The organism is Streptomyces sp. NPDC096323 (assembly GCF_040302845.1).
Lineage (GTDB): Bacteria > Actinomycetota > Actinomycetes > Streptomycetales > Streptomycetaceae > Streptomyces.
Genome location: NZ_JBEOSI010000001.1, coordinates 570,691 through 628,361, shown reverse-complemented (window position 1 = coordinate 628,361; position 57,671 = coordinate 570,691). Strand labels below are relative to the sequence as shown.

The window sequence follows — 57,671 nt, the reverse complement described above, 5'->3', positions numbered from 1 at the left end:
ACGACACTCCGGATGCCCGCCGACGAGGCCGAGGCGCGCGCCCTCCAGGACACCCTGCGCACCCGGGTGGTACTCGACGAGACCGGGCCGCCGCCGGGTACCGGCCGGGTGACGGGCGTCGACGTCGCCTACGACGACGAACGAGACGTCGTCGTGGCGGCGGCCGTCGTGCTGGACGCGGCCACGCTGGAGGTGGTGGCCGAGTCCACCGCCGTCGGGCAGGTCACCTTCCCGTACGTGCCCGGACTCCTCGCCTTCCGCGAGATCCCCACCGTGCTGGCCGCTTTGGAGTCCCTGCCCGTCGACCCGGGTCTCGTCGTCTGCGACGGCTACGGACGGGCGCACCCGCGCCGGTTCGGCCTCGCCAGCCATCTGGGCGTGCTCACCGGGCTCCCCGTCATCGGCGTCGCGAAGAACCCGTTCACCTTCTCGCACGAACAGCCGGGCCCTCGCCGCGGCGACCGGTCCCCGCTGATGGACGGGGACGAGGTCGTGGGGCAGGCGTTGCGCACCCAGGACGGGACCAAACCGGTGTACGTCTCCGTCGGGCACCGCACCGGCCTGGACAACGCCTGCGCCCACACACTGCGGCTGGCCCGCGACTTCCGTCAGCCGGAGACCACCCGCAGGGCCGATGCGCTGTGCAGGCGGGCGCTCCGGGAGGCGACGGCCTGAACCAAGTGCTCTCGCGGGGTGGAGTGTGTCAGGCCGGCGAGAAGACGTGGTCGCTGATCAGCCGGGTGGCGCCGACGACACCGGCGACCTGTCCCAGTTCGCCCGGCACGATCGGCAGATTGCCGGTCGCCAACGGCAGCGACCGGTGATAGATCTGGGCGCGGATGCTCGCCAGGAGGCTGTGGCCGAGACCGGTGAGCCCGCCGCCGATGACCACCAGGCCGGGGTTGAAGAAGCTGACGAGGCCGGCGAGGACGTGACCCGTGCGCGTTCCGCCCTCCCGGATCAGGTCCTGGGCGGCTGTGTCCCCGGCGCTCGCGGCTGCCGACACGTCCTTCGCGGTCAGCCGCCCGGCCGACGCGAGTCGTTCGGCCAGTGCGGCCGAGCCGCCGGACCGGGCGAGTGCCGTCGCGTCGCGCGCCAACGCGTTCCCGCCGAAGCAGGCCTCCAGGCAGCCGGTGTTGCCGCAGGGGCACCGGGGCCCGTCCGGCTCCACCTGGATATGACCGATGTCGCCCGCGCTTCCGGTCACACCCCGGCGGACCTCGCCGTCGACGACGATGCCACAGCCGATCCCCGTACCCAGCTTCACATACAGGAAGTCGCGCACGGACCGCGCGGCGCCTGCCTGTTGTTCGCCCAGCGTCATCAGGTTCACGTCGTTGTCGACAAGGACGGGGCAGCCGAGTTCACGGCTCATCGCCTCACGGACCGGGAAACCGTTCCACCCGGGCATGATCGGAGGCGCCACGGGGACACCCTCCGGGAATCGGACGGGGCCCGGCACACCGATCCCGGCACCGTCGAAGTGCTCCACCGAGGTCGTCCGGCGCAGCCGGCCGACCAGCGCCAGCACCTGCTCGAGGACCGCGCCCGGGCCGTCGCGCACATTCAGTGGTGCGGCCAGGTGGCCGATGATCTCCAACTCCGCGTTGCTGACCGCGACATCCACGGAGGTGGCGCCGATGTCCACACCGAGGAAACGGAACGAGGGGGCGACCCGGACATTGTGCGAACGACGGCCGCCGCGGGAGGCGGCGAGGCCGTCCGGGACGATCAGCCCTGACTCCACCAGCCGCTCGATCTCGAACGCGAGCTTGGAACGCGAGAGCTCCACCAGACCGCCCAGAGCGACCCGGGACTGCGGCCCGCGGTCCCGCAGCAGGCGGAGCAGGTGGGCCTGATGCAGATTGGCGGGCCGGACCGTCGAGCTCCTCACGCCGCCCCCGTGGTGGTAAATGCCGTGCCACCGGCCGAAGTTGGGCTCGGGTCGCGTCGGACGGTAGCACCGTGCTGCCCGTGGGGAAAAGATACTTATGCGCCGAGTCGCAGAACCTTCCATCGGCCACGGGCAAAGCCGGTGTGCGGCAGACCGGTTCGGCGCCGGCTCTTGTGCGGGCAGGCGGCCGGACCCGGCGGGAGGAGTGTTCGGACTCCACCCACCGGGCCCGGTGCGCTGCTCGCGTCGTCCTGCCGGATCGGCTCAGCGGCCGTCAGGACCGCGATCCCGCATACCGACGTCGGACTGGGCGGCGGCCTTCTTGATCGCCGCGGCCTCGCGCTGGTCGACGACTCCTTGCTTCCGCAGTGCGTTGACGATGTCCCCGACGTGGGAGACGAACGTGCCGTGGCTCTTCCAGGCCCGGTGGTCCGCGATCAGCTCGTTGATCGTGCAGCCGTTGGTCGTGACACGGTTCGGGACACCGGTGTTGACGAGGCCGGTGAACACCGTGGGCCGGTCGTCCGTCTCGGCGCAGCCGGCCGGCGGCCTGCCGTCGACGACCGTGAGGGACAGTGACTGCGGCGTGGACGTGTTGCCGGCCTTGTCACTGGCCCGGTAGAGCACGGTGTGGCTCCCGGACTTGGTGATCGCCACCGGGCCGGAGTACCCGAGGTAGGGCCCGCCGTCGAGCGAGTACTCGATACCGGCCACGCCCGACTCCGTGTCGGACGCGGTCACCGTCACCGTCGCGCTGCCGACGTACGCACCGGCGTCGTCCTTCGTCCCGGACACCGATGCCGACACCTCCGGCGCGGTCCGGTCCTCGGGCGGGGCGGCCACGACGGTGAACTTCACCGACTGCGCGGCCGATGTGTTGCCCGCCCGGTCGGTCGCCCGGAAGGCGAGGGTGTGCTGTCCTGCGGTGTTCACGGTGACGGGGGCGGTGTACGGCTTGTACGCGGTGCCGTCGAGTGCGTATTCGATGGTGTCGATGCCCGATTCGGTGTCCGAGGCGGTGACGGTCACGGTGGCACTGGAGACGTACTCTCCGGCGCTGTTCTTGGTGCCGGTGACGGTGGCGGAGGTGTCGGGTGCGGTGGTGTCCTTGGGCGGGGCGGCCACGACGGTGAAGGTGACGGACTTGGCGGTGGAGGTGTTTCCGGCCTTGTCGGTGGCTCGGTAGGTCAGGGTGTGCTGTCCTGCGGTGTTCACGGTGACGGGCGTGGTGTACGGCTTGTACGCGGTGCCGTCGAGTGCGTATTCGATGGTGGCGACGCCGGATTCGGTGTCCGTGGCGGACAGGGTGACCGTCGCGGTGTCGACGTACTCTCCGGCGTCGTTCTTCGCTCCGGCGACGGAGGCCGAGACCGCGGGTGCGGTTTCGTCCTTGGGCGGGGCGGCCACGACGGTGAAGGTGACGGACTTGGCGGTGGAGGTGTTTCCGGCCTTGTCGGTGGCCCGGTAGGACAGGGTGTGCTGTCCTGCGGTGTTCACGGTGACGGGGGCGGTGTAGGGCTTGTACGCGGTGCCGTCGAGTGCGTATTCGATGGTGTCGATGCCCGATTCGGTGTCCGAGGCGGTGACGGTCACGGTGGCACTGGAGACGTACTCTCCGGCGCTGTTCTTGGTGCCGGTGACGGTGGCGGAGGTGTCGGGTGCGGTGGTGTCCTTGGGGGGTTCGGGTGCGGCGACGGTGAACGTGACCGACTTGGCGGTGGAGGTGTTTCCGGCCTTGTCGGTGGCCCGGTAGGACAGGGTGTGCTGTCCTGCGCTGTTCACGGCGACGGGCGTGGTGTACGGCTTGTACGCGGCGCCGTCGAGTGCGTATTCGATGGTGGCCAGGCCCGATTCGGTGTCCGTGGCGGTGACGGTCACGGTGGCACTGGAGACGTACTCTCCGGCGCTGTTCTTGGTGCCGGCGAGGGACGCGGACGCCTCGGGCGCGGTGGTGTCCTCACCGGGGGCGGCCGTGACGACCAGCTCGCCCGCCATCATCTGGTGGCCCGGCATGGCACAGAAGTACCGGTAGACGCCGGGCGTGAGCGTGACCTCCGCCGTGTGCCTGCCGCCGTCCGCGTCGAAGGGGCTCGCCAGGATGTTCAGGCTGACATCGTTGTTGTAGTCGCCGTTCGCCGAGTCGAACGTCAGCGTGTGCGTCAGCCCCGTCGTGTTGCCCGTCGCCGCGCTGCTCTCGAACACGATGGTCGTCTTGCCCGCCACCGCGGTGGCGGGAGCCGACGTGTACTTGGTGTAGTCGTCGCCGGCCGTCCAGGTGAGCACCTGGTTCGCGGCCGCCGGCTCCGCCGGGCCGTTCACCGCCGCGTACGCGGCAGGAACGGCCAGGGCGAACGCGGTGAAGATCACGGCCATCAGTGCCATCAGCGCCGGATGCTCACCGAACCGGTCACGTAGCGCGGACAGCGCAGATCTTGAGGGGGGCGGATCCGTCTGGTCATGGAGCAGTCTTCTGGACACTGCTGCACCTTTCGGGAAATCGCTGGTGCGGCACCGCATAGGACTCACGGCCCCGCCTGCTGGACGTTTCGTCGCCGGGATGAGCGCGTTCCGAGGTACGAGTGGCTGCACACCGGACCGGCAGGCCGGTCCGAGCGGGAGGGTGCGCGCAGCCTCTTTACAACGTGGCAACGTCGGGAAGCTAGCGGTTCTTTTGACGGTTCGCCAAGACCTATGACGAGAATCCAACCAACTTTGACCTGAGTCTGGAAAAACTGGATGCCTGGCCGTTACGGTGTCCAGCGTTCCGAGGTGAATCCCTCCACCCAGTCGGTCCGGTCCCGGCCGCGGCCGGCCCATCGAGCCGAGTCAGAGCTCACGTCAGGTCCTGGCCCAGTCCGACCGCCGCCGTCCGAAGCCCGGTCCGGCGACCGTCCCGCCCTCGGCGGGACCACATGCCAGGCGCACCACGCGTACCGCCGTGACACGGCAGCTGCCGTCACCGGCGGCTCAGACCACGACCACGAAACGACCGCGTGCACCTTCGCGTTTCGAGGATTGGAGAGCGATGTTCGACTCAGACGCAGGCTTGAGACGCCACTTCTCCCGGCGGGCGTTCGCCACCGGGGCGGCAGCCGCGGCGGTCGTGCCCACCGTGCTGGGCGCCACCGCGGCCGTATCGAAGGACAAGCCCGCCCAGGGCAACGGGCAGGGGAACAACAAGGGCACCGTCCGTGAGCTGACCCTGTACATGGAGAAGCTGCCGAACGGGGAGATGGGCTACGGCCTCGAGCCCGGCAAGGCGTCGGTTCCCGGCCCCCTCATCGAGCTGACCGAGGGCGACACGATGAACATCGAGGTCGTCAACAACCTGGACGTCGCCGCGAGTCTGCATGTGCACGGTGTGGACTACGACGTGGCGAGCGACGGAACCAAGATGAATGACAGCGTTGTCGAACCGGGTGGCCGCCGGACGTACGTCTGGCGCACCCACGCCCCGGGGCCGAACCACGACGGCACGTGGGAGACGGGCAGCGCCGGCTACTGGCACTACCACGATCACCAGGTGGGCACCGAGCACGGCACGGGAGGCCTCAAGAGGGGCCTGTACGGGGCCGTCGTCGTACGCCGCAAGGGCGACGTGCTGCCCGACAAGCAGTTCACCGTGGTGTTCAACGACATGACGATCAACAACAGGGCCCACCACGACGTCCCGACGCTCAAGGCCGTCGTCGGCGAGCGGGTGGAGTTCGTCGTCATCACGCACGGGGAGTTCTTCCACACGTTCCATGTGCACGGACACCGCTGGGTCGACAACCGCACCGGCATCATGCAGGGCCCCAAGGACGAGACCCGTGTCATCGACACCAAGACCGTCGGCCCGGGGGACTCCTTCGGCTTCCAGGTCGTGGCGGGCGCCCGGGTCGGCGCGGGCAACTGGATGTACCACTGCCACGTCCAGAGCCACGCGGACATGGGCATGGTCGGGATCTTCCAGGTGGCCGACGCCGACGGCAACGTCCCCGGCGGCGGGATGGACGGGATGGCCGGGATGGAAGGCATGGCCCACCACTAGCGCACCCCCCGCATCACTTCCCGAGAACAGGACATGGCCCCATCCCCTGATCGCTCTTCCGGATCGAGTCAAGGAGTAAGCATGGGCAAGAGAGACCCGTTCACATGGTCGAGGAGACGCGGAGCCCCGCCCGCGCCGGGCGGGCGACCGGGGCGGCGGGTACGCCCGTGGCGCCGTGCGGTCGTCATGCTGTCCAGCGCCGCACTGAGCGTCGGGCTGTCCACCCTGCCCGCCGTACAGGCGCAGGCGAAGCCGGCCGACAGCGCAGGCGAGCAGGCCGTCGCGGCCGACTCCACGGTGAACGTGCTGGTCTTCCACGGACCTGCCGCCGAACAGGACGACCCGGTGAAGAAGGCCGCGGCCGCGATCGAGAAGCTCGGCTCCCAGAACGGATTCAAGGTCGTCGAGTCCGAGGACGCGAGCGTGTTCAACGCCGCGGACCTCGCCGACTACCGCGGCGTGGTGTTCCTGTCGGCCGACGGTGTGACGCTCAGTGCCGAGCAGGAGGCCGCGTTCAAGGCGTACATCAGTGACGGCGGCGGGTTCGTCGGCGTGCACGACGCCGCACGGGCCCAGTCCGACTCGTCCTGGTTCACCGGGCTGATCGGCACCCGCCCGGCGCTGGGCCTGCCCGACGCCGAGAAGGTCGTCGAGAGCGCGGCCAGCGCGGACAACCCGCCCAACGAGTCGAAGGACAAGCTGTTCGACGGCAAGAACGACACCAAGTGGCTGACCTTCGACCCGACCGGCTGGGTCACCGCGAAGCTGGACAAGCCCGTCGCCGTCGTCAACTACGCGCTGACCTCGGGCAATGACTTCACCGGGCGCGACCCCAAGGACTGGAAGCTTCAGGGCTCGGACGACGGCAAGACGTGGAAGACCCTGGACACCCGGAGCGGCGAGACCTTCACCTCGCGCGGCCAGACCAGGCAGTTCCAGTTCACCAACAAGGACGCCTACCAGAACTACCGGCTGGAGATCACCGCGAACAGCGGTGAGCCGCTGATCCAGCTGGCCGAACTGCGGCTCTTCAGCGCCAACCCGACGCCGCCGCAGGACTCCAAGGTCCAGCAGGCCGTCGTTGACGTGACGGACCGTCAACACCCGGCCAACAAGGGGCTTCCCCTCAACTGGACCCGCTCCGACCAGTGGATCAACTGGGACCCCAGCCCCATCGGCAGGGTCCACACCATCGCCCAGGTGGAGGAGAACACCTACAAGCCGGGCCTCAGCGCCAACGGCCCCTTCCACCCGGTCTCTTGGTGCCGTGACTACGAGGGTGGCCGGTCCTTCTACACCGGCATGGGGCGCACCGAGGAGAGCTACACGAGCGACCCGAAGTTCCAGGGCCACCTCCTCGGCGCCATCGAGTGGACCACCGGCATGGTGCGCGGTGACTGTCAGGCCACCATCGCGTCCAACTACACCACCGAGCGGCTGACCGCCCAGAACCAGGCGGGCAAGCTCGACCAGATCGGTGAGCCGCACGGTCTGACCATGGCCCCCGACGGCAAGGCCTTCTACATCGGCAAGGCGGCCTGCCCGTCCGGAGCGATCGTCGACTGGAAGGACCCCAAGGTCGGCCTGGGCTGCGGCACCATCCACCAGTGGGACCCCAAGACGAAGAAGGTCAAACTGCTCACCACGCTCGACGTGATGGGCAACCGGGGCAGCGGCGACGAACTGGTCAAGAACGAGGAAGGCCTCATCGGCATCACCCTCGACCCGAAGTTCGAGAAGAACGGGTGGATGTACATCTTCTGGATGCCGCACGACTCGATCGACCGGGACAAGCGGATCGGTCAGCGGACGGTCTCCCGGCTCACGTACGACTTCAAGTCCGACTCCATCGACCAGGGCACCCGCAAGGACCTGCTGCACTGGGACACCCAGATCCACAGCTGCTGTCACGCCGGTGGCGGGATGGACTTCGACAAGGACGGCAATCTCTACATCGGCTCCGGTGACAACAACTCCTCGGGCGGCTCCGGAGGTTACTCCGGGAACAACTGGACCGAGGACTACAAGGGCGTCTCCTTCCAGGACGCCCGCCGCACGGCCGGCAACACGAACAACCTGAACGGGAAGATCCTGCGGATCCACCCCGAGCCGGACGGCACGTACACCATTCCCCCGGGCAACCTCTTCCCGCCGGGAACGGACAAGACCCGTCCCGAGATCTATGTGATGGGTGTCCGCAACATCGCCCGGCTGTCCATCGACCCGGAGCACAACTGGCTCAACGCCGGCTGGGTCGGCCCCGACGCGGGCGCGCCCGACCCGGAGCTGGGTCCGGCCAAGTACGAGACGGCCACGGTCATCACCTCCGCGGGCAACCAGGGCTGGCCGTACTGCATGGGCAACAAGCAGCCCTACCGCGACCGCAGCAGCACCGACGCCAAGGAGCTCACCGGCTGGTACGACTGCGACCACCTCAAGAACGAGTCGCCGCGCAACACCGGTCTGACGGACATCCCGGCGGCCCGCGACAACATGATCTGGTTCTCGCCCCAGGGCGGCGGCCCGGTCTACCCCGAGCGCTCCGACGGCAGCGGCCTGCCCTCGTACGTCGAGAGCGAGGCCACGTACACGGAGCCGTACTTCAAGGGCGGCGGCCAGGCCGTCATGTCCGGTCCGACCTACCACCGCTCCCAGGTCGACACGGAGAGCGGCGGCGCCTGGCCGGCGTACTGGGAGGACAAGTGGTTCATCGGCGACGAGTCCAACGCCAACAACCGTGTCGCGGTGACGGTCGACCCGGACCGCGTCAAGGACGCGGGCGCGCCGGCCTTCGGTGAGGACCTCCGCAGCATCATCGCGCCCGGCGGCGGCGCCACCCAGCTGCAGAGCTGGATGGACGCCAAGTTCGGTCCCGACGGTGCCCTGTACATGCTCGACTACGCGGGCGGCTTCTTCAGCCTGCACCCCAACCAGAAGCTCGTCCGCATCAGCTACCACGGTGGCCCGGCCACCCCGAACCCGCAGGCCGCGGGGGCGCGCGTGGTGACGCAGAGCAAGCCGAAGACGGTGGCGTTCTCCGACACCCGGGTCGGCGGTGTGGCTTGGGAGTGGGACTTCGGCGACGGCAGCGCGCCCTCGCACGAGGTGGCTCCGACGCACACCTACGCCGACTACGGCACGTACCACGCGAAGCTGACGGTCACCTACGCCGACGGTGAGAAGGCCACCGCGACGATCGACGCGAAGACCGGCTGCTCCGCCCCGGACGCGCGCAAGACCGTGAGGCTGCTCGACACCGACACGGGTGTGGCCAACCACACGGCCGGTGGCGGCTGCACCGTCAACGACCTGATCGACGACGAGGCGTCCTGGCCGAACCACGGCCAGTTCGTCAGCCACGTCAGCGGTGTGGTCAACGACCTCCGCAAGGAGGACGTCCTGGACAACAAGGAGGCGTCGGCGATCGGCAAGGCCGCCGCGCAGAGCCCGATCGGCAAGGTCGCCGGATACCACCCGCTCTTCGACGGGACGGCGGCAAGCCTGGCCGACTGGCGGCAGGCGGGGCCGGGGAAGTTCTCGCTCCAGCCCGACGGCACCCTGCGCAATTCCGGCGGCATGGGGATGCTCTGGTACGCCAAGAAGGAGCTCGGGGACTTCTCGGTGAGACTCCAGTTCCGGGACGTGGCACCGGGCACCGCCAATGCCAACACGGGCGTCTTCATCAGGTTCCCGGACCCACGGACGCCCCTGGCCGACCGCCCGGCCGGCAGCTGCGGGACGGTCGGTTCGGCCCGCACCGCCCAGGAGTGGCTCGCCGTCTTCTGCGGACAGGAGATCCAGATCTACGACGGAGTCGGGGGCGAGGCCCAGAAGACCGGCTCGGTGTACAACTTCAAGCCGGTGGGTCTCGACAAGGCGGGGGTGACCCCGAAGGGCCAGTGGAACGACTACGAGATCCGTGCGGTCGGACAGCACTACACGATCATCCGCAACGGTGTGGTGATCAACGAGTTCGACAACACACCCGGCAAGGCGTCGTCCCGGGCGGGTGACCCGCCCACGGACCTGCGCCAGTTCCTCAGCGGGTACATCGGCCTGCAGAACCACAGCAACACCGACCTGGCCGAGTTCCGCAACATCCGGGCGCGGAGCCTCTGACAGGACGCAGTGGGCAAGCACGTGGGGGTCGCGGCCGCGAGGCCGCGGCCCTCCGCGTTCAGCAGTCAGGTGACCGGCGTGATCGGACGCCGACCTGAGTATCCGTACGGATGGCGCCCGCTGATCATGGTCGGCAGTCTGGACACATGAACGCATCTCGCTCGAACGCCCGAACCGCTCCCCTGCACCCCGCTCAGCGCCACGTGGCGGTGGGCATGCTGATCGGGGGCGCGGTCGGCCTCGTCTGGGCCGGGGCGATGCTCTACACCCTGGCCTCCTGGATCTTCTAGCCCGCCCCGGGCTGCGGGAGCGTCAGCGGTCTTTTGGCCCGCCCCGGGCTGCGAGGGCGTCAGCGCACGTCCGCCACCCGGAAGCGCAGACCGGCGCCGCGCAGCCGCTCCAGCAGCGCGTCTCCCATGGCGACCGCCGTCGTGACCTGCCCGGCGGTCGGCGGCAGTTCGTCCAGTGCCAGGCACAGCGCCGACTCCGCCAGCATCTTCGCCGTCTCGCCGTAGCCCGGATCGCCGCCCGAGACCTCGGTGAAGACCCGGCGGCCACCGCCCTCGCCGACGAACCGGACCGTGAACCAGCTTCGGTCGCGGCGCGTCTCGTCCGGGCCGGACCCGGGCTCGTAGCGATCCATCAGCCGGCTCCGTACCGCCGGAACCTGGGCCGCGCCGAACAGCGCCCCCAGCGCCGCGGTGCCTGCCAGGGCCACCGGGAGATGCTTCACCGAGGCGTAGTGCCGGTAGCGGAAGTCGGGGCCGTAGCGGGGGAGTGCGCGGGCCGAGCGCCTCACGATCTGCGCGTCGAGCGTCGGCAGGGGCAGCGCCCAGGTGCCGGTCTCCGTGCTGAAGCGCGGTACGCCGAGCGGGGCGGCGGCGCGGCGGGCGACCAGCCGGGGCTCGTGCAGCCGGCGTTCCCTGGCGGCGCTCACCATCTGCGGGCCGCGGCTCATGGCGGTGAGCGCGGAGGCGAACGTACCGCCCGAGAAGGCGGCGTTGGAGCGGACGAATCCGTCGATGCGCAGCGGCACGTCCTCGGGCAGTTGCCGGACCGTGAAGTACACACCCAGATCGTGCGGTACCGAGTCGAAGCCGCAGGCGTGCACGATCCGGGCCCCGGTCTCGCGCGCCCGGGCGTCGTGCTCCAGATACATCCGGTCGGCGAACTCCGGCTCACCCGACAGATCCGTGTAGTCCGTCCCCGCCTCGGCGCAGGCGGCGACCAGCTTCTTCCCGTACCAGATGTAAGGCCCGACGGTCGTGGCCACCACATGGGTGGACTCGGCCAGTTCGCGCAGCGCCTCCGCGTCGTCCGCGTCGGCGCGCAGCAGCGGGAGGTCCGCGCAGTGCGGATGCAGCGCGGTGAGCCGGTCGCGCAGCTGTTCCAGTCTGGCGCGGCTGCGACCCGCCAGGGCCCAGCGGCAGCCGTCCGGGGCGTGGGCCGCCATATATGCGGCGGTGAGTTCACCCACGAAGCCGGTGGCGCCGAAGAGGACTACGTCATAGGGGCGTGGTGCCCCGCTCTGCCTGTTCACGAGTGCCTCCGCGAGGGCCGCGCCGATGTGGCAGGCAGAGGGTAGCGGAGCGGTACGTGGCGCTGCGCCGCCGGGGAGGCCGCGTGCGAGAGGATCAGCCACGAAAGCCACCAAAAAACTAAGCGCTTGCTCGCCCCCAGGGGTTGTGCGGAGCGCGGTGCGTTCTTAGCATCATCGATGTTACATCGGTTGTGTCACACCGCTGGGGGCTCGATGGCAACGACAGGGAACGGCTCGGACGGTCCGCGCGGTCCGCTGGCCGGGGTGCGCGTGGTCGAGCTGGCGGGCATCGGGCCCGGCCCGTTCGCCGCGATGCTCCTGGCCGATCTGGGCGCCGACGTGGTGCGGGTCGACCGGCCCGGCGGGGCCGGCCTGGGCATCGATCCGGCCGGCGACCTCACCAACCGCAACAAACGCTCCGTCCTCGTCGACCTCAAGGCCGCGACCGGTCCGGACACCGTCCTGGACCTGGCCGAGCGCGCCGACGTCCTGATCGAGGGCTACCGCCCCGGGGTAGCCGAACGCCTGGGGGTCGGCCCGGACGCCTGCCTCGCCCGCAATCCGCAGCTCGTCTACGGACGGATGACCGGCTGGGGCCAGGAGGGGCCCCTCGCGGAGCGGGCCGGGCACGACATCGCCTACATCGCCGTCACCGGCGCCCTCTCCATGATCGGCACGGCGGGAGAGCCGCCCGTCGTCCCGGCCAACCTGCTCGGCGACTACGCCGGCGGCTCGCTCTACCTCGTCGTCGGCATCCTGGCCGCCCTTCAGCACGCCCGGACCCCCGGCGGCAGCGGACAGGTCGTCGACGCGGCGATCGTCGACGGCACCGCGCACCTCACCACGATGATCCACGGCATGCTGCAGGCCGGTGGCTGGCAGGACCGGCGCGGCTCCAACCTCCTGGACGGGGGCTGCCCGTTCTACGGCTCGTACGAGACCGCCGACGGCGCCTACATGGCGGTCGGGCCGCTCGAGAAGCGGTTCTACACGGAGTTCACCGAACTCCTCGGCCTCGCGGACACGGCCCCCGACCGGGGCGACCTCGGGCGCTGGGACGAACTACGCGCGCTCGTCGCCGCCCGGTTCCGTACCCGCACCCGGGCCGAGTGGACCGAGGTCTTCGACGGCTCGGACGCCTGCGTGGCCCCCGTCCTCTCGCTCCGGGAGGCACCCCGCCACCCGCACCTCGCCGCCCGCTCCACCTTCGTCGAACACGGCGGACTCACCCAGCCCGCGCCCGCGCCCCGGTTCTCGGCCACGCCCGCCTCGGTGCACAGCGGACCGGCCCTGCCGGGCGCGGACACCGAAGCCGTCGCCGCCGACTGGGGCGTACCGGCCCTGCGGACCACCCGGAAGGACACGACCGACTGATGCAGCGGCAGATCTTCACCGAGGAGCACGACGCGTTCCGCGAGACGGTCCGCACCTTCCTGTCCAAGGAGGTCCTCCCGCACTACGAACAGTGGGAGAAGGACGGCATCGTCTCGCGCGGGGCCTGGCGCGCCGCCGGCCGGCAGGGGCTGCTCGGCCTCGCCGTACCCGAGGAGTACGGGGGCGGGGGGAACACCGACTTCCGCTACAGCGCCGTCCTCGCCGAGGAGTTCACCCGGGCCGGTACCCCTGGCCTCGCGCTCGGCCTGCACAACGACATCATCGGCCCCTACCTCACCGGCCTCGCGACCGAGGAGCAGAAGCGGCGCTGGCTGCCCGGCTTCTGCAGCGGCGAGATCATCACCGCCATCGCGATGACCGAACCCGGCGCGGGATCCGACCTCCAGGGCATCCGCACCACTGCCGAGGACAAGGGCGACCACTGGCTGCTCAACGGCTCGAAGACGTTCATCTCCAACGGCATCCTCGCCGACCTCGTGATCGTCGTCGCGAAGACCACTCCGGACGGCGGCGCCAAGGGCCTCTCGCTGATCGTCGTCGAGCGCGGCGCGGAGGGCTTCGAGCGCGGCCGTAACCTCGACAAGATCGGCCAGAAGTCCCAGGACACCGCGGAGTTGTTCTTCCACGACGTGCGCGTCCCCAAGGAGAACCTCCTCGGCGAGCTCGACGGCGCCTTCATCCATCTGATGACCAACCTGGCCCAGGAGCGGATGGGCATAGCGGTCGCCGGGATCGCCGGTGCCGAGCACCTCCTGGAGATCACCACCGCGTACGTCAAGGAGCGCGAGGCCTTCGGGCGGCCGCTGTCCAAGCTCCAGCACATCCGCTTCGAGATCGCGGAGATGGCCACCGAGTGCGCCGTCACCCGGGCCTTCCTCGACCGGTGCATCGTCGACCACTCGGACGGGAAGCTCGACGCCGTACACGCCTCCATGGCGAAGTGGTGGGCGACCGAACTGCAAAAGCGCGTGGCCGACCGCTGCCTGCAACTGCACGGCGGCTACGGCTACATGACGGAATTCCCGGTGGCCAGAGCCTTCACCGACGGCCGCATCCAGACCATCTACGGCGGAACGACCGAAATCATGAAGGAGATCATCGGCCGCTCACTGCTCGCCTGACCCCGTTCGCCACCACACCGCGCCACCACCCTCGAAAGGCAGCTGTCTTGAGTACCGAAGCATTCGTCTACGACGCGATCCGTACCCCGCGCGGCCGCGGCAAGGCCAACGGGGCCCTGCACGGCACCAAGCCGATCGACCTCGTCGTCGGCCTGATCCACGAGCTCCGCGGCCGCTTCCCGGGCCTGGATCCGGCGGCCATCGACGACATCGTCCTGGGCGTGGTCAGCCCGCTCGGCGACCAGGGGTCCGACATCGCGCGCATCGCCGCCATCGCCGCCGGCCTCCCCGACACCGTCGCCGGAGTCCAGGAGAACCGCTTCTGCGCCTCGGGCCTGGAGGCCGTCAACCTGGCCGCGGCCAAGGTCCGTTCGGGCTGGGAGGACCTCATCCTCGCGGGCGGCGTCGAGTCGATGTCCCGCGTCCCGATGGGCTCCGACGGCGGCGCCTGGGCCATGGACCCGATGACGAACTACGAGACCGGCTTCGCGCCGCAGGGCATCGGCGCCGACCTCATCGCGACCATCGAGGGCTTCTCGCGCCGCGACGTCGACGAGTTCGCCGCCCTGTCGCAGGAGCGGGCGGCCGAGGCGTGGAAGGACAACCGCTTCGCGCGTTCCGTCGTCCCCGTCACGGACCGCAACGGCCTCGTCGTCCTCGACCACGACGAGCACATGCGCCCCGGCACCACCGCCGACTCCCTCGCCGCGCTCAAGCCGTCGTTCGCGGCGATCGGCGAGATGGGCGGCTTCGACGCGGTGGCGCTCCAGAAGTACCACTGGGTGGAGAAGATCGACCACGTCCACCACGCGGGCAACTCCTCCGGCATCGTGGACGGAGCCGCCCTCGTCGCGATCGGCTCGAAGGAGATCGGCGAGCGCTACGGACTCACCCCGCGCGCCCGGATCGTCTCCGCCGCCGTCTCCGGATCCGAGCCCACCATCATGCTCACCGGCCCCGCGCCCGCCACCCGCAAGGCGCTCGCCAAGGCGGGGCTCACCATCGACGACATCGACCTCGTCGAGATCAACGAGGCCTTCGCCGGCGTCGTGCTGCGCTTCGTCCGCGACATGGGGCTCTCCCTCGACAAGGTCAACGTCAACGGCGGCGCCATCGCGCTCGGCCACCCGCTCGGCGCCACCGGCGCGATGATCCTCGGCACGCTCATCGACGAACTGGAGCGGCGTGACAAGCGCTACGGCCTCGCCACCCTCTGCGTCGGCGGCGGCATGGGCGTCGCCACCGTCATCGAGCGTCTCTGACAGTTCCCCCTTCCTACGGAGAAGACAAGCAAATGACCGAGAGCACGACCATTCGCTGGGAACAGGACGAGACCGGCGTCGTCACCCTCGTACTCGACGACCCCAACCAGTCCGCCAACACGATGAACCAGGCCTTCCGGGACTCCATCGAGGCCGTCGCCGACCGCGCCGAGGCCGAGAAGGACTCCATCCGCGGCATCATCTACGCCTCCGCCAAGAAGACCTTCTTCGCGGGCGGCGACCTCAAGGACATGATCAGGATCGGTCCCGAGAACGCGCAGGCCGCGTTCGACGCCGGCACCGCGATCAAGAGGTCGCTGCGCCGCATCGAGACCCTCGGCAAGCCCGTCGTCGCCGCCATCAACGGCGCGGCCCTCGGCGGTGGTTACGAGATCGCCCTCGCCTCCCACCACCGCGTCGCCCTGGACGCCCCCGGCTCCCGCATCGGCCTGCCCGAGGTCACCCTCGGCCTGCTGCCCGCGGGCGGCGGCGTCACCCGCACCGTACGCCTCATGGGCATCGCCGACGCGCTCCTCAAGGTGCTGCTCCAGGGCACCCAGTACACGCCGGCGCGCGCCCTGGAGAACGGCCTGGTCCACGAGCTCGCCGCGACCCGCGAGGAGATGCTCGCCAAGGCCCGCGCCTTCATCGACGCGCACCCCGAGTCCCAGCAGCCCTGGGACGTCAAGGGCTACCGGATCCCCGGCGGCACCCCGTCGAACCCCAAGTTCGCCGCCAACCTGCCCGCCTTCCCGGCCAACCTGAAGAAGCAGCTCGCCGGCGCGCCCATGCCCGCGCCGCGCAACATCCTGGCCGCGGCCGTCGAGGGCGCACAGGTCGACTTCGAGACCGCTCTCACCATCGAGGCCCGCTACTTCACCGAGCTGGTCACCGGCCAGGTCTCGAAGAACATGATCCAGGCGTTCTTCTTCGACCTCCAGGCCGTCAACTCCGGCGCCAGCCGCCCCCAGGGCATCGAGGAGCGCCAGGTCCGCAAGGTCGCCGTCCTCGGCGCCGGCATGATGGGCGCGGGCATCGCCTACTCCTGCGCCCGGGCCGGCATTGACGTCGTCCTCAAGGACGTCTCCACCGAGGCCGCCGCCAAGGGCAAGGCGTACAGCGAGAAACTGCTCGACAAGGCGCTCTCCCGGGGCCGTACGACCGAGGCGAAGCGCGACGAGCTGCTCGCCCGTATCACCCCCACCGGCGACCCGGCCGACCTCGCGGGCTGCGACGCCGTCATCGAGGCCGTGTTCGAGGACACCGCGCTCAAGCACAAGGTGTTCCAGGAGATCCAGGACATCATCGAGCCGGACGCCCTGCTCTGCTCCAACACCTCCACGCTGCCCATCACGGTGCTGGCCGAAGGAGTCTCCCGCCCCGTCGACTTCATCGGGCTGCACTTCTTCTCGCCCGTCGACAAGATGCCGCTCGTCGAGATCATCAAGGGCGAGAAGACCGGCGACGAGGCCCTGGCCCGCGCCTTCGACCTGGTCCGCCGGATCAAGAAGACGCCGATCGTCGTCAACGACTCGCGCGGCTTCTTCACCTCGCGGGTCATCGGCCAGTTCATCAACGAGGGCGTCGCCATGGTCGGCGAGGGCGTCGATCCGGCCTCCGTCGAACAGGCCGCCGCCCAGGCGGGCTACCCGGCCAAGGTGCTCTCCCTGATGGACGAGCTGACGCTCACCCTCCCCCGCAAGATCCGCAACGAGACCCGCAAGGCCGTCGAGGACGCCGGCGGCAGTTGGGCGGCCCATCCCTCCGACGCGGTCATCGACCGGATGGTCGACGAGTTCGGCCGCCCCGGCCGCAGCGGCGGCGCGGGCTTCTACGAGTACGACGACGACGGGAAGCGCACCCGCCTGTGGCCCGGCCTGCGCGAGCACTTCGGGGGCTTTGGGGGCCGCTCCCCGGATGGACCCAGCACGAAACCGGACACGGACATCTCCTTCGCCGACATGCAGGAGCGAATGCTCTTCTCGGAGGCACTGGACAGCGTCCGCTGCCTGGAGGAGAACGTCCTGATCACGGTCGCCGACGCCAACATCGGCTCCATCATGGGCATCGGTTTCCCGCCATGGACGGGCGGCGTGCTCCAGTACATCAACGGCTACGAGGGTGGCCTGCCCGGCTTCGTGGCGCGCGCCCGGGAACTCGCCGCGCGGTACGGGGACCGGTTCCTGCCGCCCGCCCTGCTGGTGGCGAAGGCGGAGAAGGGCGAGACCTTCCACGACTGAGGACGCTGCCCCGGGCCGCACCACGTACGCGTGGGTGCGGCCCGTCAGCGTACGTACTACTCCGCCGCGAAGGCGGCCCGCAGCTCCTCCTTGAGCGAGCGCTGGAAGGCGGTCACCAGCGCCTGCAGGACGAGCGGCTGCATGTGGGCGGACAGCGACTTCATCGCCTTGAGGTGCTCAGGATCCGATTCCCGCTCCCGGTACGGGCTCCACACCTCGTCCTGGAACAGCCGGCTCAGCTCGTGCGCGGCGGAGCGGGTGTGCTCCAGCAGCACCGTACGGGCGGCGAGGATCGTCTCGTGCGCGATCGGCACGTCGAGCAGTTCCACACCGAGCCGCAGCAGCCCCGGATCCACCCGGTACACACCGTCGTCCGGCCCGGACCGCTCCAGCACGCCCATCGCGGCCAGCCGGTCGACGTCCTGCTCCGACAACGGCCGCCCCACGCGGCGTTCCAGCTCCGCGCGGGTGGCCTCCTCCGCCGCGTCGGGCGCCCACGACGCCACCAGGGCCCGGTGGATGGCCAGATCGTGGGGGCTCAGGTCTGGCGGCAACTGCTCGAGATAGCGTTCGATCGCGGCCAGCGTCATGCCCTGGTGCTGGAGCTCCTCGATGAGCGCGAGCCGGGAGAGGTGCTCGTGCCCGTAGTGCCCGACCCGGCGGGGCCCGATGACCGGGGGCGGCAGCAGCCCCCGGGTGCTGTAGAAACGGACCGTGCGCACGGTCACCCCGGCGCGCGCCGCCAGCTCGTCGACGGTGAGCGTCGGCTCCTCGCCCTCGGTCGCCATGTCCGCTCCCTCGTGTCCGCCCGCTCCGGTGCAACAGTATTGCTGTCTCACCAGTGATGTGAAAGATCCCGGTTGTCAGTGGGCGCGCTTAGCCTGACCCCATGTCCGAGATCACGTACGTACGCGGCGACGCGACCTCGCCCCGGGGCAAGGGCGTCAAGCTGATCGTCCATGTCTGCAACGACCTCGGTGGCTGGGGCAAGGGCTTCGTCCTGGCCCTCTCGCGCCGCTGGCCCGAGCCCGAAGCGGCCTACCGCCGGTGGCACCGGGAGCGCTCGGGCAACGACTTCGGCCTCGGCGCCGTGCAGTTCGTGCAGGTGACCCCGTACATATGGGTGGCCAACGCCGTGGGCCAGCGGGGGATGCGCACAGGAAGCAAGGGGGTCCCGGTGCGCTACGAGGCCATCGACACGGCTCTGGACGCCGTGGCCGGCCGGGCTCTTGAGCTGGGCGCCTCCGTCCACATGCCACGGATCGGCTGCGGGCTGGCCGGCGGCACGTGGTCCCGGATCGAGCCCCTGATCGAGAAGCGGCTGACCGGACGGGACATACCGGTGACGGTGTACGACTTCGACTGAGGCAGGGCCTTCTGGGGGGCCGGTGAGCATGGCTTCCTGCGCGCTCGCATACTGGAGGGCGCAGGAGCGGTGCGCCGAGCCGCGCGCCCGTCGACCTTCCGGGGGCACCGCATGAGCAGCGAGATACCCAGGGGCGCCGATCCGGTGCCGCCTCCGCCCGGCGGAGTGCTGTGGAGCATGTCCGGTGACGTCCGGGCCCTGCTGATGCTGCCGGCCGCCCTCACTCTTCAGGTGGCCCACCCGGCGGTCGGCGCGGGCGTCGACGAGCACTCCGTCTTCCGTACGGACCCCTGGGGCCGCGGGGAACGTTCCCTCAGCTCGCTCCAGCTCTGGGTGTACGGGGGCGAGCAGGCCGCCGAGGAGGGGCGCAGGCTCCGCAGGCTGCACCGGACGATCCAGGGCACCGATACCCGGGGCCGCCCCTACCACGCGCTCTCACCGGCGAACTACGCATGGGTGCACGCGACCGGATTCCCCGTGTACCGGCACGCCGCCCGCTATCTGATCCGGCCGCTCAGCCGGGAGCAGGAGCGGGCGCTGTACCGCGAGTGGCTCCAGGTGGGCCGGGTGCTCGGGATTCACGACCGGGACATGCCGCAGACGATCGAGGCGTTCTGGCCCTACTACCGCGGCATGCTCGCCGACGAGATCGAGCGGACGGTCGTCGTCGAGGAGCTCGTCGCCACCCGGACTCCCGTGCCGCCCCCGGACCGGGGCCCCCTGGCCCTGCGGCTGCTGCTGAGGGCCCTGTGGCCGGTGCTGCTGCCACCGCTTGCCCGGTTCCGCGGCTTCCTCACCGTCGGGCTCATGCCGCCGGACGCACGCGAGGCGATCGGCCTGGAGTGGACGGATGCCCAGGAGCGCAGGCTGCGGCGGTTCTGCGCCGTGGTGCGGGTCGTCGTGCCGGTGCTGCCCGAACGGCTGCGGTATCTGCCGCGAGCGCGACGGGCGCGGGCGGCCCACCGGCAAGCACGGCGGCGCGGACCCTGCTGAACGCGCTCGCCGGCCACCAGCCAGTCGCGCCGCGACCTCATGCCGAGGCGCGGCGGACCAGTTCGGTCGGCGTGATCACGGCGTCGGTTCCGGCATGACCGCCGCCGGGCCCGCCGTTGAGCCGCTCCATCAGCAGCCGGACCATCAACCGTCCCATTCCCTCCACGTCCTGACGAACCGTCGTCAGCGGAGGATCGGTGGCCTCGGCGACCGACTCCAGGTCGTCGAACCCCACCACGGCCACATCGTGCGGCACCCTGCGACCCTGCTCGCGCAGCACCCGTAGGGCGCCGGAGGCCATCAGGTCGTTGGCGGCGAAGACCGCGTCCAGATCCGGCCGCCGCTCCAGCAGCCGCGCCATCGCCCGGGCGCCGCCCTCGATCGTGAAGTCACCGTCCGCGACCAGGGCGGGATCGCCGTCGGGCAGCACGTCCAGGTAGCCGTCGATCCGGTCGAGCGCCGACGTCTGGTCGCGCGGGCCCGCGATGTGCGCCACGGTCCGGCGGCCGAGCGAGACCAGGTGGCGCACGGCCTCGCGGGCGCCGCCGCGGTTGTCGCAGTCCACATAGGGGACCGCGAGCGCGGAGGCGGCCCCCGGCCGTCCGGGGCGGCCACCGTAGACGGTGGGCACGCGGAACCGGCGGATGACCGAGGGCAGTTCGTCGTCGGTGTGCAGAGAGAAGGCGAGCGCCCCGTCGACATGGCCGCCGGCCAGATAGCGGGTGACCCGCTCGAAGTCCCCGCTGTCCTCCACCAGGAGCAGGACCAGTTGGGCGTCGTGCGCGCTCAGTTCGCGGCTGATGCCACGGATCTGCTGGGAGAAGAAGGGGTCGGAGAAGATCCGGGTCTCGGGCTCGTCGATGATCACGGCGACCGCTCCGTTGCGCCGGGTCACCAGGGTGCGGGCCGCCTGGTTCGGAATGTAACCGAGCTCCTCGACCGCCTCGCGCACCCGGTCCGCGAGCGGCTTCCGCACTCCCGTACTGCCGTTCACCACCCGGGAGGCAGTCGCCCGGGAGACCCCGGCGCGGGCCGCCACGGCTTCCAGGGTGGGCCGCGCGTCGTGAGGGGCATCGGGGATCGGACCGGGCAAGAGACGCTCCTCGAGGGCGCGGAATGAGGCAGAGACCGGCCGGGCCCGGCCGGTGCGGACCTCATCAGCCTAAGGGCTGCCACCGCGGACGGACCGCCGGGCGCGGGCAGACTCCGCCACCGGGTGCGCGGGGTCCTCCCCGTTGTGGACTCGTGGGCGACATATCGCCTCACAAACGGTCAAGCCGATACCGCTTGTTGATCCCCGCAGATGCACACCGCGTGTGGTACTGCCTACGGAGAGCGAATTTACAGCTTCCGTGAAAGGTGCCATTCGTGTCGCAGGACGATCAGAAAGCGGGCGGCAGGGGGGATCTGTCGGTGACGGCGGACCTGCCCGGCGATCCGCACCATGGCCGGCGCCCCACGACCGACCGGGTGGTGTTCGGCGTCACCGCGGTGCTCACCCTGGCGTTCGTGGTCTGGGGGGCCACGGCCACCGACTCGCTGGAGAACGTCTCCAGCACCCTGCTCAAGGGCCTCATCCACAACGGTGGCTGGGCCTTCATGCTGGCCGCCACCGGCTTCGTGGTCTTCGCCCTCTGGCTCGCCATCAGCCGCTACGGAAAGATCTCGCTCGGCCAGGAGGGTGAGGAGCCGGAATTCAGGACGGTCTCCTGGGTCGCGATGATGTTCAGCGCCGGCATGGGCATCGGCCTGATGTTCTACGGGGTCAGTGAGCCGCTGGCGCACTTCATCCACCCGCCCCCCGGCACCCGCCCCGCCGACGCCGCCGAAGCGATGCAGACGGCGATGGCCACCACCCTCTTCCACTGGACGCTCCACCCCTGGGCGATCTACGCGGTGGTCGGGCTGGCCATCGCGTACAGCACCTACCGGCGCCGCAGGCGTCAGACCATCAGCGCGGTCTTCGAACCGCTCATCGGTGCCCGCCACGCCCACGGCGGGTTCGGCCGGCTGATCGACATCCTCGCCATCTTCGCCACCCTCTTCGGCTCGGCCGCCTCGCTGGGCCTCGGCGCCCTCCAGATCGGCAGCGGATTCCACGAACTGAACTGGAAGGAGAAGACGGGCACCGGGCTGCTGGTCCTGATCATCGCCGTGCTGACCGTCGCCTTCGTGTTCTCGGCGATCTCCGGCGTGGAGAAGGGCATCCAGTGGCTGTCCAACATCAACATGGTCCTCGCCCTGATCCTCGCCGTCTTCGTGTTCATCGCGGGCCCCACGATCATCGTCCTCGACCTCCTGCCCACCTCGATCGGCGCCTACATCGGTGACCTGCCGCAGCTGATCGGACGCACCGAGGCGACCGGCCAGGGCGAAGTGGCCACGTGGCTGGGCAGCTGGACGGTCTTCTACTGGGCCTGGTGGATCTCCTGGACGCCCTTCGTGGGCATGTTCATCGCCCGGATCAGCCGGGGCCGGACGATCCGCCAGTTCATCGGCGGGGTCATGCTCGTGCCCAGCACCGTCAGCCTGGTCTGGTTCGCGATCTTCGGCGGTTCCGCGATCAGGCTCCAGGAGGCCGGCGAGCTGAACGGGGCGACCACACCGGAGGCCCAGCTCTTCGGCGTACTGCAGCAGTTCCCGATCCCCACCGTGATGAGCATCCTCGTGATGATCCTGGTCGGCATCTTCTTCGTCTCGGGCGCGGACGCGGCCTCCATCGTGATGGGCACCCTCTCCCAGAAGGGCATCCTCGAACCGGCCAAGTGGGTCGTCATCTTCTGGGGCGTCGTCACCGGCGCCGTGGCCGCGATCATGCTGCTCATCGGGAACGGCAAGGGCGATGCGCTGGCCGGCCTGCAGAACCTGACCATTCTGGTGGCCGCTCCCTTCACCTTCGTGATGATCGGCATGTGCGTGTCCCTGATGCGGGACCTCCGGGAGGACCCGCTGATCGTGCGCCGGGAGTTCGGCGTGGAAGCCGTCGAGTCCGCGGTCATCGAGGGGCATGCCAAGTACGCCGGCGACTTCGAGATCAGGATCGGCCCCGGCGGCAGCCAGGTCACCACCGAGCACCACGACAAGCCCGGGGGTTCGACCGCCGCGGACGACTGAACCGCGTCGTACCCGGTACGCGGCGGCCCGGCTCACCAGCCGGCCGCCGCCTCCGTGCGCCCCGGCGGCAGATTATGATCGCACCCTGATGACTGCCACTCTCGTCGCCAAGGACCTCGCCGCCGGACACGGCGACCGCACTCTCTTCGCCGAGCTCGACCTCGTGGTCGCGCCCGGTGACGTGATCGGTCTCGTCGGAGTCAACGGCGCCGGCAAATCGTCGCTGCTCCGGCTGCTCGCCGGGCTCGACCAGCCGGAGGAGGGCGAGCTGCGGCTCTCCCCGCCCACCGCCACCGTCGGCCACCTGCCGCAGGAGCCGGAGCGCCGGCCCGACGAGACCGTGCGCGCGTTCCTGGCCCGCCGCACGGGCGTCGCCGACGCCCAGGCCGCGATGGACACCGCCACGCAGGCCCTCGTGGACGGTGCCCCCGGCGCGGACGACGCCTACTCCGAGTCGCTGGAGCGCTGGCTCGCACTCGGCGGTGCCGACCTGGACGAGCGGGCCGAGGAGATCGCGGCCGACCTCGGCCTCACCGTAGGACTCGACCTGCCGATGACCGCCCTCTCCGGCGGCCAGGCCGCCCGCGCCGGACTCGCCTCGCTCCTGCTGTCGCGCTACGACGTCTTCCTGCTCGACGAGCCCACCAACGACCTCGACCTGGACGGTCTGGAACGGCTGGAGCGGTACGTCTCCGGGCTGCGCGCGGGCACGGTCGTCATCAGCCACGACCGCGAGTTCCTGATGCGCACGGTCACCAAGGTCCTGGAACTCGACCTCGCCCAGCAGCAGATCAACCTGTACGGCGGTGGCTACGCGGCCTACCTGGAGGAGCGCGACCGGGCCCGCAGGCACGCCCGCGAAGAATTCGAGGAGTACGCGGACAAGCGCTCGGCCCTCGAGGGCCGGGCGCTCATGCAGCGTTCCTGGATGGACAAGGGCGTCAGGAACGCCCGCCGCAAGGCAGGCGACTCCGACAAGATGGCCCGCAAGTTCCGCAGCGAGTCGAGCGAGAAGCAGGCGGCGAAGGCCCGGCAGACCCAGCGCATGATCGAACGCCTCGACGTCGTGGACGAGCCGCGCAAGGAGTGGGAGCTGCGGATGGAGATCGCCTCCGCGCCCCGCTCCGGCTCCGTCGTGGCCACCCTGCGCGAGGCCCGGGTCGGCCGCGGCGACTTCGCGTTCGGGCCGGCCTCGCTCCAGATCGACTGGGCGGACCGGGTCGCCATCACCGGCGCCAACGGGGCCGGCAAGTCGACGCTGCTCGCCGCCCTGCTCGGCCGTCTCCCGCTGGACTCGGGGCACGCGAGCCTGGGCTCGGGCGTGGTGGTCGGCGAGGTCGACCAGGCGCGGCAGCTGTTCCACGGCTCGGAGAGCCTCCTGGAGGCGTTCTGCGCGGCCGTGCCGGACACGGAACCCGCGGAGGTCCGTACGCTGCTCGCCAAGTTCGGTCTGCGCGCCGAGCATGTGATGCGCCCGGCGACCACCCTCTCCCCGGGCGAACGCACCCGGGCGGCGCTCGCCCTCCTCCAGGGCCGGGGGGTCAACCTCCTGGTGCTGGACGAGCCCACGAACCACCTGGACCTGCCCGCGATCGAACAGCTGGAGTCGGCGCTGGACTCCTACACGGGGACGCTGCTCCTGGTCACGCACGACCGCCGCATGCTGGAGGCGGTCCGCACGACCCGCCGCGTCGAGGTGGCGGCGGGCCGGGTGACGGAGATCTGACGACCGGGGCCGGCCAGCACCCGGTATCCCGGCCCGGCCGGGGCTACCGGCTGCCCAGCACCCGCGTACCCTTCCCAGTCCGGGTTTTGCGGGCCTGCCCCGCGTACCCCCCAGCCCCTGGGGGTCCCCCGGACGAAGTCCGGGGGAGATTGAGGAGCGGGGTCCGGGGCGGAGCCCCGGTTACGGGAAGGGGCGGGGCGGGGAGTAGGCCCGCCGCAGGCGCCCCACCCCGAACCCGACCCCACCCCGCCGGGGCCTACCGCTTCTTGCCGCCCTGCCCGGGCTCCAACAGCCCGGCCCGCCGCAGCGCATCGGCCATCGCCCCGTTGGCCGGAGCCGCGGCCGGCGCCTGACGAGCGCCGCCGGCGTTGCCGCCCGCGCCACCGCGCCGGTCACGCCCCTGACCGCCCTGGCCGCCTTGACGGCCACCCTGGCCGCCCCGCACGCCCGAACCGCCCTGCGCCTGCCCCTGCCCCTGCCGCTGCCGCGGCGGACGCCCGCCGCGCTCACCGGCGGAGGCACCGGCGGCGCCGGAGCCCGCACCGGCCCCCGCCTCGTCGTCCAGCCGCAGTGTCAACGAGATCCGCTTCCGCGGAATGTCGACCTCCATCACCTTGACCCGGACGATGTCACCCGGCTTCACGACATCACGCGGGTCCTTCACGAAGGTCCGCGACATCGCCGACACGTGCACCAGACCGTCCTGGTGCACCCCGACGTCCACGAACGCGCCGAACGCCGCGACGTTCGTCACGACCCCCTCCAGCACCATCCCGGAGACCAGGTCGCCGATCTTCTCGACGCCTTCCTTGAAGGTCGCCGTCTTGAAGGCCGGACGGGGGTCCCGCCCCGGCTTCTCCAGCTCCCTCAGAATGTCGGTGACGGTCGGCAGCCCGAACTTCTCGTCCACGAAGTCGTCGGCCCGCAGCGTCCGCAGCACGCCCGTGTTGCCGACCAGCGAGGCGACGTCACCGCCCGTCCGCTTCACCATCGCGCGGACCACCGGGTACGCCTCCGGGTGCACACTGGACGCGTCCAGCGGGTCGTCGCCGCGGATCCGCAGGAAGCCCGCGCACTGCTCGTACGCCTTCGGGCCCAGCCTTGCCACATCCTTGAGGCCCTTGCGCGAGCGGAAGGGGCCGTTGGCGTCGCGGTGCGCCACGATGTTCTCCGCGAGCCCCGAACCGATGCCGGAGACCCGTGAGAGCAGCGGCGCGGACGCGGTGTTGACGTCGACCCCGACCCCGTTCACACAGTCCTCGACGACCGCGTCCAGCGAACGCGACAGCTTCACCTCGGACAGGTCGTGCTGGTACTGCCCGACGCCGATGGACTTCGGGTCGATCTTCACCAGTTCGGCCAGGGGGTCCTGGAGGCGGCGCGCGATCGAGACCGCCCCGCGCAACGACACGTCCATGTCCGGGAGTTCCTGCGAGGCGAAGGCCGAGGCGGAGTACACGGAGGCGCCCGCCTCCGACACCATCACCTTGGTGAGCTTCAACTCCGGGTGCTTGTCGCACAGTTCACCGGCGAGCTTGTCCGTCTCGCGCGACGCGGTGCCGTTGCCGATCGCGATCAGATCGACATCGTGCGCCTTCGCCAGCTGCTCCAGCTTGGCGAGCGACTGGTCCCACTTGTTGGCCGGGACGTGCGGATAGATGACATCGGTCGCGACGACCTTGCCGGTCGCGTCGACGACGGCGACCTTCACCCCGGTACGGAAGCCGGGGTCGAGCCCCAGCGTGGCCCGCGTCCCGGCCGGCGCGGCGAGCAGCAGATCGCGCAGGTTGGACGCGAAGACGCGTACCGCCTCGTCCTCCGCCGCCGTACGCAGCCGCAGCCGCAGATCGATCCCGAGGTGGACGAGGATCCGGGTCCGCCACGCCCAGCGCACCGTGTCGCCCAGCCACTTGTCGCCGGGGCGCCCGCGGTCGTTCACGCCGAAGCGGCGGGCGACCATGTTCTCGTAACTCGACGGGCCGGGCGTATCGGACGGCTCCTCCGGCTCCAGGACCAGGTCGAGGACGTCCTCCTTCTCGCCCCGGAGCATCGCCAGGACCCGGTGCGAGGGCAGCGCGGTGAACGCCTCGGCGAAGTCGAAGTAGTCCGCGAACTTGGCGCCCGCCTCCTCCTTGCCGTCCCGCACCTTCGCCGTCAGCCGCCCGCGCGACCACATGCGCTCGCGCAGCTCGCCGATCAGGTCGGCGTCCTCCGAGAAACGCTCGGTGAGGATGGCGCGGGCCCCCTCCAGGGCCGCCGCGGCGTCCGCGACCCCCTTGTCCGCGTCGACGAAGGCGGCAGCCGCGGCGAGCGGATCCGCCGACGGGTCGTCGAGCAGCCCGGAGGCGAGCGGTTCGAGACCGGCCTCACGGGCGATCTGCGCCTTGGTCCGCCGCTTCGGTTTGAACGGGAGGTAGATGTCCTCCAGGCGCGCCTTCGTGTCGGCACCCCGGATCCGCGCCTCCAGCGCCTCGTCGAGCTTGCCCTGCTCCCGTACGGACTCGAGGATCGCCGCACGACGCTCCTCCAGCTCCCGCAGATACCGCAACCGCTCCTCGAGCGTGCGCAGCTGCGCGTCGTCGAGCATCTCGGTGGCTTCCTTGCGGTAGCGCGCGATGAACGGCACGGTCGATCCGCCGTCGAGCAGCTCGACGGCCGCCTTCACCTGTCGCTCGCGTACGCCGAGCTCCTCGGCGATCCTGCCTTCGATGGACGTCGTCACGGTTCTACCGACTCGCCTTCTCCTGCTGGCTGTGCTGGTCGGGCCCGGGGCCGGCCGTTCGGACCGGCGCCGGAGCCACTCGCCTGCATTGTGCCGGGTGGCCGGGCGCCGTGTCGCCCGACCGCCCGAGTTACCGGTCGCCTGTTTCCGGCAGGTCAGCCGGTCGCGTCCGCGGGAAACGCGCCGGCCGCCAGCGCGATGCCGAGGAATCCGCGCCCGAGTTCCGTGAGCCGGGCCACGCCCGCGCCGCCGAGATGCTCGTACGGCGCCAGGTCCATCCGGTCCGTGGCCTCCTCCAGGCCGGCCCGCAGCGCGGTGCCCTCCTCCGTCAGCCCGCCCTCGGCGGTGAGCAGTCCACGCTCGCGCAGCCGCGCGGAGGCGTCCTCCCAGTCGGTGCGCCGCCAGCCGCGGCTGGCCAGGATCCAGCGCGGGGCCATGCCCTTGCCGGTCGCGGTGTGGCTGACCAGGGCCTCCAGAGGGTCGAGCGAGGCGGCGAGGAGAGCGGCGAGATGGGCGTCGCCGCGGTGTTCGCGCAGCAGCGTCGCGGCGTGCCAGTACGCGAGGTGCGGCTGCTCAGGCACCGGGAGATCGGCGTGCGCCGCGTACAGCGGCCGCGCGTGGCGCGTGCAGCCCTCGGCGGCGCGCAGGGCCAGTCGCGCCGCCTCGGCCATCTCGGGGGAGGCGACGGTCTCCTCGCCGAGCAGCCGGCGCAGCGTCGAGTCGGCGGCACGCAGCCGGGCCGCCAGGACCGCCTCCGGCGTGGCGATGTCCCAGACGGCGGGCACGTGCCTGGTCACGAGCGCGCGGTTGAAGTTGTAGAAGGTGGCGGTGACCGTACCGGGCCCGACCGCGCCCATGGCGGCCGCACGTGCGGCGAAGTAGGCGGCGGAGGGATCGTCGATCCCGAGTCCGGCGAGCTCCTTGCCGAGGTCGGGGGAGAAGTAGAGCGCGGAGTGCAGCGGGTTGAGAGCGTTGTGGCAGCGGCGTCCGGCGCGAGGCGGAAGAGTACTCATGCCCGCACGTTACCGACTGGTCGGTACGTGCTGGAACCCCGGGACCCGGGTGACGTGCGCCGCAGCCCGGCATGGCAGAAAAGGTGGAGATCTCGTCATTGCGGCCATCCGCCGCGGCCGCCCAGGATGGTGGACATGAAGCAGCGATCCGTGCTCGTCGTCCTCTTCGACGGCATCCAGAGCCTCGATGTGACCGGGCCCATGGAGGTCTTCGCCGGCGCCTCCCGGTTCCCCAGGGTCTCGTACGACCTGCGCACCGCCTCGCTGGACGGTGCGCCGGTGCGCTCGTCCTGCGGCCTCGCACTGGTCCCCGACGGCAGCCTCGCCGAGGCCGCGACGCCCCACACGCTTCTCGTCCCGGGCGGCCAGGGCACCCGCGATCCCGCGCCCGCCCTCGTGGACTGGCTGCGCGTGCACGGCCCGCGCCCCGAACGGCTCGTCTCCGTCTGCAGCGGCGCCCTGCTGCTCGCCGCGGCGGGACAACTCGACGGCCACCGGGTGACCACCCACTGGAACGTCTGCGACCACCTCGCCCGCACCTACCCAGCCGTAGAGGTCGATCCCGAACCGATCTTCGTACGCGACGGCCGGCTCGCCACCTCCGCCGGGGTCACGGCCGGCATCGACCTGGCGCTCGCCCTCGTCGAGGAGGACCACGGCCGGGAGGTGGCGCTCACGGTGGCCCGGCATCTGGTGGTCTTTCTGCGCAGGCCCGGCAATCAGTCCCAGTTCAGCGCCCAGCTCACCGCCCAGACGGCCCGTCGCGAACCGCTGCGCGAGGTCCAGCACTGGATCACCGAGCACCCCGCCGAGGACCTCTCCGTCGAATCCCTCGCAGCCCGCGCCCGGCTCTCGCCGCGCCACTTCGCCCGCGCGTTCCAGACGGAGACCGGCATGACACCCGGCCGGTACGTCGACCGCGTCCGCCTCGAGCAGGCACGCCGGCTCCTGGAGGACACCACCGACGGCGTCACCGGAATCGCGCGCACCTGCGGCTACGGCACCCCGGAGGCGATGCGCCGGGCGTTCCTCAAGGCGGTGGGGACGGGACCCGCCGAATACCGCCGGCGGTTCAGCTCCCGCCCGGCCCACCAGAAGTAACCCGCTCACCGACCGAAAGGCAGGCACGCACCCATGCAGATCGCCATCCTCCTCTTCGACCGCTTCACGGCGCTGGACGCCGTCGGGCCGTACGAGATCCTCTCCCGCGCGCCCGGTGCCGAGACCGTCTTCGTCGCGGAGTCGGCCGGCGAGGTGCGCAACGACAGCGGCAGCCTCGCGCTGGTCGCCGGCCGGTCACTGGACGACGTCCCGGCCCCCGACCTGGTGATCGTCCCAGGCGGCCCCGGGCAGAGCGCCCAGATGGAGAACGAGACCCTCCTCGGCTGGCTGCGCCGGGCCGATGCCACCAGCACCTGGACGACCTCCGTCTGCACCGGATCGCTGCTGCTCGCGTCCGCCGGACTCCTGGAGGGGCGGCGCGCCACCTCGCACTGGCTCGCGCTGGAGACGCTGAAGGAGTACGGCGCCGAGCCGACCGGAGAACGCGTGGTCACCGACGGCAAGTACGTCACCGCGGCAGGCGTCTCCTCCGGCATCGACATGGGCCTCACCCTGCTCGGCAGGATCGCCGGCGACGAGCACGCCCAGGCCGTGCAGCTGCTCACGGAGTACGACCCCCAGCCGCCGTACGACGCGGGATCACCGCAGAAGGCCCCGGCCGCGATCGTCGAGAAGTGGCGCGCCCGGAGCCGTTTCGTCGTTCAGTAGGGTCTTTACGCCCCAGCCGGCCACGTGAAGCGCGGGGCGCGGCGCTCCAGGAACGCGGCGACACCCTCCGCGGTGTCGCCGCTGCGGCGTGCCTGCTCCGCCCAGTGCGCGTCCCGGTCCTCGCGCCCGGCCGCGAACTCCTTGGCCGCCGCCTGGGTCAGCTGCGAGCGGGACACCAGGGTGCGTACGTACGCGTCGACCCGCTTGTCCAGCTCGCCGGCGGGCAGCACCTCGTCCACCAGCCCCGTCCGCAGCGCCCGGTCCGTGCCGATCAGCTCGCCTGAGAACAGGAGGTGCTTGGCCGTCGCCGGGCCGGTCAGCGCGACCAGCCGGCGGGTGGAGGACGCGGCGTAGACGATGCCGAGCCTGGCCGGGGTGACACCGAACGACGCCCCCTCCTCCGCGAACCGCAGGTCGCACGCGGCCGCCAGCTGGCTGCCCCCGCCGACGCAGTAGCCGCGCACCGCGGCGAGCGTCGGCCGCGGGAAGGCGGCCAGCGCCTCCTCGGCGGCCACGGCGAGACCCTGCGGCGCGCCCGCGGGGTCGCGCAGCGAGGCGATGTCCGCACCCGCGCAGAAGGTGTCCCCGGCGCCGGTCAGCACCAGCGCGCGCACCGACGGATCGGCGGCCAGCCCGTCGAGCAGCACGGGCAGCGTCTGCCACATGGCGGCCGTCATCGCGTTGCGCTTGGCCGGGTTGCTGATGACGACGGTGGCCACGCCGTCAGCGACGGTGTGCTCCAGCCGGGGTTCCGTGCGGTCCATACGCCGGATGCTATCCATGCCGTTCGAACCTATGATCAAGAAGGGGTCGCGAAGCCGGTACGGACCCTGAGGAGACCGCGGTGACAGATACCGTGAAAGAGGGCAGGAAGCTCAACCGCAGTTTCAGCGGTCTGGCCCTGCTCGGCATCCTGCTCGTCGTCGCCGGTCTGGTGGGCCTCGTCTACACGGGCGTGGCGACGCTCACCTCGATGATCCTGTTCGGCTGGCTGCTGCTCATCGGCGGTCTCGTCGGGCTGCTCCACGCGGTCCAGTCGCGCGGCACCAGCTACTTCTGGCTGGGCGTGGTGGTCGCGGCGCTGAACATCGCCGCCGGAGTCGTCGTCATCCGCCACCCCCACGGCACCGCCGAGGCGCTGACCATGTTCGCCGCGCTGCTCTTCCTGACGGGCGGGGTCTTCCGTCTCGTCGGCAGCGTCGTCGTGCGCGGGCCGCAGTTCGGCTGGACGCTGCTGCAGGGGGCGTTCGGCCTGCTGCTCGGCCTGCTGGTCCTCTTCGACTGGCCGCACAGCAGCCTCTACGTGCTCGGCTGCTTCTTCTCGCTCGCCCTGCTCTTCGACGGGCTCGGGCTCATCGCGATCGGTGTCGGGGGCCGCCGGATCGTGTCGATGGTCTCGGACCGGATGGCGCCCGGCACGGGCGCGGACGAAGCACCGGAGGCGGACAACAAGCGGTCCGAAAGCTGAAACACCCGTGCAAATTCGGTCAATTACCGTCGATTGAAGTCGACTTCTGTTCAGTGGTAAGGGTCGAACCGACTACGCCCCGCACCCTGTACTCGACGTGCAGTCACCATCGAGTGGAGAGCGGGTACCGGACAATGGAGAGCCGCGGGAGTGTCCCCGCCCGGCCCGTGTCGTACGAGGGGGTCTGGCGGTTCACCGCCCCGGCCACGGACGTCTCCGTACCCCAGGCCCGGCACGCCGTACGTGATCTGCTGGAACGCCAGGGCGTCCCCGTGGACGACGACATCGCCCAGGGTCTGCTGCTCATCGTCTCCGAGCTGGCGACCAACGCCGTGAAGCACGCCGCGCTGCTCTCGCCCGAGCTCGCGGTCGAGGTCGCCGTGGGCGCGGAATGGATCAGGGTGTCCGTCGAGGACAACCACCCCTACCGGCCGACGGCGCTGGAGACGGACTACGCCCAGACCGGCGGGCGCGGGCTGCTGCTCGTCCGTGAGATCACCCGCGAAGCGGGCGGGACCTGCGACGTGGAGCACACCGCGGGCGGCGGAAAGGTCATCTGGGCGGCGCTGCCGCTCCGCACACGTCTGTGACCCCCCGCGCCGGCGGATCGCGTCCTACCAGCCGGCGGCCGGTCCGGTCAGCTCCCGGATCGCGGGACGGGCGGCGTCCAGCACGGTCATGAACCAGGCGGAGAACGGGGCCTCGGCGTGCCGCTCGGCCAGCTCCCCGGCCGTCACGAAAGCCGTCTCACCCACCTCATCGGGATCCGGGCTCACCTTTTCCTGGGCCATGCCCACGAAGAGGTGGTTGAACTCCTGCTCGACCAGACCCGACGCCGGATCCGGGTGGTTGTAGCGCACCGTGCCCGCCTCGGCCAGCAGCGAGGGCGAGACACCCAGCTCCTCGTACGTCCGCCGGGCGGCGGCGGCGAAGGGCGCCTCGCCCGGATACGGGTGCCCGCAACAGGTGTTGGACCAGACTCCGGGGGAGTGGTACTTGCCGAGTGCGCGGCGCTGGAGCAGCAGCCGGCCCTGCTCGTCGAAGAGGAACACGGAGAACGCGCGGTGCAGTTGACCGGGGGACTGGTGAGCGGCGAGCTTCTCCGCCGTGCCGATGGTGGTGCCGTTCTCGTCGACCAGTTCGAGCATGATCGCTTCTGCTGCGCCGTTCGACGAGGTGTTCGCCGCGGTGGCTGGTGTGGTCGGCATACCCATCCTTCGCTGTGGTCCCGGCCCCGAGCGCCGGTCCCGTCGAGTCTGCTCAAGTCTGCCGTACAAAAGCGGCTTGTCCGCACTTCGGCTCCTGGCATGTCCGGCCCCACCGCACCTCCAGGGCGCGCCGGGCCCGGGAGGTGCGTCAGACGCCGAAAGCCGCCGGATACTCGATCATGCCCCGGGGAACGGGCACGGAATCATCGAGGACCAGAGCCATCATCGCCTCGTCCGGTACGTCGAAACCCGGCCGGATTCCGTACCGCGACGCGGGCACGAATCCGAACTTCGGGTAGTACTCGGGATGGCCGAGCACCAGGACCAGCGGCTCCCCGCGCCGGCGTGCGGCATCGAGCAGGGCCCGTACGACGGCCTGCCCGGCGCCGCGGCGCTGATGAGCGGGGGCGGTGGCCACCGGGGCCAGCGCGAGTGCCGGGACGCCACCGACCAGGCAGCGGGTCAGCAGGGCGCAGGCGGCGACGGAGCCGTCGGGCGCCTCGGCGACGTACGAGAGCCCGGGCAGCCAGGCCGACGGATCCTGGCGCAGGGCGTCGACCAGATCGGCCTCGGCCGGCGTCGGGAACGCGGCGGCGTTGACCGCGTGCACGGAGGCGGTGTCGGCAGGCGTCTCGGGGCGGGCGGCGTACACATGCTCGCGATCGCCGGCGTGCGGGGGAGAGGCGGGCGAGCCGTTCAGGGAGTGATCGTCGTCGGTCAACGTGGGCAACCCTTGAGTGTTTTGTGCATCGCTTCGAAAACCCTACACCGCGGGGTTCGCACCGCCCCGCGTCAGTGGCAGAGCCTCGCCTCGTGCTCGGCGTGGCCGCTCGGCTCCAGCTGGAACGTGCAGTGCTCGACGTCGAAGTGGTCGCCGAGGCAGCCCTGCAGCTCATGAAGGAGCTTCTCGTGTCCGATCGAGTCGAGGAGCTCCTGCTGCACCACCACGTGCGCGGAGAGCACCGGCATCCCCGAGGTGATCGTCCAGGCGTGCAGATCGTGGACGTCCAGCACCCCGGGCAGCGCCGTGATGTGGTCGCGCACCTCGCCCATGTCGACCCCCGGGGGCGCCGACTCCAGCAGCACGTTCAACGTCTCGCGCAGCAGCTTCACCGTACGCGGGACGATCATCAGCCCGATGACAAGCGAGGCGATCGGGTCCGCGGCCTGCCAGCCGGTCGCCAGAATGATGCCCGCCGAGACCAGCACGGTCACCGAGCCCAGGGCGTCCGCGAGCACCTCCAGATAGGCGCCGCGCACATTGAGGCTGTCCTTCTGCCCGCGCACCAGCAGTGACAACGAGACCATGTTCGCGACCAGGCCGACCAGCGCGAAGGCGATCGTCAGGCCGCCCCGGGTCTCGGCCGGGGTGAGGAAGCGCTCGACCGCCTCGAAGAGCAGATAGCCGCCCACCCCCAGCAGCAGGAGGCAGTTGGCCAGGGCGGCGAGGATCTCGGCACGGGCGAAGCCGAAGGTCCGGTTGGGGCCGGCCTGTCTGTTGGCGAAGTGGATCGCCAGCAGGGCCATGCCCAGACCGAGGGCGTCGGTCGCCATATGGGCCGCGTCGGCGATCAGCGCCAGCGAGCCCGACAGCACGCCTCCGACGACCTCCATGACCGCCACGGCGAGCGTGATGCCCAGCGCGATCCTCAGCCGCCCCTTGTACGCGGCGGCTGCCGTGCCCGTGGGTGCGGGCCCGTGGTGCGCATGTCCGTGATCGTGCCCTGCCCCCATGGGGACGCCTCCCGGTCGTCTGCGTCGCCCGGACGCGAATGGTCCGGGCACTGTCAGTGAACTACGGGTGGGGGGTATCGGGCAACACGGCACTGAACACCGTTGTCAACTGCTCTGACCTGCGGAAATGCTCGCAGGTCAGAGCGGCGGACGCCGACCGTTTGCCCCTTACTGCGCGGCCGTGGCCGGATGGTGCAGCAGCCAGCCCTGCCAGGCCGACTCGACCATCTCCCGCACGCCGCGGCGGGCCGTCCAGCCGAGTTCGCCGGACATCCGGTCGCACGAGGCGACCGCCTTCGCGGCGTCCCCCGGGCGGCGCGCTTGGGTCTCAGGCTTCACCTCATGGCCGGTGACGTCCGCCACCAGCCCGGCGAGCTCGCGCACGGAGACGCCCTCGCCGCGGCCGATGTTCACGGTCAGGTCCCCGGGGCCGTCCTGCGCGGCCAGATGCCGGGCCACGGCCAGGTGCGCGTCCGCCAGATCGGCCACGTGGATGTAGTCGCGGATGCAGGTACCGTCCGGTGTGGGGTAGTCGTCACCGAAGATGCGCGGCGCCTCGCCGCGGGTCAGCCGGTCGAAGAACATCGGAATCACGTTGAAGACACCGGTGTCCGACAGGTGCGGCTCGGCGGCGCCCGCCACATTGAAGTAACGCAGACAGCCGGTGGACAGACCGTGCGCCCGCCCGGCCGCCCGCACCAGCCACTCGCCGGCGAGCTTGGTCTCGCCGTACGGATTGATCGGGGCGCAGGGCTCGTCCTCGGTGATCAGCTCCGCCTCCGGTACGCCGTAGACCGCGGCCGACGACGAGAACAGGAAGCGCCGCACCCCGGCGGCCACGACGGCCTCCAGGAGGACGTTCAGTCCGGCGACGTTCTCCCGGTAGTACAGGAAAGGCTTCTCGACGGATTCGCCGACCTGCTTCTTCGCTGCGAGATGCACCACACCGGTCACCTCGTGCTCCGCGAGCACCCGGTCCAGCAGCGAGCGGTCGGCCGCCGAGCCCCGGACCAGCGGAACGTCGTCCGGCAGCCGGGCGGAATTGCCCGTCGAGAGGTCGTCGAGGACGACCACCCGTTCCCCGGCTCCCCTCATCGCCCGCACCACGTGTGCCCCGATGTATCCGGCTCCGCCGGTGATCAGCCATGTCATGCCGGTCAGGTTAGAGGGTCCGGCTGTGGACGCACGTCCTCGCGCCCATGACGCCGGACACCTGTTTTGTCAGGCGAGGCGGCCATCGACGATGATGATCGCGGACGGAGCCGGATGATGCCGGTCCGGCCGGAACGGAGCACAAACGGGCAGTGAACTCCCGCTTCCGTTCATCCGATAGCCTCTGCCGACATGCCGCCGGCCGTATTCAGGCCCGCGCTGTCGCGCGCCGACCCGTGTCAGCACCAAGGAGTGAGTTCGTCTGTCGACCGCCATTCTCACAGGTGCTCCGGTACCCGGATCCTCGCTGCAGGACGATCTGAGGTCACTGGGCTTCGACGTACAGACCGCCGCCGACGTCACCGAGGCGGCCCGGTTGCTGTCCGCGGTGCCGGCCGAGCGCCGCGTCGCCCTCGTCGACCCCCGCTTCGTCGGTCATGTCCACGCCCTACGGCTCGGACTCACCGATCCGCGCTTCCCCGCCGCCGCCGTCCCCGGAGCGCTCACCGCGCAGCCCGAGGCGCGCCCCGCCCTGGTCCGCGCCCTGCGCACCACCACCGACGCGGTCGGCGCGGGAGTCCCCGCAGGCCCGCCCGGCAGCACCGTCGCGGTCACCGACCGCACCGTGCCGGGGCGGCTCGCCGCCACGATGGACGCCGAGGGCACCCCGGTCCAGCGCCCGGAGCTCGGCTCGCTCGTCGCCGCCGTGCCGGCGGACGAGGCCGCACGCGCCGCCGCGCAGAGCGGTGTCGCCGCCGTCGACGACGAGGCGGTCCGGCTGCGCAGCGCCGTGAAGGCCCGTGACGGCTTCTTCACCACGCACTTCATCAGCCCGTACTCCCGCTACATCGCCCGCTGGTGCGCGCGCCGCGGATTCACCCCGAACCAGGTCACCACCGCGTCGCTGCTGACGGCACTGGTCGCGGCGGGCTGCGCGGCCACCGGCACCCGCGGCGGATACGTCGCCGCCGGTCTCCTGCTCCTCTTCTCCTTCGTGCTGGACTGCACCGACGGGCAGCTCGCCCGCTACTCGCTGCAGTACTCGACGATGGGAGCCTGGCTCGACGCCACCTTCGACCGGGCCAAGGAGTACGCCTACTACGCGGGCCTCGCCCTCGGCGCCGCCCGCGGCGGTGACGACGTCTGGGCGCTGGCGCTCGGCGCGATGGTGCTCCAGTCCTGCCGGCACGTCATCGACTTCTCGTTCAACGAGGCGAACCACGACGCGGTCGCGAACTCCAGCCCCACCGCCGCCCTCTCCGACAAGCTCGACAGCGTCGGCTGGACGGTCTGGGTACGCCGCATGATCGTGCTCCCGATCGGTGAGCGCTGGGCCATGATCGCCGTGCTGACCGCGCTCACCACACCCCGGATCGTCTTCTACGCGCTGCTCGTCGGCTGCGCCTTCGCGGCCTGCTACACCACGGCCGGCCGGCTGCTGCGCTCCCTGACCCGCAAGGCGCACCGCACCGACCGCGCCGCCCAGGCCCTCGCCGACCTCGCCGACTCCGGACCGGTCGCCGAACTCGTGGCGGCGCGCGGACCCCGCATCCCCGGCGCCTGGAGTGCCCCGCTGGTGGCGGTCGTCGGCACCGGCGCGCTGATAGCCGCCGCGCTGCAGCAGCCCTTCGGCAGCGGGCAGATGATCGCCGCCGCCGTCTTCTACGCGATCTGCTCGGGCATAGCCGTCGCCCGCCCGCTCAAGGGCGCACTCGACTGGCTCGTCCCCCCCGTCTTCCGGGCGGCGGAGTACTGCACGATCCTCGTCCTGGCCGCCCGCAGCGGCGTCGACGGAGCGCTTCCCGCGGCCTTCGGCCTCGTTTCGGCGGTCGCCTACCATCACTACGACACGGTGTACCGCATCCGAGGCGGCACCGGCGCCCCGCCCCGGTGGCTGGTGCGCACGATCGGCGGGCACGAGGGCCGGACCCTGGTGGTGGCCGTACTCGCCGCCGTACTCACGGGGCCCTCCGACTTCGCCGTGGCCCTCACCGTGCTCGCGGTGGCCGTGGCCCTGGTCGTGCTCGTGGAGTCCATCCGCTTCTGGGTGTCCTCCGGGGCGCCCGCCGTTCACGACGAAGGAGAACCCGCATGATCGGCCTCGTACTGGCAGCCGGCGCAGGAAGGCGCCTGCGCCCCTACACCGACACGCTCCCCAAGGCCCTCGTGCCGGTGGACGGCGACAAGACGGTCCTCGACCTGACGCTGGCCAACTTCGCCGAGATCGGGCTCACCGAGGTCGCGATCGTCGTCGGCTACCGCAAGGAGGCCGTCTACGACCGCAAGGAGGAGCTGGAGGCCAAGTACGGCCTGAAGCTCACCCTCGTCGACAACGACAAGGCCGAGGAGTGGAACAACGCCTACTCCCTGTGGTGCGCCCGCGAGGTACTCAAGCGCGGCGTGATCCTCGCCAACGGCGACACCGTCCACCCGGTCTCCGTCGAGCGGACCCTGCTGGAGGCCCGGGGCAAGGGCCAGAAGATCATCCTCGCCCTCGACACGGTGAAGAACCTCGCCGACGAGGAGATGAAGGTCATCACCGACGGTGACATGGGTGTGCGGCGGATCACGAAGCTGATGGACCCGGCCACCGCCACCGGCGAGTACATCGGCGTCACCCTCATCGAGGCCGAGGCCGCCGAGGAACTCGCCGACGCGCTCAAGGCGACGTTCGAACGCGACCCGGACCTCTACTACGAGGACGGCTACCAGGAACTCGTCAACCGCGGCTTCACCGTCGACGTGGCCCCCATCGGCGATGTCACCTGGGTCGAGATCGACAACCACGACGACCTCGCGAAGGGCAGGGAGATCGCATGCCGGTACTGACCCGACTCATCCCCTCCCCGGTCTTCGTCGACATCAGCCGCGGCGCCATGGACGACCTGGCCGGCCTCCTCGCCGACCAGCGGATCTCCGCGTCCGGCAAGCTCGCGATCGCCATCAGCGGCGGCTCCGGGCAGGCCCTGCGCGAGAAGCTCGCCCCGGCGCTGCCGGGCGCCGACTGGTACTGCGTCGCCGGCGGTGACATCGATGCCGCGGTGAAGCTGGCCGACGACATCAAGGGCAAGCGCTACGACGCCGTGGTCGGCCTCGGCGGCGGCAAGATCATCGATGTGGCGAAGTACGCCGCGGCACGCGTCGGCCTGCCGCTGGTCTCGGTTGCCACGAACCTCGCCCACGACGGCCTGTGCTCGCCCGTAGCCACCCTGGACAACGACAACGGCCGGGGCTCCTACGGTGTCCCGATGCCCATCGCGATGGTCATCGACCTCTCGGTGATCCGGCAGGCCCCGGACCGCTTCGTGCGCTCCGGCGTCGGCGACGCGATCTCCAACATCTCCGCGATCGCCGACTGGGAGCTCTCCCACCAGGTCAACGACGAGCAGATCGACGGACTGGCCGCCGCCATGGCCCGTACCGCGGGCGAAGCCGTCCTGCGGCACCCCGGCACCGTCGCCGACGACGAGTTCCTCACGGTCCTGGCCGAGTCGCTGGTGCTCTCGGGCATCGCCATCTCGATCAGCGGGGACACCCGCCCGTCGTCCGGCGCCTGCCACGAGATCAGCCACGCCTTCGATCTGCTCTTCCCCAGGCGGGCCGCCAGCCACGGCGAGCAGGTCGGCCTCGGCGCCGCCTTCGCCATGCACCTGCGCGGCGCCCGCGAGGAGTCCGGGCTCTTCGCCGACGTGCTCCGTCGGCACGGACTGCCGGTCCTGCCCGAGGAGATCGGCTTCACCGTCGACGAATTCGTGCAGGCCGTCGACTACGCCCCGCAGACCCGCCCCGGACGCTTCACGGTCCTGGAGCACCTCAACCTGTCCACCGACCAGATCAGGGACGCGTACGCCGACTATGCCAAGACCATCAGTAGCTGAACTCCGTCCGGTCGTGCACCCCCCGGGCGTCAAGGACCGGCGCAGCGGCGAACACTGGGCGGGGCGGATATACATGCGCGAGGTCTCGCTGCGTGTGGACCGCTACCTGGTGAACACCAAGGTGACGCCCAACCAGCTGACCTACCTGATGACCGTCGCCGGTGTGCTCGCCGCTCCGGCCCTGCTCGTCCCGGGCATTCCCGGCGCGCTCCTCGGCGTCCTCATGGTCCAGCTCTATCTGCTGCTGGACTGCGTCGACGGCGAGCTCGCCCGCTGGAAGAAGCAGTTCTCCCTGGCCGGGGTCTATCTGGACCGGGTCGGCGCCTACCTCTGTGACGCCGCCGTGCTGGTCGGCTTCGGCCTGCGCGCCGCGGACCTGTGGGGCACCGGGCGCATCGACTGGCTGTGGGCCTTCCTCGGCACGCTCGCCGCGCTGGGCGCCATCCTGATCAAGGCCGAGACCGACCTGGTCGGGGTCGCACGCCACCAGGGCGGGCTGCCGCCGGTCAAGGAGGCCGCCTCCGAGCCGCGTTCGTCCGGTATGGCGTTCGCCCGCCGGGCCGCCGGGGCGCTCAAGTTCCACCGGCTGATCCTGTGCGTCGAGGCGTCGCTGGTCATCCTGGTCGCGGCCGTCCTGGACGCGGTCCGCGACGATCTGTTCTTCAGCCGCCTCGCGGTCGCGGTGCTGGCCGGCATCGCGCTGCTCCAGACCCTCCTCCACCTCGTGTCCGTGCTGGCATCGAGCAGGCTGAAGTGAGCTCCCCCATGAAACTCGGCGCGGTCATCATCACGATGGGCAACCGCCCGGCCGAGCTGCGTGCCCTTCTCGATTCGGTCGCCGCGCAGGAGGGCGACCGGATCGAGGTGGTCGTCGTCGGCAACGGTTCCCCCGTTCCGGAGGTCCCCGCCGGTGTCCGGACCGTCGAGCTGCCCGAGAACCTGGGCATTCCCGGCGGCCGCAACGTGGGCATCGAGGCCTTCGGGCCCTCCGGCGCCGACGTCGACGCGCTGCTCTTCCTCGACGACGACGGGCACCTGCCGCTCACCGACACCGCCGAGCTGTGCCGGCGGGCGTTCGAGGCCGATCCGAGGCTCGGCATCATCAGCTTCCGGATCGCCGACCCGGACACCGGCGAGACCCAGCGCCGCCACGTCCCGCGGCTGCGCGCCGCCGATCCGATGCGCTCCTCGCGGGTGACGACCTTCCTCGGCGGCGCCAACGCCGTACGCACCCGGGTCATCGCCGAGGTCGGCCCGCTGCCGGGCGACTTCTTCTACGCGCACGAGGAGACCGACCTCGCCTGGCGGGCGCTGGACGCCGGCTGGCAGATCGACTACCGCGCCGACATGGTCCTCAACCACCCCACGACCGCGCCCTCCCGGCATGCCGTGTACCACCGCATGGTGGCCCGGAACCGGGTCTGGCTGGCCCGGCGCAACCTGCCCGCGCCCCTGGTTCCGGTGTACCTCGGCGTGTGGCTGCTGCTGACCCTGCTCCGCAGGCCCTCGGGCCCGGCGCTGAAGGCATGGTTCGGCGGCTTCCGGGAAGGCTGGTCGACGCCCTGCGGACCTCGCCGTCCGATGAAGTGGCGTACGGTGTGGCGGCTGACCAGACTCGGCCGCCCTCCGGTCATCTGAGAGGTCCGCCTCTGGGAGCATGAGGGTTAAGTTTTCTTGTCGGGACCTGTCCGCCCTGAGGCGCGCCCGCAACTGGCTGCGCGTGTGAATACGAGAGTTTCATCTGGTGAGTGACACAACCCATGACGGTGCTGTTGCGTTGAGCACCCCGCCATCGGCCGACGACGGCCTGAGCCCTGCCGCGCTGGCCAGGAAGTACGGTCTGACGGTCAGCGGCGCCCGGCCCGGACTCCTGGAGTACGTGCGCCAGCTCCGCGGGCGACGCCACTTCATCATGGCGTTCTCCCGGGCCAAGCTGACCGCTCAGTACAGCCAGGCCAAGCTCGGCCAGTTGTGGCAGGTGGCCACTCCGCTCCTGAACGCCGGGGTCTACTTCGTCATCTTCGGTGTGATTCTCGGTACGAAGAAGGGGATGGAACCGGAGGTCTTCATCCCGTTCCTGGTGACCGGGGTCTTCGTCTTCACCTTCACCCAGAGCTCGGTGATGGCCGGGGTCCGCGCGATCTCCGGCAACCTCGGGCTGGTGCGTGCGCTGCACTTCCCGCGCGCGTCGCTGCCCATCTCGTTCTCCCTCCAGCAGCTCCAGCAGCTGCTGTACTCGATGATCGTGCTGGTCGCGGTGACGGCGGGCCTCGGCAGTTATCCGAGCCTCTCCTGGCTGCTGGTGATTCCGGCGCTCGCCATGCAGTTCCTCTTCAACACCGGACTGGCGCTGATCATGGCGAGGCTCGGGGCCAAGACGCCCGACCTCGCCCAGCTGATGCCGTTCGTCATGCGGACCTGGATGTACGCCTCCGGCGTCATGTTCTCCATCCCGATCATGCTCGCCGACAAGCCGGCCTGGATCGCCGATGTGCTGCAGTACAACCCCGCGGCCATCTACATGGACCTCATCCGGTTCGCGATGATCGACGGTTACGGCTCGGAGAACCTGCCGGCGCACGTCTGGGTGGCGGGACTGGCCTGGGCGGTCCTGGTGGGCGTGCTGGGCTTCGTGTACTTCTGGAAGGCAGAGGAGCGGTACGGCCGTGGCTGAGGACAACACAGCGGGGCGCGTCCCCACCGTGATCGCCGACGACGTGCACATCGTGTACCGCGTCAACGGCGCCGGCGGTGGCAAGGGCGGCGCCACCGCCGCACTGAGCCGGATACTGCGCCGCGGCAAGGGCGAGGAGCGCGGGGTCCGGAAGGTGCACGCCGTACGCGGTGTCTCCTTCACCTCCTACCGGGGCGAGGCCATCGGCCTCATCGGTACGAACGGTTCCGGCAAGTCCACCCTGCTGCGGGCCATCGCCGGACTCCTGCCGACCGAGCAGGGCAAGGTGTACACGGACGGACAGCCCTCGCTGCTGGGCGTGAACGCGGCGCTGATGAGCGACCTGACGGGCGAGCGCAACGTCGTTCTCGGCGGTCTCGCCATGGGCATGAGCCGTGAGGAGATCCGCGAGCGTTACCAGGACATCGTCGACTTCTCGGGCATCAACGAGAAGGGTGACTTCATCACCCTGCCGATGCGGACGTACTCCTCCGGTATGGCCGCCCGGCTGCGTTTCTCCATCGCTGCCGCCAAGAACCACGACGTCCTCATGATCGACGAGGCGCTGGCGACCGGTGACCGCAAGTTCCAGATCCGCTCCGAGGAGCGCATCCGCGAGCTGCGCAAGGAGGCCGGGACCGTCTTCCTGGTCAGTCACAGCAACAAGTCGATCAGGGACACCTGCGACCGCGTGCTGTGGCTGGAAAAGGGCGAACTGCTGATGGACGGCCCTACCGACGAGGTGCTCAAGGCGTACGAGCGCGAGACGGGCAAGTAGCGCGTCACCGAAGTCGCGCACCGCGGCGGCCCCGGCCGGACCTTCCGGCCCGGGCCGCCGCGCTGCTTGCGGACCGTGGACCGGGTCCTAGGGTCTCTCCACGGCTCGTCGTACATCGTCCGCAAGATCTCCTCCCGCCGGATGACGTCAATTTCCTTGCGTAAGGGGAAAGTTGACAGGGCGAACGGCGCAGGTTCCGCACGCCCCGCACCCCGGCGCGGGGATGGGTGTTGTGCAACGTAAGCTGTACCGGTGCTGATTCGTTGCAAGTGGGGCGATACCGCCCGGGAGGACGGCCCGCAGTCGCCCTCCGCACTCGGGAGAGCGGGCGGCGTGTCCGGAATGGGTTGTTTTGGGTCAGCAGTGTAGAACGGGAGATGTGACGGCTATGACGGACGATCTCCAGCTCCGAGGTGCTCACGCCGTCCCCGCGCAGGGCGGTACGCAGTGACCCGTACCCCGCAGGCGCGGCTTGATTCCGCCGTACCCGGAACCCTTGACAAGGCCGCCGACGAGAACTTTCCGGTGGCCCCCTTCTTCCTGCCGCGCGCCTGGCGCGACGATCTGATGGCCGTCTACGGCTTCGCCCGGCTCGTCGACGACATCGGTGACGGCGACCTCGCCCCCGGCGGCGCCGACGCACGGCACCTCGGTCTCGACCCGGCCCAGGGCGAGGACCGGCTCGGCATGCTCGACGCACTCGAAACGGACCTGCGCCGGATCTTCGCCGCCACCGGCGAGACTCCGCACCACCCGCTCCTTCAGGCCCTGCGCCCCACCGTGCGGCGCCGCGCGCTCACCCCCGAACCCTTCCTCGGCCTCATCGAGGCCAACCGGCAGGACCAGAAGATCCGCCGCTACGGGACGTACGAGGAGCTCCTCGCGTACTGCGAACTCTCCGCCAACCCCGTCGGCCGCCTGGTCCTCCAGCTCACCGGCACCGCGAGTCCCGAGCGCGTCCGCCGCTCCGACGCCGTCTGCACCGCGCTGCAGATCGTCGAGCACCTCCAGGACGTCGCCGAGGACCTCGGCCGTGACCGGATCTATCTGCCGGCCGACGACATGGCCAGGTTCCATGTCACCGAATCCGACCTGGCGGCACCCTCCGGGAACGCATCGGTGCGGGCGCTGATCGCGTACGAGGCCGAACGCGCCGGGAATCTGCTGAATGAAGGCACCCCCTTGGTGGGTAGCGTCCACGGCAGGCTCAAGCTGCTTCTCGCCGGATTCGTGGGAGGGGGGCGTGCCGCCCTCACCGCGATCGCGGCCGCCGGGTTCGACGTACTGCCCGGACCCCCCAAACCCACCAAGCCCAGCCTGCTGCGCGAGGTGGGAGTTGTTTTGCGAAGAGCGCGTAGAGAGGGGTGAGCCGGACCGTGGAGGGACAGACGACGTACATGTCGGCACCGGTACAGGCCGCATACAGTTACTGCGAGGCGGTCACCGGACAGCAGGCGCGTAACTTCGCCTACGGCATCAGGCTGCTGCCCGCCGAGAAGCGGCAGGCCATGTCGGCCCTGTACGCCTTCTCCCGACGGGTCGACGACATCGGTGACGGCGAACTGGAGCCGGAGACCAAGCGCGTCCGCCTGGAGAGCACCCGCGCGGTGCTGGACCGGATCCGTGGCGGTGCGGTCGACGAGGACGACACCGACCCGGTGGCCGTCGCGCTCGCCGACGCCGCCCGACGGTTCCCGCTGCCGCTCGAAGGGCTCGACGAGCTCATCGACGGGGTGCTGATGGACGTGCGCGGCGCGACCTACGAGACGTGGGACGACCTCAAGGTCTACTGCCGGTGCGTCGCGGGCGCCATCGGCCGGCTCAGCCTGGGCGTCTTCGGTACGGAGCCCGGCGCCCCGGGCTCCGAGCGCGCCGCCGAGTACGCCGACACGCTCGGCCTCGCCCTCCAGTTGACGAACATCCTGCGTGACGTGCGCGAGGACGCGGGCAACGGGCGGACCTACCTCCCCGCCGACGACCTCGCCAAGTTCGGCTGCTCCGCAGGCTTCCACCGGGCCACCCCGCCGCCCGGCTCCGACTTCGCCGGGCTGGTGCACTTCGAGGTCCGTCGCGCCCGGGCCCTGTTCGCCGAGGGCTACCGGCTGCTGCCGATGCTCGACCGGCGCAGCGGGGCCTGTGTGGCGGCCATGGCCGGCATCTACCGCCGGCTCCTCGACCGGATCGAGCGCGACCCCGAGGCGGTGCTGCGCGGCCGGGTCTCGCTCCCGGGCCACGAGAAGGCGTACGTGGCGGTGCGCGGTCTGTCGGGTCTCGACGCGCGCCACATGTCGCGCCGCACGATCAGGGGGCGTGTCTGAATGCGACACACGGACATCTCACGCACCATGTGCATCATGGATGATCACTCCGTACGGCAGGCAACCCCCTGCCGTACGGATGCGTCCCTGACTGACGAGACCTGGCGAGAGGGGGACGCATGACGGACGACGCGCTGCGTTCCTCGCGCGCGGTCGTGATCGGCGGCGGGCTCGCCGGCATGACGGCCGCCCTGCGCCTCGCCGACGCCGGGCTTGACGTGACCCTGCTCGAAGGGCGGCCCCGGCTCGGCGGTCTCGCCTTCTCCTTCCGGCGCGGGGAACTGACGGTCGACAACGGCCAGCACGTCTATCTGCGCTGCTGCACCGCCTACCGCTGGTTCCTCGACCGGGTCGACGGCACGCGTCTGGCCCCGCTGCAAAACCGTTTGGACGTGCCCATTCTCGATGTGGGGCGGCCCTCGGGGCCCCGGCTCGGACGGCTGCGCCGCAACGCTCTCCCGGTCCCCTTCCACCTGGCCGCCGGACTCGCCGCCTATCCGCACCTCTCGCTCGCAGAGCGCGCGAGCGTGGGGCGGGCCGCGCTGGCGCTCGGCCGGCTGGACCCGGACGACCCCGCGCTCGACGACATCGACTTCGGCAGCTGGCTCGCCCGGCACGGCCAGTCGCCCCGCACCGTCGAGGCGCTCTGGGACCTGGTCGGCGTGGCCACCCTCAACGCCACCGCGCCGAACTCCTCGCTTGCACTCGCCGCGAAGGTCTTCAAGACCGGACTGCTCTCCGAGCCCGGCGCCGCCGACATCGGCTGGGCCTCCGTACCGCTCGGCGACGTCCACGACACGCTCGGCCGCAAGGCCCTGGACTCCGCCGGTGTGCGTACTGAACTGCGGACGAAGGCCGGATCGCTCACCCGCACCGACGACGGACGCTGGGTGGTCGACACCGGCGCCGAACGGATCGAGGCGGACACCGTCGTGCTGGCCGTCCCGCAGCGCGAGGCCCACGACCTGCTGCCCGAGGGGGCGCTCGACGCACCGGAGCGGCTGCTGGAGATCGGCACCTCGCCGATCCTCAACGTGCACGTGGTCTACGACCGCAAGGTGCTCAGGCAGCCGTTCTTCGCCGCGCTCGGCTCACCGGTCCAGTGGGTCTTCGACCGGACCGAGGCCTCCGGCCTCACCGGCCCCGGCCAGTACCTCGCGGTGTCCCAGTCCGCCGCCGACGAGGAGATCGACCTGCCCGTCGCCGAGCTCCGCGCGCGCTACCTGCCCGAGCTGGAACGGCTCCTGCCCGCCGCCCGCGGGGCCGGGATCCGGGACTTCTTCGTCACCCGCGAGCGTACGGCGACCTTCGCGCCCGCTCCCGGCGTCGGCCGGCTGCGACCGGGGACGCGGACCCGCGCCCCCGGGCTCTTCCTGGCCGGTGCCTGGACCGCCACCGGCTGGCCCGCCACGATGGAGGGCGCCGTCCGCAGCGGTGCCGGCGCCGCGGACGCCGCGCTCCTGGCGCTCGGCCGCCCCCACGAACGTCCGCTGCAGGAGGCGGCATGAGCAGTACCACCGGAACAAGAGGAGAGTCAGTGACCCCGGCGAATCCGGCTTCCGACACCGTGGCGGACACCACGGACGTCACCGCGCTTCTGGAGCGCGGACGGGCCCTTTCCACGCCGGTGCTCCGGGCCGCCGTTGACCGGCTCGCACCGCCCATGGACACCGTGGCCGCCTATCACTTCGGCTGGATCGATGCCCAGGGCAGGCCCTCCGACGGCGACGGCGGCAAGGCCGTCCGCCCGGCACTGGCCCTGCTGTCCGCCGAGGCGGCCGGCGCCGCCGCGGAGGCGGGCGTCCCCGGCGCCGTGGCCGTGGAACTCGTGCACAACTTCTCGCTGCTGCACGACGACCTGATGGACGGCGACGAGCAGCGGCGCCACCGCGACACGGTGTGGAAGGTGCACGGCCCCGCCCAGGCGATCCTGGTCGGCGACGCGCTGTTCGCCCTGGCCAACGAGATCCTGCTGGAGCTCGGCACCGTCGAGGCGGGCCGCGCGGCCCGGCGGCTGACCTCGGCCACCCGCAAGCTCATCGACGGGCAGGCCCAGGACATCTCCTACGAGCACCGCGAGCGGGTCACCGTCGAGGAGTGCCTGGAGATGGAGGGCAACAAGACGGGCGCCCTGCTCGCCTGCGCCTGCTCCATCGGCGCCGTGCTCGGCGGCGCCGACGACCGGACCGCCGACGTCCTGGAGGCGTACGGCTACCACCTCGGCCTCGCCTTCCAGGCCGTCGACGACCTGCTCGGGATCTGGGGCGACCCCGAGTCCACCGGCAAGCAGACCTGGAGCGATCTGCGCCAGCGCAAGAAGTCCCTGCCGGTCGTCGCCGCGCTCGCCGCGGGGGGACCGGCCTCGGAGCGCCTGGGCGAGCTGCTCGCCGCCGACGCGAAGAGCAACGACTTCGACAGCTTCTCCGAAGAGGAGTTCGCCGCCCGTGCGGCGCTCATCGAGGAGGCGGGCGGCCGCGAGTGGACCGCCCAGGAGGCCCGTCGTCAGCATGCGGTCGCCATCGAGGCGCTGCATGGTGTGGACATGCCGGAAACCGTGCGGGCGCAGCTTACGGCGCTCGCGGACTTCGTCGTCGTACGAAAGAGATGATGACCATCCGCTCCATATGACTCGCAGTCGCCGGCCGGTGCCCCTCACGGGCGCCGGCCGACGGAGACCCCAGCACAGCAGAGGACCCACTGCACGAAGGGGAAGCCATGACAGCGACGACCGACGGAAGCACCGGGGCTGTGAACCCCCGCGCAGCCTCGGCCAGTATTCCGACAACCGAATCGACGATCGCCGCGGACGACGTACTCGCCGCCGCGCGGCGGGCCGCGGAACGCTCGGTCGAGCACCTCCTCGGCAGGCAGGACGAGCAGGGCTGGTGGAAGGGCGACCTCGCCACCAACGTCACCATGGACGCCGAGGACCTCCTGCTCCGGCAGTTCCTCGGAATCCAGGATGCCGCCACGGTGCAGGCGGCCGGCCGCTTCATCCGCGGCGAACAGCTCGGCGACGGAACGTGGGCCACCTTCCACGGCGGCCCCGGGGATCTCTCCGCCACCATCGAGGCGTACGTGGCCCTGCGTCTGGCCGGGGACCGGCCCGACGAACCGCACATGGCCCGGGCCTCGGGATGGGTCAGGGAACAGGGCGGGATCGCGGCGAGCCGGGTGTTCACCCGGATCTGGCTGGCCCTGTTCGGCTGGTGGAAATGGGACGACCTGCCGGAGCTCCCGCCCGAGCTGATGTTCTTCCCCACGTGGGTCCCGCTCAACATCTACGACTTCGGCTGCTGGGCCCGGCAGACCATCGTGCCCCTCACCGTCGTCTCCGCGAAGCGGCCGGTACGGCCCGCGCCCTTCGCCCTGGACGAGCTGCACACCGATCCGGCCACACCCAACCCGCCTCGCCGCCCGGCCCCGGCCGCCAGCTGGGACGGCGTCTTCCAGCGCCTCGACAAGGCGCTGCACCTCTACCACCGGATCGCCCCGCGCAGACTGCGCAAGGTCGCCATGAACGCGGCCGCCCGCTGGATCATCGAGCGCCAGGAGAACGACGGCTGCTGGGGTGGCATCCAGCCGCCCGCCGTGTACTCGGTCATCGCCCTGCATCTGCTCGGCTACGACCTCGACCACCCGGTCATGCGCGCCGGGCTCGAGTCGCTCGACCGGTTCGCGGTCTGGCGTGAGGACGGCGCCCGCATGATCGAGGCCTGCCAGTCCCCGGTCTGGGACACCTGCCTCGCCACGATCGCGCTGGCCGACGCGGGACTCGCCCCCGACCACCCCGCGCTGGTGAAGGCGGCCGACTGGATGCTCGGCGAGGAGATCGCACGGCCGGGCGACTGGTCCGTACGCAGACCTCAACTCGCCCCGGGCGGTTGGGCGTTCGAGTTCCACAACGACAACTACCCCGATATCGACGACACCGCCGAGGTGGTGCTCGCCCTGCGCCGGGTCCGCCACCCCGAACAGGCCAAGGTCGAGGCCGCGATCGAGCGCGGCGTGCGCTGGACCGTCGGCATGCAGTCCCGCAACGGAGCCTGGGGCGCCTTCGACGCCGACAACACCAGCGCGTTCCCCAACCGGCTGCCGTTCTGCGACTTCGGCGAGGTCATCGACCCGCCGTCCGCCGACGTGACCGGGCACGTGGTGGAGATGCTCGCCATCGAGGGGCACTCCGGGCACCCCGCGACCCGGCGGGGGATCGAGTGGCTGCTCGCCGAACAGGACGCGGCCGGCGGCTGGTTCGGCCGCTGGGGCGTCAACTATGTATACGGGACGGGGTCGGTGGTGCCCGCCCTGGTCGCCGCCGGACTGCCCGCCTCGCACCCCTCCATCCGCCGCGCGGCCGGCTGGCTGGAATCCGTCCAGAACGACGACGGAGGCTGGGGCGAGGACCTGCGCTCGTACCACGAGGACAAGTGGATCGGCCACGGAGCCTCGACGGCGTCCCAGACCGCCTGGGCCCTGCTCGCCCTCCTGGCGGCCGGACGGCGGGACACCGTGGCCGTCGCACGCGGCATCGCCTGGCTCGCCGGGACCCAGCAGCCCGACGGCTCCTGGGACGAGCCGTACTTCACCGGGACCGGCTTCCCCTGGGACTTCTCCATCAACTACCACCTCTACCGGCAGGTCTTCCCGCTCACCGCACTCGGACGGTACGTGCACGGCGACCCGTTCGCCGGCCGCACCGCGGTCCGCGAGGGGGCCTGATGGGCGATGCCCCGGGGCCGGCCGGCCCCGCCGCCCCGCTGCTCATCGCCTGCGCGCTGGGCATTGAGCAGCTGGCCCTGCGCACCGGCAGGAGCAGGGCGGGCACCGCCCCGGGCCCCGTGACCGTACTGCGTACGGGCATGGGGCCGAAGGCGGCCGAAGCGGCCGTGGCGAGGGCGCTCGGCGAAGGCCGGGCACTGGGCGCCGCGGTCATCGCGTCCGGGTTCTGCGCCGGGCTCACGCCCGGTATGCACCCCGGAGACCTGGTGGTGGCCGACGAGACCCGGGAAGCCGGGCAGCCGGTCACCTGCACGGGCGCAGGCCTGCTCGCCGACGCGCTCGCCAGGGCCGTACCCGGACGCACCGTCCACACCGGTCCGCTGACCGGCTCCGACCATGTCGTACGCGGACATGAGCGGGCCGAGCTGCGGGCCACCGGAGCGATCGCGGTGGACATGGAGTCCGCCGCGACCCTGCGCAGCGCTCTGCGGTCCGGGCCACGCCCGGTTGCGGCCGTACGGGTGGTCGTGGACGCTCCGGAGCATGAGCTCGTCCGCATCGGCACGGTCCGCGGTGGAATATCGGCTTTCCGTGTTCTCCGTGCCGTCCTGCCGGCTTTCTATGAATGGCACCGATCTTTGCTGCTCCCCAGGAGGTGAGCTAGATGGCCATGCCGCTCCGTCAGTCCATCAAGGTTGCGACGTACCTCATTGAACAGAAGCTCCGAAAGCGGGACAAGTTCCCGCTGATTGTCGAGCTGGAGCCCTTGTTCGCCTGCAACCTCGCCTGCGAGGGCTGCGGGAAGATCCAGCACCCGGCCGGAGTCCTCAAGCAGCGCATGCCGGTGGCCCAGGCCGTCGGCGCCGTGCTCGAATCGGGTGCCCCGATGGTCTCCATCGCCGGCGGCGAGCCGCTGATGCATCCGCAGATCGATGAGATCGTCCGGCAGTTGGTGGCGAAGAAGAAGTACGTCTTCCTCTGCACCAACGCGATGCTGATGCGCAAGAAGCTCGAGAAGTTCACCCCCTCGCCCTACTTCGCGTTCGCCGTCCACATCGACGGGCTGCGCGAGCGTCACGACGAATCGGTCGCCAAGGAAGGCGTGTTCGACGAGGCGGTGGCGGCGATGAAGGAGGCGAAGCGGCGCGGCTTCCGCGTCACCACCAACTCCACGTTCTTCAACACCGACACACCCCAGACCATCATCGAGGTCCTCAACTTCCTCAACGACGACCTGAAGGTCGACGAGATGATGATCTCGCCCGCCTACGCCTACGAGAAGGCGCCCGACCAGGAGCACTTCCTGGGCGTCGAGCAGACCCGTGAGCTGTTCAAGAAGTCCTTCGCGAACGGCAACCGGGCCAGGTGGCGCCTGAACCACTCGCCGCTCTTCCTCGACTTCCTGGAGGGCAAGGCGGACTTCCCGTGCACGGCGTGGGCCATTCCGAACTACTCCTTGTTCGGCTGGCAGCGGCCCTGCTACCTGATGAGCGACGGATACGTTCCGACGTACCGGGAACTCATCGAGGAGACCGACTGGGACAAGTACGGCCGCGGCAAGGACCCGCGCTGCGCCAATTGCATGGCCCACTGCGGCTACGAGCCCACCGCCGTCCTCGCCACCATGGGGTCACTGAAGGAATCCCTGCGCGCGGCGCGGGAGACCATCGGCGGGAACCGGTGACGTGAGCCCCGCCGGAGACCCGGCCCCGCCGGGTCTCCGCGCGCTGCCGCCCCGGCCGCCCGCGACGCGCCGCCCCGTGCGGCTCGTCCCGGGCGGCCGGTCGGCAGCGGTCGGCGGGGACGACCGCCGGGGGTTCCCGCCGTCACCGTGAGCCCGGCACAGGACCAGAGAGAGGGGGCCCGGGCATGACGCTGCTGCAGTCCATCCGGGGGCCGCACGATCTCAAGGCTTTGAGCGAACCGCAGCTCGGCGAACTCGCCGAGGACATCAGGAAGTTCCTCGTCCAGGCGGTGTCCAGGACCGGAGGCCACCTGGGGCCCAACCTCGGGGTGGTGGAGCTCTCCATCGCCCTGCACCGGGTCTTCGACTCACCCGTGGACCGGATTCTGTGGGACACCGGCCACCAGAGCTACGTACACAAGCTCCTGACGGGGCGGCAGGACTTCTCCAAGCTGCGCGGCAAGGGCGGCCTCTCCGGCTACCCCTCGCGCGCCGAGTCCGCGCACGACGTCATCGAGAACTCGCACGCCTCCACCGTGCTCGGCTGGGCCGACGGCCTCGCCAAGGCGGGCGAACTCCTCGGCCGCCCCGACCACGTCGTCGCGGTCATCGGTGACGGGGCACTCACCGGCGGCATGGCCTGGGAGGCGCTGAACAATATCGCCGCCGCCCCGGGCCGCCCGCTGATCATCGTCGTCAACGACAACGAGCGCTCCTACGCCCCGACGATCGGCGGCCTCGCCAGCCACCTCGCCACCCTGCGCACCACCGACGGATACGAGCGCTTCCTGGCATGGGGGAAGGGCGTGCTGCAGCAGACCCCCGTCGTCGGGCAGCCGCTGTACGGGTCGCTGCACGGCGCCAAGAAGGGGTTCAAGGACACCTTCGCGCCGCAGGGCCTGTTCGAGGACCTCGGCCTCAAGTACCTCGGGCCGATCGACGGTCACGACACCGCTGCCGTCGAAGCCGCGCTCCACCGTGCGAAGCGCTTCCACGGCCCCGTGCTCGTGCACTGCCTCACCGAGAAGGGCCGCGGCTACCTCCCCGCCCTCCGGGACGAGGCCGACCGCTTCCACGCCGTCGGCGCGATGGACCCCCTGACCTGCGCCCCGCTCGTTCCCGCGGCCGGCCCGTCCTGGACCTCCGTGTTCGGGGACGAGATCGCGGCGATCGGCGCCGAGCGCCCCGACATCGTCGCCCTCACGGCGGCGATGCTGCACCCCGTCGGGCTGACGAAGTTCGCCGAGGCGTTCCCGGAACGGGTCTGGGACGTCGGGATCGCCGAACAGCACGCGACGGTCTCGGCGGCCGGACTCGCGACCGGGGGCCTGCACCCGGTCGTCGCCGTGTACGCCACCTTCCTCAACCGGGCCTTCGACCAACTGCTGATGGACGTCGCCCTGCACAAGTGCGGAGTCACGTTCGTCCTCGACCGGGCCGGGGTCACCGGGCCCGACGGGGCCTCCCACAACGGCATGTGGGACATGTCCGTCCTCCAGGTCGTGCCGGGCCTGCGGATCGCGGCCCCCCGCGACGCCGACCGGCTGCGTGCCGAACTGCGCGAGGCCGTCGACGTCGACGACGCACCCACCGTGATCCGCTTCCCGAAGGAAGCGGTGGGGGAGCCGGTCCCCGCGATCGGCAGGATCGGCGGCATGGACGTCCTGCACCGTGCCGAGGACGCCGACGTGCTGCTGGTCGCGGTCGGCGTGATGGCCCCCGTCTGTCTGCGGGCCGCCGATCTGCTGACCGGTGCCGGCATCCGCTGCACCGTGGTCGACCCCCGCTGGGTCAAGCCGGTCGACGAGCAGCTCGCGCCGCTCGCCGCGCACCACCGGCTCGTCGCCGTGGTCGAGGACAACAGCCGCGCCGGGGGAGTCGGCTGGGCCGTGGGGCAGGCGCTGCGGGACGCCGGGGTCGACGTACCGCTGCGCACGTTCGGCATTCCCGAGCAGTTCCTCGCCCACGGGAAACGGGCCGAGGTGCTGGCCGACATCGGACTCACACCGGTCGAGATCGCGGGCCGGATCAGCGCCGTGCTGGCCGCCCGCGACGCGGCCACCGGCACGGGGCGGCGCGCCCCGGGCAACGGGCACAAGGAGAGCGGGGCATGAAGGACAACGAGCCCAGGGGCTTCGATCTGGCGCGGCTTCTCGCGGAGCGCGGCGCCGAACGCTACGAGCTGCACACGAAATACCTCAACCACCAGCTCCCGCGCATGCTGCACACCATCGGCTTCGACAAGGTCTACGAACGGGCCGAGGGCGCGCACTTCTGGGACGCGGACGGCAACGACTACCTGGACATGCTCGCCGGCTTCGGGGTGATGGGCCTCGGCCGGCATCACCCCGTCGTACGCAAGGCCCTGCACGACGTCCTGGACGCCTCACTCGCCGACCTCACCCGCTTCGACTGCCAGCCGCTGCCGGGACTGCTGGCCGAGAAGCTGCTCACGCACAGCCCGCACCTGGACCGGGTCTTCTTCGGCAACAGCGGAACGGAGGCGGTGGAGACCGCCCTCAAATTCGCCCGGTACGCCACCGGCAAGCCGAGGATCCTTTACTGCGCGCACGCCTTCCACGGGCTCACCACCGGCTCGCTGTCGGTCAACGGCGAGGCCGGCTTCCGGGACGGCTTCGCCCCGCTGCTCCCCGACACCGCCATCGAGCTCGGCGACCTCGACGCCCTGCGCCGTGAGCTGAAGCGCGGGGACGTGGCGGGTCTCGTCGTCGAACCCATCCAGGGCAAGGGCGTGCACGCCTCGCCGCCCGGCTTCCTGCGTGCGGCCCAGGAGCTCCTGCACAAGCACAAGGCCCTCCTCATCGCGGACGAGGTGCAGACCGGCCTGGGCAGGACCGGGGACTTCTACGCGTACCAGCACGAGGAGGGCGTGGAACCCGATCTGGTCTGCGTCGCCAAGGCGCTCTCCGGCGGCTATGTGCCCGTGGGCGCCACGCTCGGCAAGGACTGGATCTTCAAGCGCGTCTACTCCTCGATGGACCGGGTCCTGGTCCACTCCGCGAGCTTCGGCTCCAACGCCCAGGCGATGGCGGCCGGCCTCGCGGTTCTCGCGGTGATGGAGGACGAGGAGACGGTGGCGAACGCGCGCCGTACCGGTGACCTGCTGCGCGAACGGCTGGCCGCGCTGGTCGGGCGGTACGAGCTGCTGCACGAGGTGCGGGGGCGCGGGCTGATGATCGGCATCGAGTTCGGCCGGCCGAGCTCGCTGAAGCTGCGCAGCCGCTGGACGATGCTCCAGGCGGCCCGCAAGGGACTCTTCGCACAGATGGTGGTCGTACCGCTGCTCCAGAAGCACCGGATCCTGACGCAGGTCTCCGGCGACCACCTCGAAGTGATCAAGCTGATCCCGCCACTGGTGATCGACGAGACGGACGTGGAGCGCTTCGTGAGCGCGTTCACGGCCGTGATGGACGACGCGCACAGCGGCGGCGGACTCATGTGGGACTTCGGTCGGACCCTGGTGAAGCAGGCCGTCGCCAATCGCTGACCAGGCTTTTGCCTGTGAGGCAAGAAATTTGCCTCACAGGAAAGCTCCTGGCCCAATGGAGGCATGAATCCTCCAGAAGGAGGGGCGGCCGACGAGCTGCCCGGCGTCGCGCCACGCCTGCGCGAGCTGCGCCGCAGCCGCGGGCTCACCCTGGAGAGCGCGGCCCAGCGGGCCGGGCTCTCACCCGCGCACCTGTCCCGCCTCGAGACGGGCCGGCGTCAGCCCTCGCTGCCGATGCTGCTCGGACTCGCCAGGATCTACGGTACGACGGTCTCCGAGCTGCTGGGCGAGAAGCCCCCGGAACGTGACGCGATCGTCCGCGGCGGCAGGTTCGAGGGAGCCGAGGCCGACGGCTGGATGTACCAGCAGGCCGGCGGCTCCGGCCGGGCGATGCAGGCCCTGCGCGTCCGGGTCCCGCACGGCGCCCAGGGCGATCTGGTACGCGTCCACCCCGGCGAGGAGTGGCTGTACGTCCTGGCGGGGCACCTGAGGGTGATCCTCGGGGAGACGGTCCACGACCTCGCCCCCGGTGACAGCGCCCACTTCGACTCGCTCACCCCGCACCGGATCGCGGCACTGGACCGCGACGGTGCCGAGCTGCTGTTCGTCCACACCCTGCTGCAGAGCCCCGCCGCCGAACTGTGCCTCGGCAGCGGGATCCACCGTCGCTGAGGCGCCGTGCCCGCCACCGGCCCCGGTGGCCAGAGAGGACCTGTCATGTCCGATTCCGAGAACTACGACCCGCTCGGCCCGGGCCGGCCGAAGAACTACGACCCGCAGGAGAAGAAGATGCCGCGCGGGCTCGTCATCCGGCTCTTCGCCTACCTGGTGGCCGGGCACGTCATCGCCGGCTTCCTGTATCTGCTGTTCGCCGTGGGGATGCACAACCAGTAGGCCACCGGACCGCTCTCAGGACTCGTCGAGGAGGCGCTCGCGCAGCCGGTTGCGGGTCTGCGAGGTGATCTTGAGGCCCTCGGCGAGGTAGCGGTCGGTGCCGCCCCAGGTCTCGTCGATGGCGGAGAAGGCGGCGGCGAGGTAGTCGCGGTGGGCGCCGAAGAGCGGATTGAGCAGCTCCATCACCTCGGGCGACATTCCGGCGGGCGAGGCGTCGCTGCGGCGGATCTTGTAGCGGCGGTGCGCGTCGTTGGACTTGAGGTAGTCGGCCTCGATGGCCTCGCGCTCGACGCCGACGGCGAGCAGGGACACCGCGATCGAGATGCCCGCGCGGTCCTTGCCCGCGGCGCAGTGCATCAGGGCGGGCACGCTGTCCTCCGCCAGGGCGTGCAGCACCCGGCTGTGCTCGGCCGTGCGGTCCAGGATGATCCGGCGGTACGAAGCGGTCATGCGGCGGGACCCCTTGCCGTCGGCCAGGATGGACCGCAGCTCGTCCATGTCGCCGTCGCGCACCATGCGCCAGAACTCGGCGCCGTCCGCCGGGTCGCTGAGCGGGATACTCACGTTGCGCACGCCCGGCAGCTCCACGTCCCGGCCGTCCAGCTTGTGGTCGGCCGCGTTGCGGAAGTCGAAGACGGTGTGCAGGCCGAGACCGGCGAGGAACGCGGCGTCCTCGGCCGTGGCGTGGGCCAGGTGACCACTGCGGAAGAGCCGCCCGTACCGCACCCGGCGGCCGTCCGAGGTGGGCAGGCCACCCACATCACGGAAATTGCGGATACCCGCCAGCTCGGGCTCCGTCGACGGGGTCTGCGGCAGCTGCTGCGTCACGGTCACTCCTGGGGGCTCTGCCGCGTGCGCGTGTCGCCCGCGGGTCCACTCTCGTGACGATACGACATTGGTTCCTCAGGCAATCATCTCTGTGCGCGCCTGGGCCGCGGGCCCGGGTGCCGGGTCGCTGCTCCCGGCGACGAGGGCTCGACTCGCTTGGCTGTCCCGATGCGGTGGGGGGTGATGGGTGTGCATGTCCGTATTGGGGCTTTTCAGTGAACATGCCCCGCTTGTGCGGCAGATGGGAGCCCTCTCGTGAGCGGGATCTCATCCGTGACGGTGTGTGGTGGCGGGCCATCCGGGTATTCCGTGCCCGGCGCGGAAAGCCAAGATCCGTAATCCACGGAGTGTGACCGGAATTCCTCGCCGAATTTCCCGCACCGAATCCCGTACGCAAGTTGTGGCTTGTTTCCGCCGTCCCGGCTCGCTTAGGTTCACTGCACTCCGGACGGACCGCCTAATCCTGCCGCCGCCCGGAATTCGCACTCACTTCACCGCGTGGCAGGAGCGGGGGAACCAG

Annotated in this window: 47 protein-coding genes and 1 riboswitch (2 of these 48 only partly in view); of the genes, 34 read left to right on the top strand and 13 right to left on the bottom strand. The window is 70.8% G+C overall.

The genetic code is table 11. The features are described from left to right. On the top strand, nt 1–675 hold the 3' portion of the coding sequence (locus ABTX18_RS02790; RefSeq protein WP_352120922.1) for an endonuclease V. 3 nt of this gene lie to the left of the window's left edge; the window shows 675 of its 678 coding nt (coding positions 4–678); its start codon lies beyond the left edge, outside the window; its stop codon occupies nt 673–675. 28 nt (nt 676–703) lie between these two features. Here the strand turns inward: ABTX18_RS02790 and ABTX18_RS02785 are convergent, their stop codons facing one another. Continuing rightward, the gene (locus ABTX18_RS02785) at nt 704–1,894 is read right to left on the bottom strand and encodes an ROK family protein (protein WP_352120921.1); all 1,191 of its coding nucleotides are present in this window, start codon (nt 1,892–1,894) and stop codon (nt 704–706) included. A gap of 264 nt (nt 1,895–2,158) precedes the next feature. Then, nucleotides 2,159–4,276 (bottom strand): cupredoxin domain-containing protein, encoded by a 2,118-nt coding sequence (locus ABTX18_RS02780; RefSeq protein ID WP_352120920.1) that lies wholly within the window; start codon nt 4,274–4,276, stop codon nt 2,159–2,161. Between the two features lie 643 nt (nt 4,277–4,919). Between ABTX18_RS02780 and ABTX18_RS02775 the strand changes: the two genes are divergently transcribed. The 3 genes from ABTX18_RS02775 to mmpA all read left to right on the top strand — a co-directional run bounded on the left by ABTX18_RS02775 (nt 4,920) and on the right by mmpA (nt 10,336). After that, the gene (locus ABTX18_RS02775; RefSeq protein ID WP_352120919.1) at nt 4,920–5,927 is read left to right on the top strand and encodes a multicopper oxidase domain-containing protein; all 1,008 of its coding nucleotides are present in this window, start codon (nt 4,920–4,922) and stop codon (nt 5,925–5,927) included. Nucleotides 5,928–6,008: 81 nt separating this feature from the next. Continuing rightward, nucleotides 6,009–10,046: a ThuA domain-containing protein gene (locus ABTX18_RS02770; protein ID WP_352120918.1), complete on the top strand. Its 4,038-nt coding sequence runs from the start codon at nt 6,009–6,011 to the stop codon at nt 10,044–10,046. Between the two features lie 146 nt (nt 10,047–10,192). Further along, the gene (gene mmpA, locus ABTX18_RS02765; protein WP_352120917.1) at nt 10,193–10,336 is read left to right on the top strand and encodes a morphogenic membrane protein MmpA; all 144 of its coding nucleotides are present in this window, start codon (nt 10,193–10,195) and stop codon (nt 10,334–10,336) included. A 59-nt stretch (nt 10,337–10,395) separates the two neighbouring features. On the opposite strand, the gene ABTX18_RS02760 is transcribed toward mmpA, so the two are convergent. Continuing rightward, nucleotides 10,396–11,586 (bottom strand): saccharopine dehydrogenase family protein, encoded by a 1,191-nt coding sequence (locus ABTX18_RS02760; RefSeq protein ID WP_352120916.1) that lies wholly within the window; start codon nt 11,584–11,586, stop codon nt 10,396–10,398. Between the two features lie 213 nt (nt 11,587–11,799). Between ABTX18_RS02760 and ABTX18_RS02755 the strand changes: the two genes are divergently transcribed. Genes ABTX18_RS02755 through ABTX18_RS02740 form a run of 4 tightly spaced genes read left to right on the top strand, consistent with a single transcriptional unit; the run spans nt 11,800 to nt 17,604 of the window. Continuing rightward, nucleotides 11,800–12,960, top strand: coding sequence for a CaiB/BaiF CoA transferase family protein (locus ABTX18_RS02755; protein WP_352120915.1), 1,161 nt, complete (start codon nt 11,800–11,802; stop codon nt 12,958–12,960). Further along, nucleotides 12,960–14,102 (top strand): acyl-CoA dehydrogenase family protein, encoded by a 1,143-nt coding sequence (locus tag ABTX18_RS02750; protein WP_352120914.1) that lies wholly within the window; start codon nt 12,960–12,962, stop codon nt 14,100–14,102. The genes ABTX18_RS02755 and ABTX18_RS02750 overlap by 1 nt, the downstream gene beginning before the upstream one ends. A gap of 47 nt (nt 14,103–14,149) precedes the next feature. Next, nucleotides 14,150–15,364: an acetyl-CoA C-acetyltransferase gene (locus ABTX18_RS02745; protein WP_352120913.1), complete on the top strand. Its 1,215-nt coding sequence runs from the start codon at nt 14,150–14,152 to the stop codon at nt 15,362–15,364. A 32-nt stretch (nt 15,365–15,396) separates the two neighbouring features. After that, nucleotides 15,397–17,604, top strand: coding sequence for a 3-hydroxyacyl-CoA dehydrogenase NAD-binding domain-containing protein (locus tag ABTX18_RS02740; RefSeq protein ID WP_352120912.1), 2,208 nt, complete (start codon nt 15,397–15,399; stop codon nt 17,602–17,604). A gap of 56 nt (nt 17,605–17,660) precedes the next feature. Here the strand turns inward: ABTX18_RS02740 and ABTX18_RS02735 are convergent, their stop codons facing one another. After that, nucleotides 17,661–18,392, bottom strand: coding sequence for a MerR family transcriptional regulator (locus ABTX18_RS02735; protein ID WP_352120911.1), 732 nt, complete (start codon nt 18,390–18,392; stop codon nt 17,661–17,663). Between the two features lie 101 nt (nt 18,393–18,493). Here ABTX18_RS02735 and ABTX18_RS02730 point away from each other — a divergent pair, with 101 nt between their 5' ends. After that, nucleotides 18,494–18,970: a macro domain-containing protein gene (locus ABTX18_RS02730; RefSeq protein ID WP_352120910.1), complete on the top strand. Its 477-nt coding sequence runs from the start codon at nt 18,494–18,496 to the stop codon at nt 18,968–18,970. Between the two features lie 111 nt (nt 18,971–19,081). Beyond that, a complete protein-coding gene (locus ABTX18_RS02725; RefSeq protein WP_352120909.1) occupies nt 19,082–19,963 on the top strand; it encodes an oxygenase MpaB family protein in 882 nt (293 codons plus the stop codon). A 37-nt stretch (nt 19,964–20,000) separates the two neighbouring features. Here ABTX18_RS02725 and ABTX18_RS02720 read toward each other — a convergent pair whose 3' ends face one another. Beyond that, on the bottom strand, nt 20,001–21,056 hold the full coding sequence (locus ABTX18_RS02720; RefSeq protein ID WP_352120908.1) for a LacI family DNA-binding transcriptional regulator: 1,056 nt from the start codon (nt 21,054–21,056) through the stop codon (nt 20,001–20,003). 275 nt (nt 21,057–21,331) lie between these two features. Here ABTX18_RS02720 and ABTX18_RS02715 point away from each other — a divergent pair, with 275 nt between their 5' ends. Next, complete coding sequence (locus ABTX18_RS02715; RefSeq protein WP_352120907.1) at nt 21,332–23,077, top strand: BCCT family transporter; 1,746 nt, start codon at nt 21,332–21,334, stop codon at nt 23,075–23,077. An 88-nt stretch (nt 23,078–23,165) separates the two neighbouring features. Continuing rightward, the gene (locus ABTX18_RS02710; protein WP_352120906.1) at nt 23,166–24,803 is read left to right on the top strand and encodes an ABC-F family ATP-binding cassette domain-containing protein; all 1,638 of its coding nucleotides are present in this window, start codon (nt 23,166–23,168) and stop codon (nt 24,801–24,803) included. A gap of 256 nt (nt 24,804–25,059) precedes the next feature. Here the strand turns inward: ABTX18_RS02710 and ABTX18_RS02705 are convergent, their stop codons facing one another. Continuing rightward, complete coding sequence (locus ABTX18_RS02705) at nt 25,060–27,525, bottom strand: Tex family protein (RefSeq protein WP_352120905.1); 2,466 nt, start codon at nt 27,523–27,525, stop codon at nt 25,060–25,062. Between the two features lie 155 nt (nt 27,526–27,680). Further along, nucleotides 27,681–28,538, bottom strand: a complete 858-nt coding sequence (locus ABTX18_RS02700) for an SCO6745 family protein (RefSeq protein ID WP_352120904.1) — start codon at nt 28,536–28,538, stop codon at nt 27,681–27,683. A 135-nt stretch (nt 28,539–28,673) separates the two neighbouring features. Here ABTX18_RS02700 and ABTX18_RS02695 point away from each other — a divergent pair, with 135 nt between their 5' ends. Beyond that, nucleotides 28,674–29,639 (top strand): GlxA family transcriptional regulator, encoded by a 966-nt coding sequence (locus ABTX18_RS02695; RefSeq protein WP_352120903.1) that lies wholly within the window; start codon nt 28,674–28,676, stop codon nt 29,637–29,639. A 33-nt stretch (nt 29,640–29,672) separates the two neighbouring features. Then, complete coding sequence (locus ABTX18_RS02690; RefSeq protein ID WP_352120902.1) at nt 29,673–30,308, top strand: DJ-1/PfpI family protein; 636 nt, start codon at nt 29,673–29,675, stop codon at nt 30,306–30,308. 5 nt (nt 30,309–30,313) lie between these two features. Here ABTX18_RS02690 and ABTX18_RS02685 read toward each other — a convergent pair whose 3' ends face one another. Further along, nucleotides 30,314–31,072, bottom strand: coding sequence for an enoyl-CoA hydratase/isomerase family protein (locus ABTX18_RS02685; protein WP_352120901.1), 759 nt, complete (start codon nt 31,070–31,072; stop codon nt 30,314–30,316). 80 nt (nt 31,073–31,152) lie between these two features. Between ABTX18_RS02685 and ABTX18_RS02680 the strand changes: the two genes are divergently transcribed. After that, nucleotides 31,153–31,776, top strand: coding sequence for an HdeD family acid-resistance protein (locus ABTX18_RS02680; protein WP_352120900.1), 624 nt, complete (start codon nt 31,153–31,155; stop codon nt 31,774–31,776). A 134-nt stretch (nt 31,777–31,910) separates the two neighbouring features. Continuing rightward, the gene (locus ABTX18_RS02675) at nt 31,911–32,366 is read left to right on the top strand and encodes an ATP-binding protein (protein ID WP_352120899.1); all 456 of its coding nucleotides are present in this window, start codon (nt 31,911–31,913) and stop codon (nt 32,364–32,366) included. A 24-nt stretch (nt 32,367–32,390) separates the two neighbouring features. Here the strand turns inward: ABTX18_RS02675 and idi are convergent, their stop codons facing one another. The 4 genes from idi to galE all read right to left on the bottom strand — a co-directional run bounded on the left by idi (nt 32,391) and on the right by galE (nt 35,870). Further along, nucleotides 32,391–32,984 (bottom strand): isopentenyl-diphosphate Delta-isomerase, encoded by a 594-nt coding sequence (gene idi / locus ABTX18_RS02670; RefSeq protein ID WP_352120898.1) that lies wholly within the window; start codon nt 32,982–32,984, stop codon nt 32,391–32,393. Between the two features lie 148 nt (nt 32,985–33,132). Beyond that, entirely contained in the window at nt 33,133–33,714 is a 582-nt protein-coding gene (locus ABTX18_RS02665) for a GNAT family N-acetyltransferase (protein ID WP_352120897.1), read from the bottom strand. Between the two features lie 62 nt (nt 33,715–33,776). After that, nucleotides 33,777–34,718 (bottom strand): cation diffusion facilitator family transporter, encoded by a 942-nt coding sequence (locus ABTX18_RS02660; RefSeq protein WP_352120896.1) that lies wholly within the window; start codon nt 34,716–34,718, stop codon nt 33,777–33,779. A gap of 168 nt (nt 34,719–34,886) precedes the next feature. Continuing rightward, nucleotides 34,887–35,870, bottom strand: a complete 984-nt coding sequence (gene galE / locus ABTX18_RS02655) for a UDP-glucose 4-epimerase GalE (protein WP_352120895.1) — start codon at nt 35,868–35,870, stop codon at nt 34,887–34,889. A 307-nt stretch (nt 35,871–36,177) separates the two neighbouring features. Here galE and ABTX18_RS02650 point away from each other — a divergent pair, with 307 nt between their 5' ends. The 18 genes from ABTX18_RS02650 to ABTX18_RS02565 all read left to right on the top strand — a co-directional run bounded on the left by ABTX18_RS02650 (nt 36,178) and on the right by ABTX18_RS02565 (nt 56,323). Then, nucleotides 36,178–37,965, top strand: a complete 1,788-nt coding sequence (locus ABTX18_RS02650) for a DUF5941 domain-containing protein (protein ID WP_503061087.1) — start codon at nt 36,178–36,180, stop codon at nt 37,963–37,965. Continuing rightward, nucleotides 37,962–38,699 carry a phosphocholine cytidylyltransferase family protein gene (locus ABTX18_RS02645; RefSeq protein ID WP_352120894.1) on the top strand — a complete coding sequence of 246 codons (738 nt, stop codon included), beginning with the start codon at nt 37,962–37,964 and terminating at the stop codon, nt 38,697–38,699. The genes ABTX18_RS02650 and ABTX18_RS02645 overlap by 4 nt, the downstream gene beginning before the upstream one ends. Then, a complete protein-coding gene (locus ABTX18_RS02640; protein ID WP_352120893.1) occupies nt 38,687–39,748 on the top strand; it encodes an iron-containing alcohol dehydrogenase family protein in 1,062 nt (353 codons plus the stop codon). The genes ABTX18_RS02645 and ABTX18_RS02640 overlap by 13 nt, the downstream gene beginning before the upstream one ends. Continuing rightward, on the top strand, nt 39,726–40,505 hold the full coding sequence (locus ABTX18_RS02635; protein WP_136324842.1) for a CDP-alcohol phosphatidyltransferase family protein: 780 nt from the start codon (nt 39,726–39,728) through the stop codon (nt 40,503–40,505). The genes ABTX18_RS02640 and ABTX18_RS02635 overlap by 23 nt, the downstream gene beginning before the upstream one ends. 8 nt (nt 40,506–40,513) lie before the next feature. After that, on the top strand, nt 40,514–41,386 hold the full coding sequence (locus tag ABTX18_RS02630) for a glycosyltransferase family 2 protein (RefSeq protein WP_352121152.1): 873 nt from the start codon (nt 40,514–40,516) through the stop codon (nt 41,384–41,386). Nucleotides 41,387–41,492: 106 nt separating this feature from the next. Next, entirely contained in the window at nt 41,493–42,422 is a 930-nt protein-coding gene (locus tag ABTX18_RS02625; RefSeq protein WP_352120892.1) for an ABC transporter permease, read from the top strand. After that, nucleotides 42,415–43,200, top strand: a complete 786-nt coding sequence (locus ABTX18_RS02620; RefSeq protein WP_352120891.1) for an ABC transporter ATP-binding protein — start codon at nt 42,415–42,417, stop codon at nt 43,198–43,200. The genes ABTX18_RS02625 and ABTX18_RS02620 overlap by 8 nt, the downstream gene beginning before the upstream one ends. Before the next feature lie 447 nt (nt 43,201–43,647). After that, nucleotides 43,648–44,568: a squalene synthase HpnC gene (hpnC, locus tag ABTX18_RS02615; protein WP_352120890.1), complete on the top strand. Its 921-nt coding sequence runs from the start codon at nt 43,648–43,650 to the stop codon at nt 44,566–44,568. Nucleotides 44,569–44,597: 29 nt separating this feature from the next. Next, nucleotides 44,598–45,518, top strand: a complete 921-nt coding sequence (gene hpnD, locus ABTX18_RS02610; RefSeq protein WP_352120889.1) for a presqualene diphosphate synthase HpnD — start codon at nt 44,598–44,600, stop codon at nt 45,516–45,518. A 119-nt stretch (nt 45,519–45,637) separates the two neighbouring features. Beyond that, entirely contained in the window at nt 45,638–47,026 is a 1,389-nt protein-coding gene (gene hpnE, locus ABTX18_RS02605; protein WP_352120888.1) for a hydroxysqualene dehydroxylase HpnE, read from the top strand. Further along, complete coding sequence (locus ABTX18_RS02600) at nt 47,023–48,126, top strand: polyprenyl synthetase family protein (RefSeq protein ID WP_352120887.1); 1,104 nt, start codon at nt 47,023–47,025, stop codon at nt 48,124–48,126. The genes hpnE and ABTX18_RS02600 overlap by 4 nt, the downstream gene beginning before the upstream one ends. Before the next feature lie 107 nt (nt 48,127–48,233). After that, nucleotides 48,234–50,237 (top strand): squalene--hopene cyclase, encoded by a 2,004-nt coding sequence (gene shc / locus ABTX18_RS02595; protein WP_352120886.1) that lies wholly within the window; start codon nt 48,234–48,236, stop codon nt 50,235–50,237. After that, nucleotides 50,237–50,896 carry a phosphorylase family protein gene (locus ABTX18_RS02590; RefSeq protein WP_352120885.1) on the top strand — a complete coding sequence of 220 codons (660 nt, stop codon included), beginning with the start codon at nt 50,237–50,239 and terminating at the stop codon, nt 50,894–50,896. Before shc ends, ABTX18_RS02590 begins: the two co-directional genes overlap by 1 nt. A 5-nt stretch (nt 50,897–50,901) precedes the next feature. Beyond that, the gene (gene hpnH / locus ABTX18_RS02585; RefSeq protein ID WP_352120884.1) at nt 50,902–51,921 is read left to right on the top strand and encodes an adenosyl-hopene transferase HpnH; all 1,020 of its coding nucleotides are present in this window, start codon (nt 50,902–50,904) and stop codon (nt 51,919–51,921) included. 185 nt (nt 51,922–52,106) lie between these two features. After that, nucleotides 52,107–54,035 (top strand): 1-deoxy-D-xylulose-5-phosphate synthase, encoded by a 1,929-nt coding sequence (dxs, locus tag ABTX18_RS02580; protein ID WP_352120883.1) that lies wholly within the window; start codon nt 52,107–52,109, stop codon nt 54,033–54,035. Next, a complete protein-coding gene (locus tag ABTX18_RS02575) occupies nt 54,032–55,429 on the top strand; it encodes an aspartate aminotransferase family protein (protein WP_352120882.1) in 1,398 nt (465 codons plus the stop codon). The genes dxs and ABTX18_RS02575 overlap by 4 nt, the downstream gene beginning before the upstream one ends. 63 nt (nt 55,430–55,492) lie before the next feature. Then, nucleotides 55,493–56,101, top strand: coding sequence for a helix-turn-helix domain-containing protein (locus ABTX18_RS02570; protein ID WP_352120881.1), 609 nt, complete (start codon nt 55,493–55,495; stop codon nt 56,099–56,101). Nucleotides 56,102–56,146: 45 nt separating this feature from the next. Continuing rightward, on the top strand, nt 56,147–56,323 hold the full coding sequence (locus ABTX18_RS02565) for a DUF6126 family protein (RefSeq protein WP_168713529.1): 177 nt from the start codon (nt 56,147–56,149) through the stop codon (nt 56,321–56,323). 15 nt (nt 56,324–56,338) lie between these two features. On the opposite strand, the gene ABTX18_RS02560 is transcribed toward ABTX18_RS02565, so the two are convergent. After that, nucleotides 56,339–57,151, bottom strand: coding sequence for a tyrosine-protein phosphatase (locus ABTX18_RS02560; protein ID WP_352120880.1), 813 nt, complete (start codon nt 57,149–57,151; stop codon nt 56,339–56,341). A gap of 477 nt (nt 57,152–57,628) precedes the next feature. After that, nucleotides 57,629–57,671: riboswitch (cyclic di-AMP (ydaO/yuaA leader) on the top strand (it continues 113 nt past the right edge of the window).

What these genes read in the sequence shown, in the direction of transcription:
- ABTX18_RS02780 (WP_352120920.1), bottom strand. Translation starts at nt 4,276, where the DNA reads ATGGCACTGATGGCCGTGATCTTCACCGCGTTCGCCCTGGCCGTTCCT.
- ABTX18_RS02775 (WP_352120919.1), top strand. Translation starts at nt 4,920, where the DNA reads ATGTTCGACTCAGACGCAGGCTTGAGACGCCACTTCTCCCGGCGGGCG.
- ABTX18_RS02770 (WP_352120918.1), top strand. Translation starts at nt 6,009, where the DNA reads ATGGGCAAGAGAGACCCGTTCACATGGTCGAGGAGACGCGGAGCCCCG.
- mmpA (WP_352120917.1), top strand. Translation starts at nt 10,193, where the DNA reads ATGAACGCATCTCGCTCGAACGCCCGAACCGCTCCCCTGCACCCCGCT.
- ABTX18_RS02755 (WP_352120915.1), top strand. Translation starts at nt 11,800, where the DNA reads ATGGCAACGACAGGGAACGGCTCGGACGGTCCGCGCGGTCCGCTGGCC.
- ABTX18_RS02750 (WP_352120914.1), top strand. Translation starts at nt 12,960, where the DNA reads ATGCAGCGGCAGATCTTCACCGAGGAGCACGACGCGTTCCGCGAGACG.
- ABTX18_RS02740 (WP_352120912.1), top strand. Translation starts at nt 15,397, where the DNA reads ATGACCGAGAGCACGACCATTCGCTGGGAACAGGACGAGACCGGCGTC.
- ABTX18_RS02735 (WP_352120911.1), bottom strand. Translation starts at nt 18,392, where the DNA reads ATGGCGACCGAGGGCGAGGAGCCGACGCTCACCGTCGACGAGCTGGCG.
- ABTX18_RS02730 (WP_352120910.1), top strand. Translation starts at nt 18,494, where the DNA reads ATGTCCGAGATCACGTACGTACGCGGCGACGCGACCTCGCCCCGGGGC.
- ABTX18_RS02725 (WP_352120909.1), top strand. Translation starts at nt 19,082, where the DNA reads ATGAGCAGCGAGATACCCAGGGGCGCCGATCCGGTGCCGCCTCCGCCC.
- ABTX18_RS02710 (WP_352120906.1), top strand. Translation starts at nt 23,166, where the DNA reads ATGACTGCCACTCTCGTCGCCAAGGACCTCGCCGCCGGACACGGCGAC.
- ABTX18_RS02700 (WP_352120904.1), bottom strand. Translation starts at nt 28,538, where the DNA reads ATGAGTACTCTTCCGCCTCGCGCCGGACGCCGCTGCCACAACGCTCTC.
- ABTX18_RS02695 (WP_352120903.1), top strand. Translation starts at nt 28,674, where the DNA reads ATGAAGCAGCGATCCGTGCTCGTCGTCCTCTTCGACGGCATCCAGAGC.
- ABTX18_RS02690 (WP_352120902.1), top strand. Translation starts at nt 29,673, where the DNA reads ATGCAGATCGCCATCCTCCTCTTCGACCGCTTCACGGCGCTGGACGCC.
- ABTX18_RS02685 (WP_352120901.1), bottom strand. Translation starts at nt 31,072, where the DNA reads ATGGACCGCACGGAACCCCGGCTGGAGCACACCGTCGCTGACGGCGTG.
- ABTX18_RS02675 (WP_352120899.1), top strand. Translation starts at nt 31,911, where the DNA reads ATGGAGAGCCGCGGGAGTGTCCCCGCCCGGCCCGTGTCGTACGAGGGG.
- idi (WP_352120898.1), bottom strand. Translation starts at nt 32,984, where the DNA reads ATGCCGACCACACCAGCCACCGCGGCGAACACCTCGTCGAACGGCGCA.
- ABTX18_RS02660 (WP_352120896.1), bottom strand. Translation starts at nt 34,718, where the DNA reads ATGGGGGCAGGGCACGATCACGGACATGCGCACCACGGGCCCGCACCC.
- galE (WP_352120895.1), bottom strand. Translation starts at nt 35,870, where the DNA reads ATGACATGGCTGATCACCGGCGGAGCCGGATACATCGGGGCACACGTG.
- ABTX18_RS02645 (WP_352120894.1), top strand. Translation starts at nt 37,962, where the DNA reads ATGATCGGCCTCGTACTGGCAGCCGGCGCAGGAAGGCGCCTGCGCCCC.
- ABTX18_RS02640 (WP_352120893.1), top strand. Translation starts at nt 38,687, where the DNA reads ATGCCGGTACTGACCCGACTCATCCCCTCCCCGGTCTTCGTCGACATC.
- ABTX18_RS02635 (WP_136324842.1), top strand. Translation starts at nt 39,726, where the DNA reads ATGCCAAGACCATCAGTAGCTGAACTCCGTCCGGTCGTGCACCCCCCG.
- ABTX18_RS02630 (WP_352121152.1), top strand. Translation starts at nt 40,514, where the DNA reads ATGAAACTCGGCGCGGTCATCATCACGATGGGCAACCGCCCGGCCGAG.
- hpnD (WP_352120889.1), top strand. Translation starts at nt 44,598, where the DNA reads ATGTCGGCACCGGTACAGGCCGCATACAGTTACTGCGAGGCGGTCACC.
- hpnE (WP_352120888.1), top strand. Translation starts at nt 45,638, where the DNA reads ATGACGGACGACGCGCTGCGTTCCTCGCGCGCGGTCGTGATCGGCGGC.
- ABTX18_RS02600 (WP_352120887.1), top strand. Translation starts at nt 47,023, where the DNA reads ATGAGCAGTACCACCGGAACAAGAGGAGAGTCAGTGACCCCGGCGAAT.
- shc (WP_352120886.1), top strand. Translation starts at nt 48,234, where the DNA reads ATGACAGCGACGACCGACGGAAGCACCGGGGCTGTGAACCCCCGCGCA.
- ABTX18_RS02590 (WP_352120885.1), top strand. Translation starts at nt 50,237, where the DNA reads ATGGGCGATGCCCCGGGGCCGGCCGGCCCCGCCGCCCCGCTGCTCATC.
- hpnH (WP_352120884.1), top strand. Translation starts at nt 50,902, where the DNA reads ATGGCCATGCCGCTCCGTCAGTCCATCAAGGTTGCGACGTACCTCATT.
- dxs (WP_352120883.1), top strand. Translation starts at nt 52,107, where the DNA reads ATGACGCTGCTGCAGTCCATCCGGGGGCCGCACGATCTCAAGGCTTTG.
- ABTX18_RS02575 (WP_352120882.1), top strand. Translation starts at nt 54,032, where the DNA reads ATGAAGGACAACGAGCCCAGGGGCTTCGATCTGGCGCGGCTTCTCGCG.
- ABTX18_RS02570 (WP_352120881.1), top strand. Translation starts at nt 55,493, where the DNA reads ATGAATCCTCCAGAAGGAGGGGCGGCCGACGAGCTGCCCGGCGTCGCG.
- ABTX18_RS02565 (WP_168713529.1), top strand. Translation starts at nt 56,147, where the DNA reads ATGTCCGATTCCGAGAACTACGACCCGCTCGGCCCGGGCCGGCCGAAG.